At 41.8% G+C, this 57,671-nt stretch carries 56 protein-coding genes (1 of these 56 running past the window's edge); 26 read left to right on the forward strand and 30 right to left on the reverse strand.

The features are described 5' to 3' along the window. On the reverse strand, positions 1-252 hold a 252-nt coding region (locus JZ787_RS09895; RefSeq protein WP_346312217.1), incomplete at its 3' end, for a citrate/2-methylcitrate synthase. Positions 253-254: 2 nt separating this feature from the next. Further along, positions 255-1,139, reverse strand: a complete 885-nt coding sequence (prpB, locus tag JZ787_RS09900; RefSeq protein ID WP_062033198.1) for a methylisocitrate lyase — start codon at positions 1,137-1,139, stop codon at positions 255-257. A 246-nt stretch (positions 1,140-1,385) separates the two neighbouring features. Between prpB and JZ787_RS09905 the strand changes: the two genes are divergently transcribed. The 3 genes from JZ787_RS09905 to JZ787_RS09915 all read left to right on the forward strand — a co-directional run bounded on the left by JZ787_RS09905 (position 1,386) and on the right by JZ787_RS09915 (position 3,642). Then, the gene (locus tag JZ787_RS09905) at positions 1,386-2,036 is read left to right on the forward strand and encodes a TetR/AcrR family transcriptional regulator (protein ID WP_346312218.1); all 651 of its coding nucleotides are present in this window, start codon (positions 1,386-1,388) and stop codon (positions 2,034-2,036) included. Positions 2,037-2,157: 121 nt separating this feature from the next. Next, positions 2,158-3,078, forward strand: a complete 921-nt coding sequence (gene argF / locus JZ787_RS09910) for an ornithine carbamoyltransferase (protein WP_346312219.1) — start codon at positions 2,158-2,160, stop codon at positions 3,076-3,078. A gap of 90 nt (positions 3,079-3,168) precedes the next feature. Then, positions 3,169-3,642, forward strand: coding sequence for a hypothetical protein (locus JZ787_RS09915; RefSeq protein ID WP_346312220.1), 474 nt, complete (start codon positions 3,169-3,171; stop codon positions 3,640-3,642). Between the two features lie 27 nt (positions 3,643-3,669). On the opposite strand, the gene JZ787_RS09920 is transcribed toward JZ787_RS09915, so the two are convergent. From JZ787_RS09920 to rpiA, 8 genes are all read right to left on the reverse strand, one after another. Beyond that, on the reverse strand, positions 3,670-4,023 hold the full coding sequence (locus tag JZ787_RS09920) for a YnfA family protein (RefSeq protein ID WP_346312221.1): 354 nt from the start codon (positions 4,021-4,023) through the stop codon (positions 3,670-3,672). Positions 4,024-4,111: 88 nt separating this feature from the next. Continuing rightward, positions 4,112-6,388, reverse strand: coding sequence for an ATP-dependent Clp protease ATP-binding subunit ClpA (gene clpA / locus JZ787_RS09925; protein ID WP_004981809.1), 2,277 nt, complete (start codon positions 6,386-6,388; stop codon positions 4,112-4,114). 9 nt (positions 6,389-6,397) lie between these two features. Continuing rightward, a complete protein-coding gene (clpS, locus tag JZ787_RS09930) occupies positions 6,398-6,814 on the reverse strand; it encodes an ATP-dependent Clp protease adapter ClpS (RefSeq protein ID WP_004981811.1) in 417 nt (138 codons plus the stop codon). A 17-nt stretch (positions 6,815-6,831) separates the two neighbouring features. Further along, positions 6,832-7,578 (reverse strand): DUF6776 family protein, encoded by a 747-nt coding sequence (locus tag JZ787_RS09935; RefSeq protein ID WP_195728051.1) that lies wholly within the window; start codon positions 7,576-7,578, stop codon positions 6,832-6,834. Positions 7,579-7,657: 79 nt separating this feature from the next. Beyond that, complete coding sequence (gene argC / locus JZ787_RS09940) at positions 7,658-8,713, reverse strand: N-acetyl-gamma-glutamyl-phosphate reductase (protein WP_346312347.1); 1,056 nt, start codon at positions 8,711-8,713, stop codon at positions 7,658-7,660. Between the two features lie 110 nt (positions 8,714-8,823). Continuing rightward, a complete protein-coding gene (locus JZ787_RS09945; protein ID WP_346312222.1) occupies positions 8,824-9,855 on the reverse strand; it encodes a GGDEF domain-containing protein in 1,032 nt (343 codons plus the stop codon). Between the two features lie 259 nt (positions 9,856-10,114). Next, a complete protein-coding gene (locus tag JZ787_RS09950; RefSeq protein ID WP_346312223.1) occupies positions 10,115-10,798 on the reverse strand; it encodes a SprT family zinc-dependent metalloprotease in 684 nt (227 codons plus the stop codon). Positions 10,799-10,925: 127 nt separating this feature from the next. Next, the gene (rpiA, locus tag JZ787_RS09955; RefSeq protein WP_004696685.1) at positions 10,926-11,597 is read right to left on the reverse strand and encodes a ribose-5-phosphate isomerase RpiA; all 672 of its coding nucleotides are present in this window, start codon (positions 11,595-11,597) and stop codon (positions 10,926-10,928) included. A 107-nt stretch (positions 11,598-11,704) separates the two neighbouring features. Between rpiA and ilvA the strand changes: the two genes are divergently transcribed. Then, positions 11,705-13,243 carry a threonine ammonia-lyase, biosynthetic gene (gene ilvA, locus JZ787_RS09960; protein ID WP_005401072.1) on the forward strand — a complete coding sequence of 513 codons (1,539 nt, stop codon included), beginning with the start codon at positions 11,705-11,707 and terminating at the stop codon, positions 13,241-13,243. A gap of 40 nt (positions 13,244-13,283) precedes the next feature. On the opposite strand, the gene JZ787_RS09965 is transcribed toward ilvA, so the two are convergent. Then, complete coding sequence (locus tag JZ787_RS09965) at positions 13,284-13,778, reverse strand: hypothetical protein (RefSeq protein ID WP_218288379.1); 495 nt, start codon at positions 13,776-13,778, stop codon at positions 13,284-13,286. Positions 13,779-13,928: 150 nt separating this feature from the next. Between JZ787_RS09965 and JZ787_RS09970 the strand changes: the two genes are divergently transcribed. Then, positions 13,929-14,582 carry a TrkA family potassium uptake protein gene (locus tag JZ787_RS09970; RefSeq protein WP_168158807.1) on the forward strand — a complete coding sequence of 218 codons (654 nt, stop codon included), beginning with the start codon at positions 13,929-13,931 and terminating at the stop codon, positions 14,580-14,582. Further along, the gene (locus JZ787_RS09975) at positions 14,579-15,928 is read left to right on the forward strand and encodes a TrkH family potassium uptake protein (RefSeq protein ID WP_168158808.1); all 1,350 of its coding nucleotides are present in this window, start codon (positions 14,579-14,581) and stop codon (positions 15,926-15,928) included. Before JZ787_RS09970 ends, JZ787_RS09975 begins: the two co-directional genes overlap by 4 nt. 60 nt (positions 15,929-15,988) lie before the next feature. Here the strand turns inward: JZ787_RS09975 and JZ787_RS09980 are convergent, their stop codons facing one another. From JZ787_RS09980 to JZ787_RS09990, 3 genes are all read right to left on the reverse strand, one after another. Next, positions 15,989-17,128: a phospholipase A gene (locus JZ787_RS09980; protein WP_168158809.1), complete on the reverse strand. Its 1,140-nt coding sequence runs from the start codon at positions 17,126-17,128 to the stop codon at positions 15,989-15,991. A 17-nt stretch (positions 17,129-17,145) separates the two neighbouring features. Beyond that, complete coding sequence (locus JZ787_RS09985) at positions 17,146-20,085, reverse strand: insulinase family protein (protein WP_126036941.1); 2,940 nt, start codon at positions 20,083-20,085, stop codon at positions 17,146-17,148. A 159-nt stretch (positions 20,086-20,244) separates the two neighbouring features. Beyond that, positions 20,245-20,694 carry a GNAT family N-acetyltransferase gene (locus JZ787_RS09990; protein ID WP_058869792.1) on the reverse strand — a complete coding sequence of 150 codons (450 nt, stop codon included), beginning with the start codon at positions 20,692-20,694 and terminating at the stop codon, positions 20,245-20,247. A gap of 139 nt (positions 20,695-20,833) precedes the next feature. Between JZ787_RS09990 and JZ787_RS09995 the strand changes: the two genes are divergently transcribed. The 8 genes from JZ787_RS09995 to JZ787_RS10030 all read left to right on the forward strand — a co-directional run bounded on the left by JZ787_RS09995 (position 20,834) and on the right by JZ787_RS10030 (position 26,849). After that, complete coding sequence (locus JZ787_RS09995; protein WP_125273373.1) at positions 20,834-21,838, forward strand: adenosine kinase; 1,005 nt, start codon at positions 20,834-20,836, stop codon at positions 21,836-21,838. A 14-nt stretch (positions 21,839-21,852) separates the two neighbouring features. Beyond that, a complete protein-coding gene (locus JZ787_RS10000) occupies positions 21,853-22,164 on the forward strand; it encodes a Rieske (2Fe-2S) protein (protein ID WP_346312348.1) in 312 nt (103 codons plus the stop codon). 18 nt (positions 22,165-22,182) lie between these two features. Further along, the gene (locus JZ787_RS10005; RefSeq protein WP_010326962.1) at positions 22,183-22,800 is read left to right on the forward strand and encodes an OB-fold-containig protein; all 618 of its coding nucleotides are present in this window, start codon (positions 22,183-22,185) and stop codon (positions 22,798-22,800) included. A gap of 703 nt (positions 22,801-23,503) precedes the next feature. After that, positions 23,504-23,695 carry a cytochrome oxidase putative small subunit CydP gene (gene cydP / locus JZ787_RS10010; protein WP_004696660.1) on the forward strand — a complete coding sequence of 64 codons (192 nt, stop codon included), beginning with the start codon at positions 23,504-23,506 and terminating at the stop codon, positions 23,693-23,695. Then, the gene (locus JZ787_RS10015) at positions 23,695-25,275 is read left to right on the forward strand and encodes a cytochrome ubiquinol oxidase subunit I (RefSeq protein WP_004696658.1); all 1,581 of its coding nucleotides are present in this window, start codon (positions 23,695-23,697) and stop codon (positions 25,273-25,275) included. The genes cydP and JZ787_RS10015 overlap by 1 nt, the downstream gene beginning before the upstream one ends. Further along, positions 25,272-26,417: a cytochrome d ubiquinol oxidase subunit II gene (cydB, locus tag JZ787_RS10020; RefSeq protein WP_062033169.1), complete on the forward strand. Its 1,146-nt coding sequence runs from the start codon at positions 25,272-25,274 to the stop codon at positions 26,415-26,417. The genes JZ787_RS10015 and cydB overlap by 4 nt, the downstream gene beginning before the upstream one ends. Positions 26,418-26,441: 24 nt before the next feature. Next, a complete protein-coding gene (cydX, locus tag JZ787_RS10025; protein ID WP_002120988.1) occupies positions 26,442-26,543 on the forward strand; it encodes a cytochrome bd-I oxidase subunit CydX in 102 nt (33 codons plus the stop codon). Positions 26,544-26,546: 3 nt separating this feature from the next. After that, positions 26,547-26,849, forward strand: a complete 303-nt coding sequence (locus tag JZ787_RS10030) for a cyd operon YbgE family protein (RefSeq protein ID WP_004696655.1) — start codon at positions 26,547-26,549, stop codon at positions 26,847-26,849. A gap of 54 nt (positions 26,850-26,903) precedes the next feature. Here the strand turns inward: JZ787_RS10030 and JZ787_RS10035 are convergent, their stop codons facing one another. Continuing rightward, positions 26,904-27,518, reverse strand: a complete 615-nt coding sequence (locus JZ787_RS10035) for a MarC family protein (RefSeq protein ID WP_004981851.1) — start codon at positions 27,516-27,518, stop codon at positions 26,904-26,906. 12 nt (positions 27,519-27,530) lie between these two features. Beyond that, a complete protein-coding gene (locus JZ787_RS10040) occupies positions 27,531-29,591 on the reverse strand; it encodes a choline transporter (protein ID WP_218288376.1) in 2,061 nt (686 codons plus the stop codon). A gap of 545 nt (positions 29,592-30,136) precedes the next feature. Here JZ787_RS10040 and betI point away from each other — a divergent pair. The 6 genes from betI (at position 30,137) to JZ787_RS10070 (ending at position 38,035) form a co-directional block, all read left to right on the forward strand. After that, positions 30,137-30,763, forward strand: a complete 627-nt coding sequence (gene betI, locus JZ787_RS10045) for a transcriptional regulator BetI (RefSeq protein WP_218288375.1) — start codon at positions 30,137-30,139, stop codon at positions 30,761-30,763. Continuing rightward, entirely contained in the window at positions 30,756-32,228 is a 1,473-nt protein-coding gene (gene betB, locus JZ787_RS10050; protein ID WP_346312224.1) for a betaine-aldehyde dehydrogenase, read from the forward strand. Before betI ends, betB begins: the two co-directional genes overlap by 8 nt. A gap of 120 nt (positions 32,229-32,348) precedes the next feature. Then, entirely contained in the window at positions 32,349-34,013 is a 1,665-nt protein-coding gene (gene betA, locus JZ787_RS10055; RefSeq protein WP_346312225.1) for a choline dehydrogenase, read from the forward strand. Between the two features lie 497 nt (positions 34,014-34,510). Further along, entirely contained in the window at positions 34,511-36,145 is a 1,635-nt protein-coding gene (mqo, locus tag JZ787_RS10060; protein ID WP_184119112.1) for a malate dehydrogenase (quinone), read from the forward strand. 73 nt (positions 36,146-36,218) lie between these two features. Continuing rightward, complete coding sequence (locus JZ787_RS10065; protein WP_346312226.1) at positions 36,219-37,493, forward strand: MFS transporter; 1,275 nt, start codon at positions 36,219-36,221, stop codon at positions 37,491-37,493. 56 nt (positions 37,494-37,549) lie between these two features. Continuing rightward, the gene (locus JZ787_RS10070; RefSeq protein ID WP_168158817.1) at positions 37,550-38,035 is read left to right on the forward strand and encodes a hypothetical protein; all 486 of its coding nucleotides are present in this window, start codon (positions 37,550-37,552) and stop codon (positions 38,033-38,035) included. A gap of 82 nt (positions 38,036-38,117) precedes the next feature. Here JZ787_RS10070 and rodA read toward each other — a convergent pair whose 3' ends face one another. The 6 genes from rodA to JZ787_RS10100 form a co-directional block, all read right to left on the reverse strand. After that, positions 38,118-39,254 (reverse strand): rod shape-determining protein RodA, encoded by a 1,137-nt coding sequence (rodA, locus tag JZ787_RS10075; RefSeq protein ID WP_004696637.1) that lies wholly within the window; start codon positions 39,252-39,254, stop codon positions 38,118-38,120. Positions 39,255-39,367: 113 nt separating this feature from the next. After that, on the reverse strand, positions 39,368-40,087 hold the full coding sequence (gene ispD, locus JZ787_RS10080) for a 2-C-methyl-D-erythritol 4-phosphate cytidylyltransferase (RefSeq protein ID WP_168158818.1): 720 nt from the start codon (positions 40,085-40,087) through the stop codon (positions 39,368-39,370). Continuing rightward, positions 40,047-40,442, reverse strand: coding sequence for a septum formation initiator family protein (locus JZ787_RS10085; protein ID WP_005401054.1), 396 nt, complete (start codon positions 40,440-40,442; stop codon positions 40,047-40,049). The genes ispD and JZ787_RS10085 overlap by 41 nt, the downstream gene beginning before the upstream one ends. Before the next feature lie 13 nt (positions 40,443-40,455). Further along, complete coding sequence (gene eno / locus JZ787_RS10090) at positions 40,456-41,745, reverse strand: phosphopyruvate hydratase (protein WP_346312227.1); 1,290 nt, start codon at positions 41,743-41,745, stop codon at positions 40,456-40,458. Positions 41,746-41,805: 60 nt separating this feature from the next. Then, positions 41,806-42,663 carry a 3-deoxy-8-phosphooctulonate synthase gene (gene kdsA, locus JZ787_RS10095; protein WP_005401052.1) on the reverse strand — a complete coding sequence of 286 codons (858 nt, stop codon included), beginning with the start codon at positions 42,661-42,663 and terminating at the stop codon, positions 41,806-41,808. Between the two features lie 31 nt (positions 42,664-42,694). Further along, positions 42,695-44,335 (reverse strand): CTP synthase, encoded by a 1,641-nt coding sequence (locus JZ787_RS10100; RefSeq protein WP_346312228.1) that lies wholly within the window; start codon positions 44,333-44,335, stop codon positions 42,695-42,697. A gap of 226 nt (positions 44,336-44,561) precedes the next feature. Here JZ787_RS10100 and JZ787_RS10105 point away from each other — a divergent pair, with 226 nt between their 5' ends. Next, the gene (locus tag JZ787_RS10105) at positions 44,562-44,963 is read left to right on the forward strand and encodes an internalin (RefSeq protein ID WP_087526770.1); all 402 of its coding nucleotides are present in this window, start codon (positions 44,562-44,564) and stop codon (positions 44,961-44,963) included. 58 nt (positions 44,964-45,021) lie between these two features. Here JZ787_RS10105 and JZ787_RS10110 read toward each other — a convergent pair whose 3' ends face one another. Then, the gene (locus JZ787_RS10110; RefSeq protein ID WP_346312229.1) at positions 45,022-45,912 is read right to left on the reverse strand and encodes a LysR family transcriptional regulator; all 891 of its coding nucleotides are present in this window, start codon (positions 45,910-45,912) and stop codon (positions 45,022-45,024) included. Between the two features lie 110 nt (positions 45,913-46,022). On the opposite strand from JZ787_RS10110, the gene dkgB reads away from it, so the two are divergent. Continuing rightward, complete coding sequence (dkgB, locus tag JZ787_RS10115; RefSeq protein WP_346312230.1) at positions 46,023-46,829, forward strand: 2,5-didehydrogluconate reductase DkgB; 807 nt, start codon at positions 46,023-46,025, stop codon at positions 46,827-46,829. Between the two features lie 8 nt (positions 46,830-46,837). Next, on the forward strand, positions 46,838-48,007 hold the full coding sequence (locus tag JZ787_RS10120; protein WP_346312231.1) for an MFS transporter: 1,170 nt from the start codon (positions 46,838-46,840) through the stop codon (positions 48,005-48,007). Between the two features lie 59 nt (positions 48,008-48,066). Here the strand turns inward: JZ787_RS10120 and JZ787_RS10125 are convergent, their stop codons facing one another. The 3 genes from JZ787_RS10125 to JZ787_RS10135 form a co-directional block, all read right to left on the reverse strand. Further along, positions 48,067-49,164 (reverse strand): alpha/beta fold hydrolase, encoded by a 1,098-nt coding sequence (locus JZ787_RS10125; RefSeq protein ID WP_058951785.1) that lies wholly within the window; start codon positions 49,162-49,164, stop codon positions 48,067-48,069. Positions 49,165-49,245: 81 nt separating this feature from the next. Next, a complete protein-coding gene (locus JZ787_RS10130) occupies positions 49,246-49,659 on the reverse strand; it encodes a nuclear transport factor 2 family protein (protein ID WP_004981883.1) in 414 nt (137 codons plus the stop codon). A 191-nt stretch (positions 49,660-49,850) separates the two neighbouring features. Next, positions 49,851-51,875, reverse strand: a complete 2,025-nt coding sequence (locus JZ787_RS10135; RefSeq protein WP_346312232.1) for an NADPH-dependent 2,4-dienoyl-CoA reductase — start codon at positions 51,873-51,875, stop codon at positions 49,851-49,853. Positions 51,876-52,044: 169 nt separating this feature from the next. On the opposite strand from JZ787_RS10135, the gene JZ787_RS10140 reads away from it, so the two are divergent. Both JZ787_RS10140 and JZ787_RS10145 read left to right on the forward strand, forming a co-directional pair. Further along, positions 52,045-52,584: a PadR family transcriptional regulator gene (locus JZ787_RS10140; protein ID WP_039890479.1), complete on the forward strand. Its 540-nt coding sequence runs from the start codon at positions 52,045-52,047 to the stop codon at positions 52,582-52,584. 22 nt (positions 52,585-52,606) lie between these two features. Next, on the forward strand, positions 52,607-53,518 hold the full coding sequence (locus JZ787_RS10145; RefSeq protein WP_346312233.1) for an alpha/beta hydrolase: 912 nt from the start codon (positions 52,607-52,609) through the stop codon (positions 53,516-53,518). A gap of 157 nt (positions 53,519-53,675) precedes the next feature. Here JZ787_RS10145 and JZ787_RS10150 read toward each other — a convergent pair whose 3' ends face one another. Genes JZ787_RS10150 through JZ787_RS10160 form a run of 3 tightly spaced genes read right to left on the reverse strand, consistent with a single transcriptional unit; the run spans position 53,676 to position 55,691 of the window. Further along, entirely contained in the window at positions 53,676-54,455 is a 780-nt protein-coding gene (locus JZ787_RS10150; protein WP_004696607.1) for a glutathione S-transferase N-terminal domain-containing protein, read from the reverse strand. A 49-nt stretch (positions 54,456-54,504) separates the two neighbouring features. Continuing rightward, the gene (rraA, locus tag JZ787_RS10155; protein WP_346312234.1) at positions 54,505-55,017 is read right to left on the reverse strand and encodes a ribonuclease E activity regulator RraA; all 513 of its coding nucleotides are present in this window, start codon (positions 55,015-55,017) and stop codon (positions 54,505-54,507) included. A gap of 8 nt (positions 55,018-55,025) precedes the next feature. Continuing rightward, a complete protein-coding gene (locus tag JZ787_RS10160; RefSeq protein WP_346312235.1) occupies positions 55,026-55,691 on the reverse strand; it encodes a nucleoside-diphosphate sugar epimerase in 666 nt (221 codons plus the stop codon). Between the two features lie 213 nt (positions 55,692-55,904). Between JZ787_RS10160 and rpsT the strand changes: the two genes are divergently transcribed. After that, positions 55,905-56,171, forward strand: coding sequence for a 30S ribosomal protein S20 (gene rpsT / locus JZ787_RS10165; RefSeq protein WP_004696602.1), 267 nt, complete (start codon positions 55,905-55,907; stop codon positions 56,169-56,171). 234 nt (positions 56,172-56,405) lie between these two features. Here rpsT and JZ787_RS10170 read toward each other — a convergent pair whose 3' ends face one another. After that, positions 56,406-57,671, reverse strand: partial view of a M66 family metalloprotease gene (locus tag JZ787_RS10170; RefSeq protein WP_346312349.1) — the end only. 1,356 nt of this gene lie beyond the right edge of the window; only the last 1,266 of its 2,622 coding nucleotides appear in the window; the start codon falls outside the window, past its right edge — the gene reads right to left on this strand; it ends in the stop codon at positions 56,406-56,408.

The following is a 57,671-nucleotide window of genomic DNA, read 5'->3' on the forward strand; positions in this document are numbered from 1 at the left end:
TTTGAGTGCTTGTGGTAGTTGACGCAGTGATTTAAGTTTAGCCTTGTAAGCTGTGAGCTGTGCTGCTGTGGGTAGTTCACCAAAGAAGATCAGGTAAGCGACTTCTTCAAACTGGCAGTTTTCAGCGAGGTCTTGGACGTCATAACCACGGTAGGTTAGACCTGCTCCACTTTTACCTACGGTTGAGAGTGCTGTTTTACCTGCGACTTGTCCGCGCAATCCTGCGCCTGTGAGGACTTTTCCTTCAGCCATTTTTAATTCTCCTGTTTAAACAGCTTGTCTAATGTGTTTTCAAAGGTGTGGTAATCGAGAAATTCGTAGAGTTCTTTGCGCTGTTGCATTTTGTCGAGAACGTTGACTTGGGTACCGTCATTGCGAATGGCATGCATGACTTCCAGTGCTGCCTTTTGCATGGCACGGGTCGGTGACAGTGGGTACAGCACCATCGAGATGCCTTGTTCTGCCAGTTGTTCTTTGGTGTAGTATGGGGTATCGCCAAATTCGGTGATGTTGGCTAGTACAGGGACACCGACTGCATCGCAGACGGTTTTGTACATGGTAATGTCAGTCATTGCTTCGGCAAAGATCGCATCAGCACCGGCTTCTACACAAGCACAGGCACGGTCAATCACCGCTTGTAGGCCTTCTTTTTGTAGGGCATCGGTACGTGCCATCACCACAAAGTTTGCATCGGTTTTGGCATCAACTGCGGCTTTTACGCGGTCGACCATTTCTTGTTGGGTGACGATTTCTTTGTTTGGACGGTGGCCACAACGTTTTTGTGCTACTTGGTCTTCGATGTGAACTGCGGCTGCCCCTGCGGCAATCATTTGTTTCACAGTACGGGCAATGTTAAATGCCCCACCCCAACCGGTGTCGATATCGACCAGTAACGGGGTGTCTACACGTTCGGTAATGCGGCGTACATCTTCCAAAACATTATCCAGACTGGTCATGCCTAAGTCAGGCAACCCATAAGAGTAGTTGGCTACACCAGCACCCGAAAGGTAGATGGCCTTGTAGCCCACCTGTTTCGCCATCATTGCTGCATAAGCATTGACTGTACCGATAATTTGTAATGGTTTTTCCACTTCTAGTGCTTGTCTAAATCTTAAGCCTGCAGATTTTTGTTCTGTCATCGTCCTTTCCACGGCATTTACTTTAATTTTCGAGTTTTGAGTATAGCCATAATGACTGAATTGGCTATGACATTTTAGAATGAAAACTCTAAAACTTTAGTCCCATGGTTCACGTTTTTATTGTGTAATTTTCTTCCACGCACTGAGGTTTAGTGGTAAACAGATAAGCCCCAAAACAACAATGTGTACATATTTTTGCTATGATAGCAACTAGAGATCCACATTTATTAGGCTGTTGTTAGTTATATGCACGACTCAGTTCAACTAGAACCCCTTACACGTGACATACCTCACACAAAACGAGGTCATGAACGCTGTCTTGCATTTTTATTAAGTGCAAACGAGTTGTTTTTGCAACATGGCTACGATGCAGTTTCACTTGATGATATTGTCAATCATGCGGGTGGTTCAAAAGCATCGATTTACAAATATTTTGGAAATAAAGACGGTCTTTTTACAGCAATTTGCGACTACCGTCGTGAGCTGTTTTTTAAAGATATTTGTATGCCTTTTGATTTTACGAAGGACAATTTGCGCGTTTATTTAATACAAACCATTTTAAATATTCAAACACATCTTGTGCTTCCAGAAAATGCTTCTTTTTTAAGACTCATTATGGAACAAGTACAGCGTAATCCGCAGTTGGCCTTTCATATTCACAAACAAGGACCTAAACATATTGAAGATGCCGTGGCTTGCATTTTAAACAAAGCAGATGAAATAGGCATTATTCGATGTGAACACCCGAATTATTCTGCGCAGCTTTTTTTTGGCATTGTGCGTGAATTAGAGTGGCGAGTGCTTATGAACATCTATGTTGAAGAAAATGAACAAGAAAATCTAGAATATGTTCATTATTGCGTAGATCGTTTCTTAGCAGGTCATCAAAAAATCTAGTTTTTTTGCAATTTCCTTTGCATATAGTATATTAATCGACTCTCTTTTTTCTTTTCACCAACCAACAACTAATTGTTGTTCTATACCTATTTCGGTTTTCAGCAATTATTGTGGAGTAACAATGGCTCTACGTCACTTTCTTACCTTACGCGATTTATCTACTTTAGAACTGAACCAAGTTGTGCAACGCGGTATCGAACTAAAGCGTAAACAGCGCAACAGCGAAGTCTTCCAACCGTTTGTTGGTAAAGTCATGGGTATGATTTTTGAAAAATCGAGCACCCGCACCCGTGTATCGTTCGAAGCAGGCATGAGCCAGTTTGGTGGTAGTTCAATTTTCCTCTCTCCACGAGACACCCAATTGGGTCGTGGTGAACCCATTGAAGATTCAGCACGCGTGATTTCAAGCATGTTGGATATTGTGATGATCCGTACTTTTGGACATGACATTGTTGAACGTTTTGCTTCTTATTCAAAAGTTCCTGTGATTAATGCTTTGACCGATGATCACCACCCTTGCCAATTGCTTGCAGATGTTCAAACTTTTGTTGAACACCGTGGACCTATCGCAGGCAAAACAGTAGCATGGATTGGTGATGGCAATAATATGTGTAATTCATATATTGAAGCTGCGCATATGTGGGGCTTCAAGTTAAAAATTGCTGCACCTAAAGGTTATGAACCCAAAGCAGAATTTTTAAGTGAATTTGCGCATTGTGCAGAACTGGTTAACTCAGCTGAAGATGCTGCCGTAAATGCAGACCTCATCGTGACCGATGTATGGGCAAGCATGGGCCAAGAAGAAGAGCAAAAAATTCGTGAAGCTGCTTTTGCAGACTATCAAGTGAATGAACGTCTTATGGATCTTGCTCATCCTGATTGTTTATTTATGCATTGTTTACCTGCGCATCGCGGCGAAGAAATTTCTGAAAAGATGCTCGACCATAAAAATGCAGTGGTTTGGGATGAAGCTGAAAACCGCTTACATGCACAAAAAGCATTGGTTGAGTTTTTAATCAATGAAAACACCAAGAAAGATTAATTAATTTTTCCAACGAAAAGCACCTAAGGGTGCTTTTTTTATACGGGCAAAGCTATAATCGGAACATAATTTTTATAAGCGACACTTTCCATGCATTTCAAAAAAACTGGCCTGTGCCTTGCTACAATCCTAAGCTCTACTTTTTTTCAGGTTCAAGCCTCAGAATTTGATGACTACTTACAGTCCAAACAAATTATTGATCAAAATTTTAAAATTAAACAGCCTGAAACCCTGAACGAGATTTTAACTGTATTAACCGCAGAAGACTCACGAACTCTCCCAATTGAAATTGATAACAACACTATCATTGAACAATTTAATCTATATGCAGACCGTACCGAGCTTAAAGGCTTGATCATTACCCCTGACTTCGCGCAGTTTGAAGAGGATTTGGGTGCGAAAGAAGTTCAAAAAGTGATTAAAAAGAATGTTGTGCAAAACTGCAATATTTTCTTCGAGCATCAATATCAACGCCATAACCCCTACATTATAAAATTACAGCTCAGTTCTGAGAAAAATAGCTACGATTTAGAATTAAAGCAAAAAGATTGTGGTATCAAATAGTACCTTTTTAGCGATTGGTTCTCTACTTTAGCGAACCAATCCTTGCGGTTGTAAGATAATCATGGCCGCACCAATCAGGACCACTGCCCCACCCATTATGTCCCAACGGGATAAATAAACTTGATCAACATAACGCAACCATAGCAATGCGGTAAAAATATAAATTCCGCCATAAGCGGCATAAATACGTCCTGACGCAGCCGGATGTAAAGTCAACAACCACACAAAAGCACCTAGCGCTAAAGCTGTAGGAATCCACAACCAATGACTTCTTCCCTGATTTAAAATCAAATAAGGGAAATAACAGCCTAATATTTCCATCACAGCGGTTAGCAAAAACAGTACAAATGTACTTAAAACTTTCGTCAATTGAATATCCATGCAACCTACTTTTATTACTTCTAACTGTTAAATACTTTCTTCAATAAAAAACCCGTGCGAACACGGGTTTTAAATTATATAGCGATCTTTAAGCAGGCTCAGCCGTTTGATCTTCGAAAACTTCGAGTTTTAGACCCACCGCTTTACCATTTTCATTCTTCACAGAGACCGCAACATTACCACCATGTTCTGCAAGCTCACCAAATAGAATCATTTCAGCCAGTGGTTTTTTCAAATGCTCTTGGATGAGTCGTTGCATTGGGCGAGCACCCATTAAACGGTCATAGCCATTTTCAGCCATCCACTCACGCGCACTTTGATCCACTTCTAGAATGACTTTTTTCTCATCCAGTTGCGCTTGGAGTTCAGTTAAGAACTTATCTACTACGTTTTCAATTACTGTCGTTGGTAAAGCTTTAAACTGAATCACACTGTCTAAACGGTTACGGAACTCAGGAGAAAATGCTTTCTTCATCGCATCTTGGTTATCATTACTGTTGTCTTGATCCATGAAGCCAATACTCACGCGAGAAATACTTTCCGCGCCAATATTTGTGGTCAAGACCAACACCACATTACGGAAGTCTGATTTACGACCATTGTTATCGGTCAATGAACCATGATCCATGATTTGTAGCAATAAGTTGAACACGTCTGGATGCGCTTTTTCAATCTCATCTAGTAATAATACACAGTGCGGATTTTTATGAATCGCATCAGTCAACAGACCGCCTTGATCAAAGCCCACATAACCTGGAGGCGCACCGATCAAACGTGAAACCGCATGGCGCTCCATGTACTCCGACATATCGAAACGAACTAGCTCAACACCCAGTAATTTCGCAAGCTGCTTGGTGACTTCTGTTTTACCTACCCCAGTTGGGCCTGCAAAAACGAAACTACCCACAGGTTTATCTGGCGATTTTAAGCCTGCACGCGACAGTTTAATTGCTGAGCCTAAAGCTTCAATGGCTTCATCTTGACCAAAGACCACACGTTTTAAATCACGCTCAAGATTTTCAAGAACGGTCTTGTCATCTTTAGACACAGTTTTTGGTGGAATACGTGCAATTTTCGACACGATATCTTCAATATTTTCCACGGTAATCAAGGTGTCATCTTGCTCAGCTTTCAGACGACGTTGCGCCCCTGCTTCATCAATGACATCAATGGCTTTATCCGGCAAGAAACGGTCATTAATGAACTTCGCAGACAGCTCAACCGCAGAAATTAAAGCTTTGTCATCATATTTAACATGATGGAAATCTTCAAACTTGCTCTTCAAACCGCGTAAAATATCAATCGTTTCTGAAATAGATGGCTCATTGACATCAATTTTTTGGAAACGGCGTGACAATGCATGATCTTTTTCAAAGACTTGGCGGTATTCTTGGAATGTGGTTGAACCAATGCAGCGCAATGAGCCATTGGCCAAAGCGGGTTTAATCAAGTTTGACGCATCCATCGTGCTACCCATACTTGAGCCTGCACCAATAATCATGTGGATTTCGTCAATAAACAAAACTGCTTCTGGTTTCTTTTTCAACGCGTTCAAAAGCTGTTTTAAACGTTTTTCAAAGTCACCACGGTATTTGGTTCCTGCCACCAAAGCACCAATATCCAAGCTATACACTTCAGCATTTGCCAATGGTTTCGGTGCTTTACCATTAACAATGAGCCAAGCTAAACCTTCAGCAATCGATGTTTTACCGACACCAGGATCACCCACCAATAACGGGTTGTTTTTGCGGCGACGGCATAGAATTTGTGCTGCGCGCTCAATTTCTTTTTCACGACCAATTAAAGGATCCGTTTTACCCTTTTGTGCCTCAACATTTAAATTGGTTGTATACAACTCTAAAGGGCCTGCGTTGCTTGAACTGGTCGATTCCCCGTCAAGATCTTCAATTTCTTCTTCCACTTGCACTTCGTCTTTACGTGTGCCGTGGGCCAAGTATTGTGTCAGTGTTAAACGGTTAATTTGATGACGTTTCAAGAGGTAGACTGCAAAAGAGTCACGTTCAGAGTACATTGCAACTAAAATGTCTGCACCTTCAACTGTACGATCACCACCGCTTGATTGCACATGGAAAATTGCACGTTGTAAAATACGGTCAAAACTTTCAGTTGGATGCGGAGCTTGGTCACTGTTTTCGCCCAGCTTAGGAGTGTGCTGCTCTACATATTCTTCAAGCTCTTTACGAAGCACAATAATATCTGCACCGCAGGCTTTCAATGCATTTACGGCCGAATCATTATCGAGTAAAGCCAATAATAAATGTTCAACGGTTAGGAATTCATGTCTCTTTTGTCGAGCCATACTAACAGCCAAACGTAAGGATACTTCTAATTGACGACTGAGCATGGAACCCCCTTAATCTTTCGGCTCAATCTGACAAAGTAAAGGATGACCTTGAGACCGAGCGTAATTATTGACTTGGTTTGCTTTTGTTTCCGCGATGTCTCTCGGGTAAACGCCTGCAACACCTTTTCCTTCATAATGTACAGTTAGCATTACTTGAGTGGCTTGGTCAAGATTCAAAGCAAAGTATTGTTGTAAAATTTCAATAACAAAGTCCATTGGGGTGTAGTCATCGTTCATTAAAACGACAGCATAGAGTGGCGGACGCTTAAGTTCTGGTGGCGCGGTTTGGACAGCGACATCCCCATTTTCTTCTTCATGCGGTTCATCATTGCTCAAGCGCGGGCTGATATGCCAGTCGACATAGCCAGATTCATGAAAAGACTGCTTGATTTCATTTAAACACGTTGAACGCTTAGAGATACCCATAAACTTACAATTCACAATTATTGTGCATTTGCCTCAGCCTGAGGGATTTCAGAGACAAATGCAGATTGACTTTCTACGGCCTCACCACGTGACCAACTAAAGCGTCGTGTCACTGGGGTGCTACCTGTTAAACGGACTTCGATAAACTGTGGCGTAAAGCCTTTAGGCATCGTCCAACGCCCTGTTAAACGCTCATAGTTTTCAAAGTTAAAGTTTTTGTCTTCTAGAGGTACAACTAAAACCTCTGTACCACGAATGAGTCGAAGCTCAACGGTACCTGAAGCTGCACGTTTAGATGGACTAACTTGAACCAAATCAAGTTGATATTCAAATGCATTTTCAGGCAAAGGTTTAATCGCAATATGCTGCACAGCCAGTGGAATACCGCCGCGTTGACGTAAAACCTCACGGTAAATCACAGCAGTGGTTTCAGATTGCGCTTGTTGATCCAGAGCTTTTTGCAATGACAAATACAGCTCATTTGAATTGGTCACAGCAACGTCACGCTCCTGAACAGCAGCATTATAGTTTTTATTTAATGCATCCAGACTGGTCTTTTGCTTTTGTACCACTTCAACCAGTTGCTCAGCATCTGCATCAAAACCTACCACCGTTAAACCCTGACGATGTCCGACGGTATAGCCCAATAGTCCACTTGCAACCATCAATATTGCAGCACCAATTGCCAAAGGCTTATTGGTCTGTAAAAACGGCTTTGCAGGTTCAGGCTGTTGTGACGTCATATTTGTGTCAGTGTTCGGCATCGTCATCTCTTATTTTGATTCAATTCAAAACACACATTTAAATCGAAATCTAAATGTGTGTGAAGTTTTAAAACGTTTTTTATGGTAATAAACCAATTCCGTCTAGGCCCGCTGTTTCAGCAAATCCAAACATTAAGTTCATGTTTTGAACGGCCTGACCTGCTGCACCTTTAACCAAATTGTCTTGTATAGAAATGACCACCAACTTTTTCGGTTGTGGTTTATACAGCGCAATACGTAGTTGATTTGCACCCCGCACAGAACGTGTCTCTGGTGAACTTCCCGCAGGCATCACATCGACAAAAGCTTCATTGGCATAAAACTGTTCATATAAACTTTGCACATCAGCAGCTTCACCCGCATCGGTTAAGTCCACATAAATCGTGCTCAGCATGCCACGAATCATTGGTACCAAATGCGGAACAAACAAAATGTGGTTAAATACATCTTTTAAGCCTGAAATATTTTCCAACGCTTCCACAATTTCAGGATGATGACGGTGACCTGCAACGCCATAAGCTTTGAAATTATCAGCATTTTCAGAATAGATCATACCAAGGCTGGCTTTACGACCTGCACCAGACACACCCGATTTTGCATCAATAATAATACTTTCAGGTTTAACTAATGTGTCATTTTGCTTAAATAACGGCGCTAAACCCAGTTGTACTGTCGTTGGATAACAACCAGGGTTACCAATGACATTGGCTTGTTTAATCTGCTCACGGTTTAATTCAGACAAACCATAAACCGAGTCTTTCAACAGTTCAGGGCACGCATGCTGCATACCATACCATTTTTCAAACTGTTCTAAATCTTGTAAACGGAAGTCTGCGGCAAGGTCAATCACTTTAGTATTTGCAGCCACCAACTCTTCGGCATGCTTCATGGCAACGCCATGCGGTGTCGCAAAGAACACCACATCACATTTTTTCAGTTCATCAATATTCAAATCTGAATATTTTAGTTCGGTATGTCCACGTAAGCTTGGGAACATATCATCTACACGGCGACCGTCTTCTGTACGCGATGTTAATACGCTTACTTGCACATTTGGGTGTCGTAGTAAAAGACGCAACAATTCAACGCCTGTATAACCTGTACCGCCGACAATACCAACTGAAATCACGTGTATTACCTCAAACTTAAACTGTCCATTTCGTAACTGCCTAGTATGACAGGAAGTTTCTGCTTTCTAAACTGTTTTACTTGGAATTTATGCGTTTTTAGTGCTATCGACACCTATTAAGGCACATCCAATATACTCTGTGCAGGCTCAAAACCAATCTGATTTCGTCCCGAATGTTTCGCCTGATATAACAATTGATCGGCAGCTTGTATGGCATATTTTAAGTTGGAATGATGTACTGCAGCCAGTCCAAAACTTGCTGTCACGGCAATATTTTTTGAGGATAATCGTGCATCGGCAATACCTAAACGAATACGATTGGCAATGTTATAAGCCAGCGTGGGGTCATCAATTTGCAATAAGACAATGAACTCCTCTCCGCCGAAACGCCCCACCAAATCGTGCGCACGGACATTTTGCCCAATAATTTGACCGACTTGTTGTAAAATTTGATCACCCACCAAATGCCCATAGGTGTCATTAATTTTCTTAAAATGATCAATATCACACATGAGCAAAAAATAAGACTGTCTAGAGAGCTGATGCAACTTCCGTTTAGCGGCTTCGTTAAAACCACGTCGATTGAATAAATGCGTTAGCGGATCTCTTAGCCGCTCATCATTGAGTTGATGGATAATATCGCGTACCAATGTTCCGAGCAGCACTATTGCAAACCACATACTTAAGATAATGCTCGCAGCAAGCATCATCAGCCACCAAACTGAATTTGCCAGCATATCTGCTTCGATGTTTCTTAAAAAGAGAAAAATAATGATTCCGCGAACAAAGGTATACAACACAATAAACAAGTAGGAAAAGTCGACTATTTTATTGAGCAAATCAATCCCTTGATAATGTTTAAACATTGAAAACAAAACCAAAGACTCAACCAATGCAATTGAAATGTTCAGAATCAGCATTCTGCTCCACAGTTGATCATCTACGTAGGAATAATAACTGAGTGAAAGTAAAGCCATCACGACCAAGGCAAGACACCAATATGGACGTGCATTAGCGTTCTTTCTTAAGCCCATGGCATAAGCGCTGGCCCATGCGCCAAACAAATACATACTGCCTAAAATGGGTGCCGACAAAGCCAACTGCTTATTCGACATAAAACTTTGTGCCGCCACAGAAAACGAAGGCACAATATATCCAAGCCCGAGCCACAATAAATATGAGGGAGCCCTAAAAGCAAAATGACATATTAAAAGCAAGCTTCCCATTAAAATCAGGCAAGCTGGAACAATTAATATAAAATAGTGGATATCTGTAAAATTCACATTTGAGGTCTTTGGACTGAAATTGAGGAATGTTTACCTTAGATCATGAAGTTTAGAGCATTTTTTGACTCACGCTCAATCAATCAGAAGAAAATATTTTTAAATTTTGCACGTAAAATTAACTTTAAGCGCTTGCCCACCAATACGGCAATGCGGTTGTTTTTAAGGTTTTTTGATGCTGTTGAAAAGCGGCATCATATTTGGCAACTTCCGCCCAAAAACGTGCACTATGATCAAAATGTTGCGTATGTGCGAGTTCATGCACACAGACGTAACGCGTAATGACTTCAGGAAACAGTACTAAAGCACTGTTAAGCATGATGTCATGTTTGGCACTACAACTCCCCCAGCGGGTCTTGGGCTGACGAATTGAACATTGTGCAAATTTTAAACCAGTTTCATGACTAATCTGTTGCAAATAAACAGGCAAGTGCTGTTTGGCATATGCAATTACAAAAGATTTTAAATAACTTTCAGGCTGACGGTCACTGATCCAAAGCTGGTGATTATCCTCATCCAAAATATACGCATTTTTTTGTGTTTGATAGCTCACCGTTAAAGCGTTTTGGCGATTAAATAACCGCAACTCTGTGGGAAGGGTTCGATCTATCTGTACCAGACTGGCTTGCTGCTTCTGCCAAGTTTCAACCATCCACTGTTCAGATTGATTTAAAAAATCCTGAATTTGCCGTTTACTACAAAACTTAGGCACGGTTAAACGAATTTGAGTCGGTTCAACACGAAGTCGTAACCGGGTCGCACGTGCATGATGGGTGATTTGAATTTCAGGTAGGTCTGCTAAGGTCATTAATATTATTCTTTTATTGAATCATCCTCCCGACCCTCCTTTTGAAAGGAGGGAGAAAAACATAAGATAAAAATGTTTTTGCTTTTAGCCCCTCTTTTTCAAAGAAGAGCTTAGGGAAGATTTAAAATTAAACAGCGGTACGTTCTTCAATACCGCTGTCTGTTGCAACAACTGCCACATCTGCTTTATTGATTGCAAAAATACCATTACACACCACACCTGGAATGTCGTTAATGGTTTTTTCAAGCTCAAGCGCATTTAAGATATTTAAGTTATAAACGTCTAAAATCACGTTACCATTATCCGTCACCACGCCTTCACGGTAAGCAGGATCACCACCGAGCGCTACAATTTTACGTGCCACAGCTGAACGAGCCATTGGAATCACTTCAATCGGCAGTGGGAAGTCACGCCCCAATTGATCAACCCACTTAGAGTCATCAACGATACAAACAAATTTTCTCGCAATTGAAGCTACAATTTTCTCGCGAGTCAGTGCAGCCCCACCACCTTTGATCATATGCATATGACGGTCAATTTCGTCTGCCCCATCTACATAGGCATCTAAACCGCCGACAGAGTTCATATCAACCACTTCTATGCCTAATTTCTTTAAGCGCTCAGCCGTTGCTTCTGAACTTGCCACAGCCGCCTCAAGCTGAAGCTCGGGCAAAAGTTCAATTAAGAAATTGACGGTGCTGCCTGTACCCACCCCTAAAATGCCACCTTTAGGTAAGTGCTTTAAGGCAGCTTTTGCAGCAGCTTGCTTTTTTTCATCTTGGGTAGCATACAGACTCATAATTTGGCTCAACTATTTTTTGACATTTGTTGCTGATTTTACAGCCCAAATGTACAGGGGTTTGTTACAATGATCCTCTATTTTAAACTGTTAAATGGGAAATTAACATGCTGTCTCGTTTGGTTCGACAAATATTACAAGCAACAGTCTACGATGTTGCAATCGAAACTCCACTCGAAGCGGCACCTCGAATTAGTGAGAAACTCAATAACAACATTCGTTTTAAGCGCGAAGACTTACAACCAGTCTTTTCATTTAAGCTGCGCGGTGCCTATAACCGCATTAGCCAACTCCCTAGAGCTCAACTTGAACGTGGCGTGATTACTGCATCTGCTGGCAACCATGCTCAAGGCGTAGCACTGTCAGGTAAAAAACTCGGGATTCGCGCCATTATTGTGATGCCGAAAACCACCCCAGATATTAAAGTTCAGGCGGTCAAACGTTTAGGCGGTGAAGTGGTTCTCCACGGCGACTCTTTTGATGTTGCCAACAAATACGCGATTCAACGTGCCGCAGAAGACGGTATGAGTTTTATTCCACCCTATGACGATGAACTGGTCATGGCAGGTCAAGGTACGATTGGCAATGAAATTTTGCGTCAATGGCGCGATGTCGACTATGTCTTCGTCGCTGTTGGTGGCGGCGGTTTAATTGCTGGTGTAGCAGCCTACTTAGGCGATGTTGCACCACATGTCAAAGTCATTCCTGTTGAATATGACGAATCTGCTTGTTTAAAAGCCGCATTTGAAGCAGGTGAACGTGTTGTACTGCCTCAAGTCGGTCTATTTGCTGATGGTACTGCGGTAGCACAGATTGGTGAAAAACCATTTGAAGTGATTCAACTCCAAAAGTCGGATAACTCAGGTCCGATCGTTGAGCGTGAAGTGGTTTTAGTCAATACCGATGAAATTTGTGCCGCCATTAAAGACACCTATGATGAGTGTCGTAGCATCGTTGAACCATCAGGTGCAATGGCCTTGGCAGGGATTAAAAAATATATTGAAAAACACGAGCTGATTGGGCAAAACATCGTCTCAATTGTATGTGGTGCCAACATGAACTTTGACCGTTTACGTTATATTGCAGAACGTACTGAATTAGGTGAACGTAAAGAAGCTATTTTTGCTGTGACCATTCCAGAGAAAAAAGGTTCATTCCTGAATTTCTGCCGAGCACTACAAGGTCGTAATATCACCGAGTTTAACTACCGTGCGAGCGATGCCAGTGCAGCGCAAGTCTTTGTCGGCATTAGCTTAAAAGGCGGTGAAAAAGAGCGTCACGATATTTTTGAAGCACTCAAAACTCAGTTCGATGTCGATGACTTATCTGATGATGAAGTGGCAAAACTGCATATTCGCTACCTAATTGGTGGGCATGCAGACCTTGAAAACGAGCGTTTGTTCCGTGTTGAGTTCCCTGAACGTCCAGGTGCGCTATTAATGTTCCTCGAACGCCTTGGCCCTACGCATAACATTACCCTATTCCACTACCGTAACCATGGTGCGGCGGAAGGTCGTGTCCTTGTTGGTTTAGAAGCAAGTGATGCGAAACAAAACCCAGATGGTTTGATTGAAACCTTAGAAAGTATTTCGTATCCATATGAAGAAATTACCAATAACCTAGGTTATCAACGTTTCTTAAAATAAAAGATTCAATACATACATAAAACCGCCCTTCGAGGCGGTTTTATTCTATGAGCTGTATCGGCTCTTCATCACCAAACGTGTGGTTATACGTAACAATAATTCTATCTATCAGCTCATCATTATGCGGTACCAACAGCCAATAGGGGTTCTCCCGCTCGATAACCAGTAAACTGAGTTCATAAGGCTCAATAAAAATTTTAATGTGGTTAAAAATAACATCAAAACTAAATTCAAAATCATAACCATGCATGTCTGAGGTTTCTTCTTCCTCACTCTCATACATTTGATAAAAAGACGCCATATCATCATTGATTTGGTTTTTCAGCTCGTCTAAGTCAATACCTAACTGTTGGAGTCGATGGCATTCATCAATACCATTTTGTCGAAAATCATCGAGTTCTATTTTTTGAATGTTTGAATAATAGCTATTCAACCAACGTACAAAGTGCTCGAACTCATCTTGTTCTTCTGGAATTGCGGTATCATTCAATTCTGGAAACGCGATCCTGAGGGATTCATACAGTGTCTTCCGCATTTATATACTCCTTTGGATGAGTGATATATTGGTATAAGGCAAAGCGCGGTTGATCGAAAAAAGCGTGTCTGTATAAAGATGACATCTTGTGAAATTTGGCACAACATTCGTTAACAATCGACGTATAAAAAAATTTAAAGGAAAGATGACATGGCACAATTTGCAGTGATTGGTTTAGGAAGCTTTGGAGCCACAGTTGCAACTCAACTCATTGAACTGGGACATGATGTCATTGGTATCGATAGTGAAAAAAAATATGTTGAAAATATTTCTGAGCAGGTGACCCATGCTGTCATCGCCGACGCAACAGATGAACATGTCCTCGATGAATTAAATATTAAAAACTGCGATGCCGTGGTGGTCGCAATTGGTGAAAATATTGAAGCCAGTATTTTGTGTGTGCTGCACCTCAAAAATATTGGGGTTGAAAAAATTTGGGTCAAAGCCAAATCAAAGTCGCACCATATGATTTTAAGCCATTTAGGGATTAGTAAAATTATTCACCCTGAAGAGGACATGGGCGTACGGATTGCGCAGTCTTTATGCTACCCCATGGTCAGTCGCTATATGGCGCTTGAAGATAACCACTATATTGTCAAAATTGAAATTGATGAAAAACTACAAGGGACTCGCTTCCGCCAATTGATGGATCAAGCACCTGATGTGAAAACATTACTCCATAAACGTGGCAAAGACGTTTTGTACAGCATTGACCCCAATTTAATTTTACAAGTGGGTGATATTCTAGTTGTTGAAGGTTTACTCGAAACATTACGTCGTCTTTCAGCACGGTTCAAATCATGAAAAAAGTCAAAGAATGGCAAACCCAACCAAACAGCACCATTAATTTAAGCCCGCCCAGCCTGCTGGCCTTGGGTTTTTTGAGCTTTATTATTATTGGGACTCTATTATTAAAGCTACCCATTTCACACCACGGTGAACTCAGTTGGATTAACTCTTTGTTCACCGCCAGCTCAGCCGTCACCATTACTGGACTGTCTGTGGTGAATGTCGGTGAAACTTTTACCGTAACAGGTAAAATCATCATTATGCTGCTGATTCAAATTGGTGGCTTAGGCTTTATGACTTTTGCAATTTTAGCCGCACTAAGTCTGTCGACTAAACTGGGTTTAAAGCAACAAATCATGGCGCAAGAGACCATTGGCCAAACCAGCTTATCCAAAGTGTCTTTCACCATTAAAGGGGTACTGCTGTATTCCTTATTTTTTGAAGCGATCGGCACGGTTATTTTGACCATAGCATGGTTAGAAGATTACAACTTCAATCAAGCTCTGTTTTATGCGGCTTTTTATAGTGTATCCGCATTTAACAATGGTGGCTTTTCACTGTTTCCCAACAGTCTAATGAGCTTCTCGGGTCAGTATCTCATTACCTTTACCATCAGTATGTTATACATCATTGGTGGGACAGGTTTTGTGGTATTAATGGACATTAAACGCAGCAAACGTTGGAAAGGCTTAAGTACCAATAGCAAACTGATTTTATCAACCATTGCAGGTTTGAACCTGATTGCTTTTGTTCTTTTATGGGCAATTGAATCGAACAACCCCCTCACCTTAGCGCCAATGAGCTTAGGTGACCAAGCTTTAAATGCATGGTTCCATGCCACAGTGCCTCGTTCATCGGGTTTTAACAGCCTCGATTTGGCACAAATGAAAGATGCCTCGACCCTCGTCACCATGTTACTGATGTTCATTGGGGGCGGCTCGATGAGTACCGCGGGCGGGATTAAAGTAGGTACTTTTATTATTGTTTTACTCAGCGTGATTAGCTTCCTTAGACGTGAAGATGAAATTCGTGTGTTCAATCACTCTGTTTCTCAAAAAACCTCTTTTAAGGCAATGGCTGTCGTCTCTATTACCGCAGCACTTATTTTCTTAGGCATCTTTACTTTATCCTTAATCGAGCCTAATCATCAGTTTATGGATTTGTTATTTGAAGCCATTTCAGCCGCGTGTACAGTCGGTTTATCACGGGGCATCACCGGTGAACTTCAACCTGCAAGTTTATTTATTCTGATGCTCTTGATGTTTGCAGGTCGTTTAGGTCCTTTAACGCTAGCCTACCTGATTGCGACGCCAAAAAAGAGCCGTTTAAAACATCCAGCTGCCGATATTCAAATTGGTTAAAACACCTAACACTTAAACATAAAAAACCACGTATCAAACGTGGTTTTTTATGTTTCTAAATTAGTACCAATTCATTAAGGACACGCCCAAGCCCACATAAGTCGCTCGGTGGTTATAATCTATTAAGCTTTCGCCATAACCATCAAACAACTGGAAATGGCCACGCAACTTCCCTGAAATAGGAAAAGCCCAGTCAAACTGTGCAGCACCGCGCGCGTCATCGCCACCTTTTAAACTATGACGCAGCATGAGTGAAAAGTCATGTTCATTCCAACGGTAGAATGCTGTTAAGTCACCCCGTCCGATATAATCCTTAATATCCGGGTTATTATCATCACCTGCATCTTCATCTAGACGGTACCAAGGGCGCAGCATGAGCGCAAAGTTGTCTCTTTCAAACCCCACATTCAACATGACACGGTTCCAACTACGTGACAACGGATCGGAACGACCATTAGACTGGTGGTTGAAAGTTAATCCCAGTAAGCGACCATTTAAACCCAACAGTTCATAATTGGTACGGAAAACCAAACTGGCTTCAGGCTCATAGTTCGTTTCACGGAACGGACGTGATTCATCACTATTATAAAGCTGCCAACGAGAAGACTGGGTATAACCTAACCAAACATCGCCATTGTCCCCAAATAGGTTTTCCACAGCTTTGGTTTTTAAAGACAGTTGGAATTTCGCTTCCATTGACTTTAGGTTCTGATCTTCATCCACCGTATTGGTCGGATTTGGACTTTGTGGAAATTCATTTTTATCTGTTGTCCAAAAACCAGGCATTAAATAGACAGGTTGATAGGCACGAATATTCCAAGTCCCCAGTTTACTTTCGGGTGAAAGCTCCCAACGACTATCCATTAAAGATAAATTTGGCGATATTTTAGGACCTTCAGAAGCGAAAACAGAGCTCACACTTTGTGTAATCTTCCCCGTGATATTTTCGGGTTCTGGCGCAATTTCCATAGCTGCACGTTGCTCAGAAACAATGCGCGGCTTTACTGCTTCAGGAATTTTAAATAATGCATCATAACAAGCCAAACGGTCTGCATTCGATGCCAATGCAACACATGCCTCGGCTGTTGCAGGAGCTGCAGGTACTTCGGAAATTTGTGCATGTGTTTTAGCGACACCCAAAGTACTGAGCACAGTCATGCTCAGTACTAAAGTTGAACGCTCAAATGATTTGAACGCCATACGACCCTCTTATTGTTTTACTGAACTTGTTGAATACTAAAACCTAACTCAATTAAAGTATCACGCTTCGCCATAGGTGCAACCACGGCTTTCGTTGGTTTTTGTTCAAGCAAGTATTGTACCGCCACACGTTGCAAGTCCTCTAAACTCACAGCCAAAAGACGGCTACGTAACTGCTTACGGAAGGCTGGTGTACGTGCATGCAAAAGTGCATAACATGCCGTAATCGCTTCACCCGCTGGTGAACCTGGTTTGTCCATACCAGCAATCAAACCTAAAATTGCTTCTTCAAGCTGATGTGGCTTTTGCTCAGTATTGAGCAACCATTGCACACTGGCTTCAAAGTCATTGAAGGTTTCAGCCAAACGCGGGTCACGGTAGCTATAGAAGCGGAATGAACATGCATTGCCGTCATAGCTTGCGCCACCACCATAGGCCCCACCTTTTTCACGAATTGCACTGTGTAAGAAACCATTACGCAAGTACGCTGCCAGCACCATCAGCGGGGCAGCATCTGGATGTGACACCTCAACGGCTTGATAAGCCGATGAACAGAATTGAACATTCGCTTGAATTAACCATGCCTCATCTGCATCGGTATCAACCTGCTCAGTAGCTTTTAAAGTCACAGTTTGCTCAGGAATAGCTAACTTGTCCCACACGTTTTGAACTTCTTCAACCAAACGGTCTGACTGATGTTCTTCACACACCAGTAAGAACTGTTTTGGTGCTTGTAAAAGTTTTAAGTGAATCGCTTTTAATTCATTGATCAAATCATCATAAGCTGCTGCATCTTTTTCAATACGGCTGACTAGATCGCCTAACCAGTTTAATGCACCCAAGCCCGTGTTGTGATAATCACGTTTTGCCAAAGCACTGTGGTTACGTCCTGCAATTTGCATGGCATAACTGTGGCCTGAACCTGAAAGACGGGATGCCCAACGTGTTTTACGTTGTTGCAATAACTCAACAATGCGATCTTTTTCGTCAAAACGCAGTTGTTCAAAAGCCAGTTTCAACAATGCAATACTGTCAAAATTACTCACCAACGATTTTGTGGTCAGCGTTAACCATGCACTGATTTGATTTTTATCATTTACTTGAGATCGTAAAGAGGCGCCCATACCTAAACCACCACTCACCGCAGTTTGTAGTTGTTGTAGTTCTAGATAGTCATATTGACCTGCACCAACTTCACCCATCAAAATGGACAGCAAGTTAAAGTATGGCGATTGCACTACATCTTGCGGAATCTGGATCAGCACTTGGTTGTAGTAAATACCGTTGGTACCCGCATGATAAAGATTCAACGGATAATCGATACGATTTGAGATAATCTCGCGCAACTGCCCTTGTACAATTTGCAGTTCAGCAGGCACATCTTCCAAGCCCACTTTTGGCAAAAGATTAAGGTCATCTGGGGTATCTTGACGGACTTTGAGTGCTTCAGTTTGTGCTTCAATTTCTGCTTTTTCAGCTTCTGTTAGCTGCGCACCAATTTCGGTTAAACGTGCTTTTTCTGCCGCCGCTTCCACCGCAGATTTATTGGCATCAGGCACCAACGTCATTTGTACTCGGTGTGGGTTATCAATCAAATAGGTTTTGATTAAGTTTGACAACCACATTGGATCTTTCAGTTCTTCTTTCACCGCAGCAATGGCTGAGTCTACATCCCATACAGTGACTGGGTCACTGTGGTGAATGGCACTCCCCAAACCATTTAAAATCAGGCTTAGACCATAAGGCATGCCATCGCCATTGATTTCACGTTGGTGCAATTCAATTTGATGTAAAATCGCATCGACCATATTTCGATCGACAGGTTTTGAAGCGACATCTTCTAAAACCTTAAACACACCTGCTTTAAACTCAGCTGTATGTTCAGGGTTTGAACCCTGTACGCCACAGTAGAAGGTCATTTCGTAGTTTGAATCATCTACCCCCATAATCGGGCCAGTAGACTGTGCATAACCACACGTTTCTAAATAATGACGTAATGGAGAAGCCGAGTCTTCTAACAGTACACCTTCTACAAGGCGCATACCTAAGCGTAGTTTGATCTCGCTGGCTTTAGGCAATAACCACGAAATAATGTGATAAGTTTTGTCTTTTAAATCTTCCGCATCTACCGCATAGGTTTCAGTCACTTCTAGTGGCGCAGTCAAACGGCGCTCTTCTTTAGAGAATAGCGTTTCACCTTTTGAAAACTTGGCCAAGGCTAAAGTTTCAAACTGCTCTTGTAGATTGTAAGCAGGTTCATTACCAAAGGTCATGAAAACTGCGTTACTTGGGTGATAATGCGACTTATAGAAATCCACCAACTCAGGGTAAGTCAAGTCTGGAATATCTTTAGGGTCGCCACCTGAGTTGTAGTGGTAAGTGGTTTCAGGAAATAAGTGATGCGCTAACTGATGATACAACTGGTCTGAAGGCGAACTCATTGCCCCTTTCATTTCGTTGAAAACCACACCTTTATAAACAGGCTCACCGTTTTCAAGCTCAATGCGGATTCCTTCTTGGGCAAAATCCAGCGGATTCAAATTGGCTGCAAAAGCCGCGTCTAAATATACTTCAAGTAAATTTTGGAAATCTTTTTTATTCTGAGTCGCAAATGGATACGCTGTCCAGTCCGCCGCAGTAAAGGCGTTCATAAAAGTATTCAATGAACGACGAATCATTAAAAAGAACGGATCGCGAACAGGAAATTTTTCCGAACCACATAGTGCTGTGTGTTCTAAAATATGCGCTTCGCCTTTTGAATCCATAGGTTGGGTGCGAAATGCAACCAAGAAGACATTTTCATCATGATTGGTGGCCAAGTGATAATGCACTGCCCCAGTGACTTTATGTTTATATTCAGACACTAAAATGTCTAAAGCTTCAACATGGTGTTGACGTACCAACTGAAACGCAGGATGTACAGTTTGAGAAATGGTTTCAGTGACATCTACAGTCATGTGATCTCCTAACAATAATTAATACACTGCCTGCATTATAGCTGTAGTTGTCAAAAGATTTCACGCTGAAAACCCGAGTAATTTGCTGGAAATTTGAAAAGCATCTCACTGCTTTCCAAATTTCAGTCTTTTTGAGGGAAGCGTTCTCAGAAAGTAAAACTAGATGAGATATTTAAAATAATTATAGTTCGGGTGATTTTCCACAAAAACATAGTTTTGCTTTTGATAAAAACTGGCTGCGGATAAATCTGCGGTATTTAAACACAGTGCAGAAAAGTTTGGACGCGCACATTTTTCTAGATGCGCCAACAACTGACGACCCACACCGCTCTTACGGTATTTAGGGTGAACATAAAAACGACGTACACGCCCAATCCGCGCCTCGATTTCATTTTCACCCCATTGTTGATTTAAACCGCCACAGGCAATCAATTGGTCTTGATCATAGGCCAATAACAATACTTCACCCTTTTGATCAAAACGATTTTTTCCACTTTGATATTCTTCGATCAAGCGGGTCAACGGTTCATATCCTTCTTTTGCTGCATGTTGTGCCAAAGCTTGTATTTGAGGAGGTAATTGTTCTGCTGCTTGAATTAAAATTTCCATCTAAACTTCCTTGAATATGAGCAAAGCCATTTCACTACATTTGCCACGTAAATAAAATGAATTTTCCTCAACAAACTACAGCAATCTTGAGCATTGGTGTAAAATGTCGCTTTATTTTCAATACGTGACGAAAAAAGACATGGCAACTGTTGATCTTTTTGCAATTGGTAATGCACTAATCGACCAAGAATTTAAAGTCTCTGACGACTTCCTTATTCAACAACATTTGCAAAAAGGCACTATGCAGTTAACTGATGGTGAAACACAAGCAGATCTTTACAAAAAATTAAAAGAAACACAAAGCTATAAAGGTCAGGCTTCAGGTGGTTCAGCAGCCAACACCACCGTTGCTTTTAGTGCCTTGGGTGGTTCAGCATTTTATGCATGCCGCGTGGGCAATGATGAACTAGGGCAAACTTACCTCAATGGTTTACACGAAGCAGGCATTAAAAACACTGAAAAATCAATCAGTGAAGGCGTAACAGGCACGTGTATGGTTTTAGTCAGTGAAGACTCTGAACGCACTATGCATACCTATTTGGGGATCACGGCCGAGTTAACTGAGCAACAGATTGACTTTGAACCCTTAAAAACAGCGAAATGGCTCTATATCGAAGGTTATCTTTCAACCAGCGATAGCGCACGTTTAGCTGTTAAGCAGGCGCGTGAAATTGCCAAAGCTCATGGTGTTAAAATTGCATTAACCCTATCTGACCCTGCGATGGTGCAATACGCGCGTCATGGTCTAGATGAAATGATTGCGGATGGTGTGGACTTATTGTTCTGTAACCAGCAAGAAGCCATGATGTACACTGAAACTGAAACTGTTGAGGCGGCTTTAGCAAAACTTAAAACACTGAGCCAGCATGTGGTGATTACTCTTTCCGCTGAAGGTGCACTTATTTCAAATGCACAGGAAACATTTAATGTCGCGGGTCGTAAAGTACACGCTATCGATGCCAATGGCGCAGGCGATGCCTTTGCAGGTGCATTCCTTTATGCAGTAAATGCGGGCTTAGGCTTACATACAGCTGCGCAACTTGCGATTTTGATTTCAAGTGAAGTGGTGTCACAGTTCGGCCCTCGTTTGGCTGTGGCAGATTACGCTGAATTGTTCCAACAACTGCAAAAGGAATGTGCATGATGCAAAAAATTTGCATGACGGAAGACATCCCAGAACGCGAAGCGCGTTCTTTTGAAACACCTAAGGGGGATACGATTTTTATCACCCAACGTGACGGTACCTTCTTCGCTTACCAAAACATTTGCCCGCATTTGCAAGTTGAACTTGAATTTTTGGAAAACCAGTTTTTAGACCGTGACCAAGAATTTATTGAATGTTCGACCCATGGTGCATTGTTCATGGTTGAAACAGGTGAATGCATTTCTGGCCCCTGCCAAGGCGAAGCACTTGAAAAAGTAGCGATTACCGTGCATTCTGACGGTGGGATTTATCTCACAGAAGAATAATGAAACTGGACGTTCACCATGTATGAGTTGCTACATCACCCTGACTTGATGCTCTTTCATTTCAGCTTATTGACTTTAGTCATACTCAGCATGGTGGAAACCTTAGGCTACTTTTTTAAATCACGTCCAAGTCATTTCCTCAAAAGGCTCTCCCCGCAAAAACTGACTGAATCTCCACTGTTGGACGTTAAGTTTTCTAAAGTGCTGATTGTGGTTTTTCTCTTACTTAATTTTAGTGTTGCAGGTTATTTCCTTCAGTTCTGCATCTATGCCAAAGAACAAGCGTTTACTTCGGCTTACTATCTAATCTTGCCTGCGCTAATTATTGCAATTTTCTTTACCGTTTTTATGATCCACTGTTTGGATCAAGTTATTAAACCTAGACCAGATAAAAAGCAAACCAACTTACTGGGTCGTCTGGCGACCATCTCCAGCGGGAATGCACGTCCTGGTTTTTCGGCTCAAGCTCGCGTTCGCGATGAATATGGTCAGCTACACTATGTGCAAGTTGAACCTGAGTTTGGTGAACTTGAATTTCAGTCACAAATTATTCTTATTCGTCTAAAAAAGTCACATTACATAGCAAAGAAAATCTCAAAATCCAATCAACTTTTTAGCGGCGAAAGTACGCGCTAAACAAGCACCCCATCTGATCCCATTTCAACGCTGTACGTCTTTATGAGCAAGTTTATCCTTTGCCATGCCTAACCCTGCCAAGATCTTGATACAGCATCAGCCTCTAACAAACGCCTTACAACGCGCTGTTTAAATCGAACCCTTGCCTCATCTTCTTGCTCAATCTTTTTAAAGCAATCTTTCATTCACAATCCAGCTTTCTACAATTTAAAAATATTTGCGAAAAATAAGATCAGGATGAGAATTTTACTCTCCGTCTCTGCCTTCAAGCTTATATGACACAATAAAAGACTTCTTAAATATTAATTCGATTTTCAATTCCTAATTTCCTTATGATGTATACAACAGATCAAATTATCCCTGATTCATATCCGTTAAAATCCATCATTTAAAAGCCCTATCAATTTCATTATCTTAAGACGAATTATCAATAAAATAACGATGAACGTTAAATATAAGCGTTTTAGTCGGATTTAAAATAAATATATACAAGTATTTTAATCAGGTATTTAAATATAAACATAAGTAATTTGGTCAACTTTAAAATACAAAAATATTAGTTTATTTTTCATCACACCATTATTTTAAGTACATGTATTTAAAGGACTTAATAATATATTTTTTATTTAAGTTTAAAGACTATTTATCTTTTGTATGTTTTTGTTTAATAATATAAAGCAAGTTAAAAAATAGGCTTTGTGAAATGAGCTTAGTCCCCAAAAATCTCAATCAAAAAGTCACCAGAGAGATTGTGGCCATTTTAATCATTAAGGTGATTATTTTAATGGTCATTAAGAACATCTGGTTTGACGCCCCGACTATTCCTAAAAATTTTGACAATCAAGTTGCTGAGCGTATTGCAGGCAATCCATCCCCAATCAAGGAGACACGTTGATGATATCTGAAAGCGTGGTCGATCTTTCGCGGTTCCAGTTCGCTATGACCGCGATGTATCACTTTATTTTTGTTCCACTTACACTGGGGCTTGCCTTTATTCTTGCCATTATGGAAACCACCTATGTGATTTCAGGTAAAGAAATTTATAAAGACATGACCAAGTTTTGGGGGAAACTCTTCGGTATTAACTTCGCTTTAGGGGTCACTACTGGCTTAACCATGGAGTTCCAGTTCGGGACTAACTGGGCATATTACTCACACTATGTGGGGGATATTTTCGGTGCTCCATTAGCCATTGAAGGATTAATGGCATTCTTCTTAGAATCGACATTCATCGGTCTGTTCTTTTTTGGATGGGATCGCTTATCCAAAGTGCAGCACTTATGTGTGACATGGCTGGTTGCACTCGGTTCTAATATGTCTGCCTTATGGATTTTGGTTGCAAATGGTTGGATGCAAAACCCTGTCGGTTCTGTATTTAACTATGAAACCATGCGCATGGAATTGGTAGATTTTGGTGCTCTCATTTTTAACCCAGTTGCACAGGTAAAATTTGTACATACCGTGTCTGCGGGTTATGTGACAGGCGCTATTTTCGTTCTGGCTATTTCAAGCTACTACTTACTGAAAAAACGCGATATTCCGTTTGCACGTCGTTCATTTGCCATTGCCGCAATTTTTGGTTTAGCTTCAACACTTTCAGTGATTTTACTGGGCGATGAGTCAGGTTATGAACTGGGTGATGTTCAGAAAACTAAACTCGCGGCCATTGAAGCAGAATGGGATACTCACCCTGCACCTGCACCCTTTACTTTGTTTGGTATTCCAAATAAAGAAACCATGACTACAGATTATGCAGTGAAAATTCCATATGTGATGGGTCTTATTGCAACACGTTCTTTAGACAAAGAAGTGACCGGTATTAAAGATTTGATCGTACAACACGAAGATCGTATTCGTAACGGTATGGTGGCCTACTCACAACTGGAAAAACTACGCGCGGGCGATACTTCTCCAGAGCTAAAAGCTGCATTTGCTGAAACTCAAAAAGACTTGGGTTATGGCTTGCTGCTGAAAAAATACACACCAAATGTAGTTGATGCATCTGAAGATCAAATTAAATCTGCTGCAAAAGACACGATTCCGCACGTACCAAGCTTATTCTGGGCATTCCGCGCCATGGTTGTATCTGGTTTCCTTATGCTGCTGTTATTTGCTCTAGCAACCTTTGCTGTGGCAAAACGCAATGCAGAAAACAAACCATGGTTACTGAAGTTCGCGCTTTTCGCTCTCCCTCTGCCATGGATTGCTGCACAAACAGGTTGGTATGTTGCAGAAGTAGGTCGTCAGCCGTGGACGATTGGTGAAGTTTTACCTACACACTTGTCAGCATCGAGCTTAAGCACAGGTGATGTGTGGGGTTCTATCGCTGCTTTAGCTGCGTTCTATACCGTTCTTTTGATTATTGAAATGTATTTAATGATCAAATTCTCACGTCTTGGTCCAAGTTCGCTTCACACTGGTAAATACCATTTTGAAAAACTTGAAGCAGCTCGTAATGAGGAGACTCAAGCATGATCGAATATGAATTACTCAAAATCATTTGGTGGGTTTTAGTCGGTGTCTTGCTGATTGGCTTTGCTCTCACCGATGGCTTCGATATGGGCTCTATGGCGATCATGCCATTTGTGGGCAAAACAGATGAAGAACGCCGTGCGGCCATCAACACTATCGCTCCGCACTGGGACGGTAACCAAGTTTGGTTCATTACTGCTGGCGGTGCATTGTTTGCCGCATGGCCAATGGTTTATGCAACAGCATTCTCAGGCATGTATTGGGCGCTACTGTTGGTGCTGTTTGCCCTATTCTTACGACCTGTAGGTTTTGACTACCGCTCTAAACTGCAAAATACCAAATGGCGTACATCATGGGACTGGGGTTTAGCCGTGGGTGGTGCTGTTCCTGCACTGGTCTTCGGTGTGGCATTTGGCAACATGTTCTTAGGCGTACCATTTAGTTTAGATGATACCGTCCGTTCAACTTATACAGGGAGCTTCTTTGCTCTACTCAACCCATTTGCTTTAGTCTGCGGCCTAGTTAGCTTATCAATGCTGTGTGCACACGGCGGTGCATGGCTAATGCTTCGTACCGATGGTGACTTACGCAGACGCTCAGCACAAGCAACGAAACTTATGGGCATTGCTTATCTCATCTGTTTCTTAGGCGCTGGTGCTTGGTTGTACTTTGGTGGAATCGAAGGTTATACCTTAGTCACTCCATTTGATACCAACGGTGTTGCTAACCCATTGGCAAAAGAAGTGTTGACCAATGCCAACCATGGCTGGATGAACAACTACTCGACTTACCCAATTACCATGATTGCGCCTATCGCAGGTATCTTAGGTGGTTTGATTGTGGTGCTTGCAGCAAGCAAAAACAAAGCGGGCTTTAGCTTCTTAGGTTCGAGTTTAGCGGTCGTGGGTGCAATTTTAACTGCTGGTTTTGCGCTGTTCCCATTCTTAATGCCATCAAGCATTCAACCTGTTGCAAGCTTGACCATGTGGGATGCAGTTTCAAGTAAAACGACGTTAACTGTAATGACAGTTGCAGCATGTATCTTTGTCCCACTCATTTTGTGCTATACCACTTGGTGTTACTACAAAATGTGGGGTGTTATTACCAACACACACATTAAAGAGAATTCACACAGCCTTTACTAAGGCTGTGTCTAAGGAGATCAAATTATGTGGTATTTTGCATGGATTCTCGGCATTTTGATGGCTTGCTTTGCAGGTGTACTCAGTGCTTTGTATATCGAACATCATCAAGACCTTGATGAGGAATAAACCATGACAGACGTTGCTATGGAAAACCAAACTGTAGATAAAAAGCCGAACAAATTTGCGATGCTAATTTCCTGCCTATTGGCCTTTCCACTTGCAGCGGTGTTGTTAGTGCATCCTGCTGCTATGTTGGATGACAATGGTCACTATAGCCACAGTGCGCTGATGTATATCATGATTGGTATATCAGGTGGCTTTATCCACGGAGTCGGGTTCGTGCCACGCCACTGGATTTGGAAATGGCTGTTTAGCCCGTTTCTATCGTGGCCACTGATGATCTGGGGTTATTACACTTGGTTCTTCAGTTAAATAAAAAAGCCCTCATTTACTGAGGGCTTTTTTATGGTCCGCTATTCGTGGATTCTACATTTCAGCCATGACGCCAATAATGCCATTAATAATCATATCTACCGCAATCGTTCCAATCAGTAAGGCCGACAGTCGTCCGACAATATCAACATAACGGTCAATATATTTGGCATGCTTATAACGCAAATGGTCATGCGCAAATTTCATTAAAATCATCAAACCACAGGTCAACGCCAAAGTCAGGAAAATAATCATGGCTGCGCCGCTGATTGGCAGTGCCATACCTGTCACCACAGCAGCACTGATGGTTCCTGGGCCAATCATAAAAGGCATGGCAATGGTTCCTGCCAAATGCTCAGGCGCACCACGCATTTCACCAATGGTATCTGCCCCCTGAAACACGTAACGATAACCAATCACCAAGAAGATCAGACCACCAAATATTTGAAAGGCTTCAAAGCGTACATTTAAATATTTACTAAAAATCGCTTCTCCACCCCATGCAAACAGCATAAATACTATAAAGGCAATGAGACAGCCCTGAATCAAGGCCTTATTAAACACTTTAGCTTCGGAGTTCCGAATCATGCCAATCATGTAAATACTCATTAAAAACGGATTCAGCAATGAGAAAAACAAAGCAAAAGCATGTAAATATGAGGTCAACATGGTTCCTCCTAATTATCCTTGAGGGTCTGGAAATAAGGGACGATTCCCTGGACTGATTCGATTGATATGTAAGAAGGTCATGTGACGCTCATAACGATCCAGCACATCATTAATCACTTGCTCTTTGGTATAACCAACAAGGTCGTTGCCTTGAGAACCTTCATACAAATAAGTTTCAAGACGGTAGTAGAAGCGTTTACCTAGTTTGCCACGCTCACTAAAGGTCGGCGCGATATAACGTACTGGCCAAATTTGATAGACAAAGTTTTGTTCTTCTTCCAAATGTATCATCAAATCTAAATGATACAGATTAGGATCTTCTTCTAGCGCACTCTCTTGAACACTGATGTCGATACCTCGTTTTTGCATTTCCTCTGCAACCGCCATCACAGCCGGTCGGCAGATGTCATCGAGCATACGCCGAGTATCAGTTGTTCCTGGATGGTGCATGACTCGGGACAAACGTTTTTTCCAGTTGAGGATGTCGACATTGCCCACCACGGGTGCGGCATTTAAACTGCTACTGGCTTGTCGGTAGTCTTCTAACCGCAGTGATTTATACAATCCTGCCATCACCAAGAACATCACAAAACTAAACGGCAACCCCATAATGATTGTGGCGTTTTGTAGTGCCGTTACTCCGTTAGCCATCAACATTGCAAGGGTTAATAAACCAATGGCTATAGCCCAAAACACGCTCAACCATCGCGGTGCATCATGGTCGACATTGGTAAATTGAGTGGTGAAATTTCCCAATACCAGTGCACCAGAGTCCGCCGAGGTCACATAAAATAGTAAACCAGTAATTGTGGCTACACCTGCAATAAATGGAAACCATGGATACTGAGCCAGCAAGTCATAAAAACCATGTGCAGGGTTGGCAATGACACTTTGTGCAAGGGCTAAGTTACCATCAAAAATCACACTATGTAGTGCACTATTTCCAAAAATTGATAACCACGTAAGTGTGAAAAACAGAGGAATAATGAGAGTTCCACTAACAAACTCACGGATGGTTCGACCACGTGAAATACGTGCTAAAAACAAACCTACAAAAGGTGACCAAGCCACCCACCATGCCCAAAAGAACAATGTCCAACTGTTCATCCATTCTTTGGGTTGTTGAAAGGCAAAACTTTCCAAAGTCATACTTGGAAAACGGTTAATGTAGTCCCCAATATTTTGCACAAAAGCATTCAGTAAAAATTCGGTATTGCCTAAAAACAAAATAAACAGCATCAACCCGACAGAAACATAAATATTGATCTCGGAGAGAACTCGCAGTCCCTTATTCACCCCTGAAGTCACTGAAATAATGGTCATTCCCACCGCAACCACAATTAATGCGGTTTGCATCCAGAGGTTTTCGGGTAAATCGAACAACACATGTAAGCCATAGTTCAGCTGTACTACCCCGATCCCGCAGGTCGTGGCAATACCAAAAATAGTCCCGATGACCGCAGCGGTATCAACACTATGACCGATCGGCCCATGAATCTTATTGCCAAAGATCGGATATAAAGCAGAGCGAATGGTCAGTGGTAAGTTATAGCGATAACTAAAATACCCTAATGCCATGCCAATCAAGGCATACATACACCATCCAGTTAGACCATAGTGAAATAGCGTCCACACCATGCCTTGACGTGCAGCTTCTAAGGTCTGCCCCTCACCCACAGGTGGATGCATATAGTGGGATAAAGGTTCCGCCACCGAGAAGAACATTAAATCGATGCCGATCCCAGCTGAGAACAACATTGCAGACCAACTTAAAAGACTAAATTCAGGTTTGGAATGTTTGGGGCCTAATTTGATGTTGCCGTAGCGAGAACAGGCAATAAAAATGACAAAGACCATATACAAAGTCGCTGCGAGTAAGTAATACCAACTAAAAGTTGAACTCACCCACGCCAAGACTGTATTTAAGGTTCGGTTGGCAAAGTCATTAAACAAAATGGTGGTAATAGAAAAAATTAAAATAATGAGAGCTGAAATATAAAAGACCACACCATTTAAACGGTCTTTAGGCGCTAATGTTTGATCATCAACTGCTCTTGGATTATCTGTCGCCATACAATCCTCAAGAAAGTAAATAAAAAAAGACAAAAGCCAATTTTTAAACTTCTCGTGGTCGAGAGCTTAAAAATCGACTAACGAAAACGACAGTATTTTTATCAGAAATAAAAACGCTATCTTCTTTAAACCTGAAGGTTTAAATCATTTATGCGGTGCATTTGCTACACAGTTTTAAAATGTGAGCCACCCTTGTTCATCGATATTTTGATAGAAATCTTACACATATCTCCCTTCAACATGACTATAAGAGCTTTCTCCACTCGAAAAAAGTATAAAACCGTAAGCCTATAGCTCATCAGCTCACTTTTCTGAATGATGTTCTGCAATTAAACCCTTATGGCACATCCTTTTGATAAATAAAAAGTTATGTCGAATACTCAAAGCAATTTAGCAGTATTTTGCTTTGAATTTAACCATAAGTGTACTTTTTATTGATTGAACGTTCAATCAATAAAAAGTATCATAAAAAAATGCTATGATGCTTTCCATGTAAGTTATTGAATCTAACGCCTTTAAATTTAAGAAAATTGTTCTGGATTGTCATGAATAAACGTAGAGTAAAACCTGAGCATGAGCGCCGTGAAGAAATCATTAATGCTGCCTATGCAGTCATTTATGAGGTGGGCTTATCCAACACCACCATTGCTCAAATTGCGAAAAAAGCACAGCTTTCTACGGGCATTGTGAGCCATTATTTTGGTGATAAACAAGGTCTCATTCACAGTTGCATGCGCCAAATGCTGAATGTCTTAGCCGAGACCACGGCGAGCTATAAAGCAAAGGTGGCGCAACCCAGTCCAGAACATTTACTCAAAGCCATTATTGATGCCAACTTTGACATCAGTCAGGTCAACAACACTGCTATGCGGGTTTGGCTCGATTTTTGGTCTGCCAGTATGCACCTATCCGACTTAGGTCGACTGCAACGAATCAATGACCAACGTCTTTATTCAAATTTGAAGTTTTATTTCTTGCAGCTCATGCCGAAGTCACAGGCAAGCCAAGCCGCTAAAGGGCTAGCAGCACTGATTGATGGATTATGGTTACGTGGAAGTTTAAGTGGTCATCAAGCATTTGATCGTGATTTGGCACGTTCTATTGCATACGACTATGTCGATATGCAACTTCGCTTAATTCAACAGATACGGCAGGAACAACAAAATGAATAATGTACAGCTTCACCCGCTTTATATTCACGGACAATATTTCAGTGCTACCAGTGGTCAAACCTTTGACAGTATCAATCCTGCTACAGGTCAGGTCATTGCCACTATTCAGCAAGCCTCTAAAGCTGATGTCGATGCAGCCGTGCAAAGTGCTTTACAAGGGCAACGCGAATGGGCTGCCAAAACTGCGGTCGAACGTGCCCGTATTTTACGTCGTGCAGTCGATATTTTACGCACTCGTAATGACGAGTTAGCTCGCCTAGAAACACTGGATACAGGTAAAGCGTTCAGTGAAACCTCTACTGTCGATATTGTCACTGGTGCAGACGTTTTAGAGTACTACTCAGGACTTGCAACTGCCATTCAAGGTGAACAAGTGCCACTACGTGAAAGTAGTTTTTTCTACACGCGCCGTGAACCTTTAGGTGTAGTGGCAGGGATTGGCGCTTGGAATTATCCAATCCAAATTGCACTTTGGAAATCAGCTCCTGCCCTCGCTGCTGGGAATGCCATGATTTTTAAACCCAGCGAAGTGACCCCTCTTACCGCCTTAAAGTTAGCAGAGATCTATAATGAAGCAGGCGTACCTGCTGGTGTTTTCAACGTGGTACAAGGTTTTGGTGCTGACGTGGGTCAATGGTTGACTGAACACCCAGATATCCAAAAAATTTCGTTCACAGGTGGTGTGGCAACGGGTAAAAAGGTCATGGCCAGTGCTGCGGCTTCTAGTCTCAAAGAAGTCACCATGGAGCTCGGTGGCAAATCACCTCTGATTATTTGTGCCGATGCCAACCTTGATCGCGCAGCCGATATTGCGGTGATGGCGAACTTCTTTAGCTCAGGTCAAGTATGTACCAATGGCACCCGTGTGTTTGTACCACAAACCCTCAAGGCTGCATTTGAACAGGCTGTGATTGAACGTGTCAAACGTATCCGTATAGGTGACCCTATGCAGGCTGAAACCAACTTTGGACCTTTAGTCAGCTTTCCGCATATGGAAAAAGTCTTGTCTTATATTGAGTCGGGCAAACAACAAGGTGCGACCTTATTGACTGGTGGACAACGTGCCACTGAAGCAGCGCTTGCTCAGGGCGCATATGTATTACCGACCGTGTTCACCGACTGTCATGACGACATGCACATTGTGCAAGATGAAATCTTTGGTCCGGTCATGAGCATTTTAAGCTATGACAGTATTGAAGAAGCTATTCAACGTGCCAACAACACCAGTTATGGTTTAGCTGCGGGTGTGGTAACACAAGATATTTCCCAAGCGCATCGCATTATTCATCAGCTTGAGGCAGGGATTTGCTGGATCAATACATGGGGCGAATCCCCTGCTGAGATGCCTGTAGGGGGTTATAAACAGTCAGGAGTCGGACGTGAAAATGGCATCACCACACTTGAACACTATACCCGTATCAAATCGGTTCAAGTTGAACTGGGTGAATACCAAAGTATTTTTTAAAGTCTGAATTTTAACTATCTAAATCCTTACTTCCTTTTTATTTATTCTTTTTTTCATCCTCAACTCAACATGTGGCCACGTTCTCATGCAACGTGGTCCTGCCATAGAAAAAGGATCATTATGCATTCTCAACACTACGATTATATTATTATTGGTGCAGGTTCTGCGGGTAACGTACTGGCTGCTCGTTTAACAGAAGACCCCGATGTTTCGGTACTGTTACTCGAAGCAGGTGGTCCTGATTATCGTCTCGACTTCCGTACCCAGATGCCTGCTGCCTTAGCCTATCCCTTGCAAGGTCGTCGTTATAACTGGGCGTATTTAACCGACCCAGAACCTCATATGAATAACCGCCGCATGGAATGTGGTCGTGGCAAAGGCTTAGGCGGCTCATCCCTAATTAATGGCATGTGCTATATCCGTGGTAATGCCATGGACTTAGAACAATGGGCCAGCTTGAAAGGCCTTGAAGACTGGAGCTATGCGGACTGTCTGCCTTATTACAAAAAAGCTGAAACCCGTGATATTGGTGGCAATGACTATCATGGCGATGCTGGCCCTGTTTGTGTCGCCACACCTAAAGCAGACAATAACGTGTTATTCCACGCCATGGTTGAAGCGGGTGTGCAAGCAGGCTATCCACGCACTGATGACTTAAATGGTTATCAACAAGAAGGTTTCGGCCCAATGGATCGAACCGTAACCCCCAAAGGTCGACGCTCAAGCACAGCACGTGGCTATTTAGATATGGCCAAAGGCCGAGCGAATCTAACCATTATCACCCACGCCATGACCAATCAAATTTTGTTAAATGGCAAACAAGCGATTGGTGTTGAATATATTCAAGGTGCTAATCAAAACAACTTGCTTCAGGTCTATGCCAATAAAGAAGTTCTACTTTGTGCAGGGGCGATAGCATCACCGCAAATTTTGCAACGTTCAGGTGTGGGTTCAAGCACCTTACTTCAATCTCTCGACATTCCAGTCGTGCATGACTTACCGGGTGTCGGTGAAAACCTGCAAGACCATTTAGAAATGTACTTACAATATAAGTGTAAGCAACCTGTTTCTCTCTACCCTGCTTTAAAATGGCAAAATCAACCTGCAATTGGTGCAGAGTGGTTGTTTAACGGAACAGGGATTGGAGCAAGCAACCAGTTTGAAGCAGGTGGCTTTATTCGATCCTCCAAAGAGTTTGCTTGGCCAAATATTCAATACCACTTCTTGCCTGTTGCAATTAACTATAATGGCAGTAATGCCGTCAAAGAGCATGGATTCCAAGCCCATGTCGGTTCGATGCGCTCACCTTCACGCGGTCGAGTACAGGTGACATCTAAAAACCCTTTCGACCATCCAAGTATTTTATTTAACTACATGTCGACAGAACAAGACTGGCAGGAATTTCGTGACGCGATTCGAATCACCCGCGAAATCATGCAGCAACCTGCGCTTGATCCTTACCGTGGCGAAGAAATCAGTCCCGGAAAAGATGTGAGTAGCGATGCTGAATTAGACGAATTTGTACGTAATCACGCCGAAACGGCTTATCATCCATCCTGTAGTTGTAAAATGGGTGAAGATGATATGGCGGTAGTTGATGGACAAGGTCGCGTGCATGGCCTGCAAAGTTTACGTGTGGTGGATGCATCAATTATGCCGCTGATTATCACGGGTAACTTAAATGCAACCACCATTATGATGGCTGAAAAAATCGCGGATCAAATCCGTGGCCGCACAGCCCTACCTCGTTCTCATGCACCTTTTTATCAAGCTGAAACTGAATAAGTTTTAATAGCTCAGCACCTGACTTTAATTATCTTTAAAATAAAAAGGTCAGGTGATTATTCATTTTTTCTTAAACAACCATGCTGCGTTTTGTATACATAATGCTATTTCTATTAGTATCCAATTTATTCATTTTAGCTTTTAAAATATTGAATGCCTGTATATATATTCAACATCAATATCTTAATTATCAAATCTTAACAAGAATAAAAACCAATAAAAACAATGATTAATCTTACACATCACTCATATTTATAGTTCAACCCAACCCATTTACAATAAAAATTACTAAGTCAATACATATTTAGTCTAAAATATTCATAAATCAGGACTGTGTGATAGGCTCAAAACTTATATTTTTGTGCGCTTTTCAGCTTTTAAGTATTACTTCAACTATACCAAGCTGGTCATTTATAAGCAGCTCTATCATTCTTCTTATTTTTTTATTCTTTTCGCTATAAAGCGATCCAAAACCTGCTCCCCAAGGTCATAATCGCATGAACAAATTCTTAAAATACCTTTTGGTATTAATCGTACTGCTTATTATTGCAGTCGTAATTTTCTTATTTAGACCCGTCACGTCTAAAAAAATCCAAACCACCAGCAATGAGCCTGTTGTTGACGCAGTCTTAGTCGGCGGTGGGATCATGAGTGCAACTTTAGGCACATATCTAAGCGAGCTTGAGCCAAACTGGCAAATTCGCATGTATGAACGCCTAGACAATGTTGCACAAGAAAGCTCAAACGGCTTCAACAATGCTGGCACAGGCCACTCTGGCTTTATGGAAATGAACTATACCTCTGAAAAAGATGGAAAAATGGACATTTCTAAAGCTGTGAACGTTGCGGAACAATTTGAAGTTGCAAAACAGTTCTGGTCTTATCAGGTGAAAGAAGGCGTTTTGGGTCAACCAAATAGCTTTATCAACCCTGTACCGCACATTGCCTTCGTTTGGGGCGATAACGTGAATTTCCTCGAAAAACGTTATGCTGCAATGGTTAAAAACCCAATGTTCTATGGCATGAAATTCTCTGAGAATCCTGCTGAAATTAAACAATGGGCACCATTGGTAATGAATGGCCGCGATGCTGCACAGAAAGTAGCTGCAACACGCATGGATGTAGGTTCGGATGTGAACTATGGTTCGATCACCACTCAATTGGTCGATCACCTTAAAAAACAATCTAACTTCAAACTACAAACATCGACTGAAGTGACTGGCATTAGCCAAAACGATGATAAAACTTGGACGGTTGCATTTAAAAACCTCACCACAGGTAAAACAGATCACGTGAAAACGCGCTTTGTCTTTATTGGTGCAGGCGGTGCAGCGGTTAAGCTTTTACAAATGACAGGCTTACCAGAAGCGAAGCAATATGCTGGCTTCCCTGTAGGTGGCGTGTTCTTAATGACCGACAACCCGAAAGTCACTGAAGGTCATACTGCAAAAGTTTATGGTCGTGCTGAATTAGGCGCGCCTCCAATGTCTGTTCCACATATTGATACACGTTATATCGACGGTAAAAAATATGTATTATTTGGCCCATTTGCGACTTATTCAAACAAGTTCTTAAAACAAGGTTCTCAGCTTGATTTATTGAAATCAACCACGAAGAACAACGTTTTACCAATGACTGCTGTTGGTATGGAAAATCTTGATTTGGTGAAATACTTAGTTAGCCAAGTAATGATGACCGATGCCGACCGTTTTAATGAATTGAAAAAATACTACCCTGATGCAAAACCAGAAGACTGGCGCATGAATCAAGGTGGTCAACGTGTTCAAATCATTAAGAAAGAACCAGGTAAACCTGCAAGCTTGCAATTTGGTACCGAGATTTTTGCGTCACAAGATGGTGCTGTGACTGCTCTATTAGGTGCTTCACCAGGTGCTTCGACCTCTCCTTACATTATGTTGAGCTTGCTTGAGAAAGCATTCCCACAACAAGTAGAAGGTAAATGGAATCCGAAATTACATGAAATTGTAAAATCGTACCAACAAGAACTCAGCACCAATCCTGTTCTTCTTGACCAAGTTCGCCAATACACCAGCACAACCTTGGGTTTGAAATATACACCTATGGCTAAGGCTGCAAATGACGAAACTGTTGCGGTAGCAAAAGCACAGTAATTTGCTTTAAACCCTAAAAAGGATGGACTTTGCGCCATCCTTTTTTTAATTCATATTTGAAACCATTCTGTTTATGTCGCTTTTCCATTCCGACGCTTTTTTGGCTTTTCGTTCACGTGATTTTTCACTTCTGAGTATCAATCAGTTGTGCTTAATTCTTGCCATCATGATTCAAGAAGTCGTCATTGCCTACAGCGTCTACCAACTCACTCAGAATCCACTGAGTCTTGGCATGATTGCCTTAATTGAGTTACTTCCATTTATTTTCCTCTCCCTTATTAGTGGCGACTGGGCTGACCGCTATAACCGACAAAAAATTGTGCAGTGGAGTTTTAGCTGTAGCACCCTAATTCCCTTATTATTTATTGTTCTTTTTTCTCAATACCAACAACAGCACATTCAACAAAATACACTTTTATACGGCATTTATAGCCTCATCTTTTGCTTAGGTATACTTAGAGGTATTTACAGTCCATCTTTTAATTCATTACGCCCTTTTCTAACCCCAGAGTCAGCCTATAGCAATGCAGCCACATGGACTGCCCTCATTTGGCAAATGGGCGGCATTTTAGCGCCCTTATGCGCAGGACTTTTACTCGGCCAACTTGGGCTTAAAAAAACCCTCTTGATTGTTTTTTTCTTGTGTTGCGTGGGTAGCATCTGCTTATTCGGATTAAGCGCTCGCGACTTCCCTAGCACGCATAAACAACATTTAAGCAAAAGCTTAAAAGAGGCCTATTTATTTATCTTTAAACATCCACTGATGTTTTGGAGTATGTTGCTGGATCTCAGCGCCATGCTTTTTTGTAGTGTCATTATCTTACTGCCTATTTTTGCACAGGATATCCTTCATCTAGGCGTTGAAGGCCTAGGTATACTCAGAGCAGCACCAGCCATTGGCGCCTGTATCATGATGTTGATGTTGACCTGTTATTCTCCGATGCAAAATGCATGGAGAAACATGCTCTATAGTAGTTTTGCAATTGCTTTGTGTACTTTAGCCTTCGCACTATCCCCCCATATTTGGCTCTCAGTCTTCTTCCTTGTTTTGATTGGCGCCTTTGATAGCATCAGCATGATCATTCGACAAACTTTATTACAGCAACTCCCCCCAAAAGCACTATTAGGACGTGTAGCAGCTTTAAATGGCATCTTAGTGACTTCAGGTAATCAACTCGGTGCCCTACACATGAGCCTGATGACGCGCTATTTTTCTGTGGTGCCAGCAGTACTTATTGGCGGGACGCTGTGTTTAATAATCTGTGGTCTAAGCTCTACTCGTACGCGACATTTACTCAACCCATCTCCAACACAACAAAAACATGTCACCGTCACAAGAATCAAATAGCATGTTAAGCTTCAAATCTCCTTTTAATATGATGTGAGTTTTCAATAGAGCAAATTATGAAACAGATTCTCCCCTTTTCACACACTCTCTATGTCAAACTCTATTCTTTCGTACTATCCATGTTGTTGGCTTATTGCCTATTCAATGCAATCTATAGTGTGATTATTGGTGGAAAAAGTGCATACCTTTTCAGTAGTCTGATTTTAATATTTCAAACAATTACTGTTTTTAAAGCATCTGTAAATAAAAAGATCTATAACTACATGGGATTGATTGGACTCATTCTAATTCTGATTTATCTCAATCATTGGATGTTTCTTTCTCAGTATGAAAGTATTGCCATTCTTCCCTCAGTCATACTCACCGCACTTAGCTTAGGCTATTTTTCACAGCAGCACTTGCATTTAAATCTATTGAAGGCGGCTTTAATTTTTGGGCTTTTAGTATTAGCCTATACGCAATACCATGACTTGAATACTCTACAAAACTATTATAATAGCCTGCATACAGGTGAAACATGGCAGCAATATGGTGCTTTATAAAGATCAAAAAAACCGTTAGAGTTTTCTTCTTATTTTAAGCACAAAAAAGCCAGCAATATCGCTGGCTTAATTCTTTTAGACTTTAGCGATGAGTATGAATTGACATCACGATGCCCATGCTGGCCAGCATGGTAATCACCGCGGTTCCACCATAACTCATCAGTGGCAATGGATCACCTGTTACAGGTAAAATCCCACTGACCATCCCCGAGTTTAACAACACAAAGAAGAAGAACGTTAAGCCCACAGCACCCGCATATAATCGCCCAAAATTATGAAAGCTGTTCATACCAATAATTAAACAACGAATGATAATGGCTGCAAACAAACTAAACAGCAAGAACACCCCAATAAAGCCAAACTCTTCCGCATACGTCGACATAATGAAGTCGGTATGGTGCTCAGGCAAATACCCCAAATGTGACTGTGTGCCTTCTGTGAAACCCTTCCCCATTAAGCCACCTGAACCAATGGCAATTTTGGATTGGATAATATTCCAACCCGCACCCAATGCATCCGACTCTGGATCAAATAAAGTGAGCACTCGCTTTTTTTGGTACTCTTGCAAAAAGAACATCCAAAGTAAGGGAGCGACAACAGCCAACGCACCGCAGGCCAAAGCAATAAGCCGCCAAGAAATACCGCTGAGGAAAATGACGCACACACCAGGAATCAAGAGACCTAGGTTTAAGTCGGGCTGTAAAGCTGCCAATAAAAACGGCAACATCATAATACCCAACGAAATCACAATATGCATAAACTTCGGCGGGAATGCACGACCTGCAAAGTACCATGCCATCATCAAAGGCATGGCAAACTTCATAAACTCAGAAGGCTGCATACTACCAATACCCGGTAGACTAATCCAACGTCTGGCTCCCATGCGGGTTTCGCCCACCACCAAGACCAATACCATTAAAATCACAGCAAAGATGAAAAAATAAGGACTAATGGCCTGATAGACTTTGGGAGGGATTTGCGCACAGATAATCATCACAATGAAGCCCACAGCAAAGCTTGTGGCTTGGCGAAACACCATACCCATATCTTGCGCTGAAGCACTATAAATGACCAACAATCCCAACACGGCATTTAAAATCAGAAAGCATAAAAGCCATGGATCTAAATGCAATTTAGCCCAGCGAGATGAGTCATGTTTAATGCTTCTACCGTCACGTAAAGACTGACGTAAAAAACGATACTGCTGTGATGGTATCATTTGCGTAAATTGAATGAGCTAAAGACAGGGCAAATTATAAGTTCAAAGTGTTTTAGATAACATCATTCAAACCCATATTTCTGTAGTTTTAGCTCAATAAATCTAAATAATTTTTATTGTGCCGCCAAAATCAGGCGCGCAAGCTCAAGGTCATCTGGATAGGTAATTTTAATATTATCGGAGCGTCCTTGTACGACTTGAACCTTTTCACCCACAAACTCTAAAGCACTAGCTTCATCTGTAATTAAGGCTTGTGCCTCTAGTGCATGTTCAATTGCTTTTTTCAGTACCCCCAGTTTAGCAATCTGCGGGGTTTGTGCCTGCCAAAGCTGTGAACGGTCAATGGTTTCTTGAATATCTTGCGCTAAAACCACACGCTTTAAAGTATCTCTAACAGGTATAGCTAAAATCGCCCCTGTATTGGACTGAATAGCAGTATCAACCAGTCTCACTAAACAATCCTGCGTGACACATGGACGTGCTGCATCATGCACAAAGACCCAGTCGTCAGCATCAGCGATTGTGGCAAGATAGTTGAGCGCATTAAGCACTGAGTCTACACGCTCAGCACCACCTTCACAAAAATGTGCTTTTTCTATGTTGGTAAAAGGCAAGCTTTGAGCAACATCATCATCTAAACCAATCGCCAAAACATAGCCCTGCAATGGCAATTGATTAAGACGTGAAACCGTATGTTCAAGTACGGTCTTTTGTCCAATCATTTGATATTGTTTTAGTTCAGTTTTAGAAAAGCGACTACCCGAGCCAGCAGCAGGAATAATAGCCCACAATTTATGGGGTAGCTGGAGGGGTTTCAGGCTCATCGTCTTCATTGGTTCGCAAATCAATTTGGGCGTTAGGATCAATATAAACAGGCTTATATTGAGTACTGATGGTACTCATTTGAATAAACGTTTCTCGAGGTTTGATTAAACCTAAGTCCAAGCGCGCATGCTCTTCAATGGCTTCAATACCATTTTTCAAATCATACACTTCAGCCGCCAAGACGCGATTACGTTCTTTTAAGTCGTTATTAATTTCAGTTTGTTGTTGGATTTTTTGTGTGAGTTGTAAATGGTCTTGATAACCACCCTCACCAAACCAGTATAAATACTGAAACCCTGCGATCAAAATGATCGCAAGGCCTAGTAGTACTTTACTCATCAACGAGTCGAATACATTGAACATTGACATCAGTCGCTTAGTTTAAACCTTTAAACTCAGCTTTACCGCGGTAAGCAGCATTTGTCAATTCTTCAATACGAAGCAATTGGTTGTATTTCGCTACGCGGTCAGAACGGCACAGTGAACCGGTTTTAATTTGACCAGCAGCAGTACCGACAGCAAGATCCGCAATCGTAGAATCTTCAGTTTCGCCAGAACGGTGTGAAATCACTGTAGAGTAACCATTTTCTTTCGCAAGATAGATTGCATCTAGAGTTTCAGTCAACGTACCAATTTGGTTATACTTAATTAAGATAGAGTTACCGACTTTCTCATTAATACCACGTTGAAGAATTTTCGGGTTTGTAACGAACAAGTCATCACCCACCAACTGGATTTTGTCACCAAGGATAGACGTCAAGTAAGACCAACCTTCCCAGTCAGATTCATCTAAACCATCTTCAATTGAAATAATTGGATATTGGTTTACAAGACCTGCTAAATAATCAGAGAACTGGTTGCTTGTGAATGCTTTATTGCCTTCACCTGCAAGAATGTACTGACCATTTTTGTAAAATTCTGAAGACGCACAGTCAAGCGCAAGCATAATATCAGAACCCGCTTTGTAGCCAGTTTGACCAATCGCTTCAAGAATAACCGTGATCGCTTCTTCATTTGAACGTAAGTTCGGTGCAAAACCACCTTCATCACCTACAGCAGTGTTTAAACCTTTTTTGTTTAAAACTGATTTTAGAGAATGGAAGATTTCAGCACCCGCACGTAATGCTTCAGAGAATGAAGTGAAGCCTACAGGTTCAATCATGAACTCTTGGATGTCTACGTTGTTGTCTGCATGAGAACCACCATTGATGATGTTCATCATTGGTACAGGCATAGTCAAAATGGTTTGACCACGTAAGTCTGCGATGTATTGGAAAAGAGAAATTTTCTTTTCATCAGCAGCAGCACGTGCAGCAGCGAGCGAAACAGCTAAAGTTGCATTTGCACCCAATTTTTCTTTGTTTTCAGTACCATCAAGTTCGATCATCGTGTTATCGATGTCTTTTTGTTCAAATACTGATTTACCCACTAAAGCATCACGGATAATCGTGTTTACGTTGTTAACCGCAGTTTTAACACCTTTACCCAAATAGCGTGCTTTGTCGCCATCACGAAGTTCTAAAGCTTCACGAGAACCAGTTGAAGCACCAGATGGTGCACATGCACGGCCAACTACGCCAGATGCTAAGATTACGTCTGCTTCGATGGTTGGGTTACCACGAGAGTCCAAAATTTCACGTGCACGGATGTCAACGATTTGGCTCATGAACAATTCCTCAGTTGATTAATAACGAGATGCTTTAGATGGCATCAATGAGTTTATAATTTAGTGTGTATCTAGCTTTTTGAAACCTTTAACCAAGGTGTCCAATTCTTTTAGCTGTGCCAAGAAAGGCTCAAGTTGAGACATACGCAATGCGCATGGTCCATCACACTTGGCTTTTTCTGGGTCTGGATGTGCTTCCAAGAATAAACCTGCTAGACCTGTTGCCATTCCCGCACGAGCAAGTGTCGTGATTTGCGCACGACGACCGCCCGCAGAATCCGCACGACCACCCGGAGTTTGAAGCGCATGGGTCACATCAAAAAACACAGGAACATTCATTTCTTTCATGATGTCAAAGCCCAACATGTCTACAACCAAATTGTTGTAACCAAATGCCGAACCACGTTCACAAATAATGAGCTTGTCATTCCCGGCCTCTAAACACTTATGCAAAATATGGCGCATTTCATGTGGTGCAAGGAATTGTGCTTTTTTGATGTTAATGATGGCATCAGTTTTTGCCATCGCTTCAACCAAATCAGTCTGACGACTTAGGAAAGCAGGAAGTTGAATAATATCTGCAACTTCCGCTACAGGTGCAGCTTGGTAAGGTTCATGTACATCAGTAATGATGGGTACATTAAAATGTTTTTTAATGTCAGCTAACCACTCAATCCCTTTTTCTAGGCCTGGCCCTCGAAACGAGTTCAAGCTTGAACGGTTGGCCTTATCAAAACTGGCTTTAAATACGTAAGGAATCTCCAAACGCTTGCAGATATCGACATAAGTCTCTGCAATTTCAAAAGCCAAATCTTTAGACTCAAGTACATTCATGCCGCCGAATAGTACAAATGGCAAGTGGTTTGCCATTTGTATATCGCCTAAACGTACAATTTCTTGTGGTTTTAATTGTGACATTTAAACTTCCTAGTTTATTGCTTAACCCAAATTACTTCGCTTTTTTGTACTGTGCTTTCGCAGCATCAATAAAACTAGCAAATAATGGGTGTCCATCACGTGGTGAACTTGTAAATTCCGGATGGAATTGTACAGCAATAAACCAAGGATGTTGAGGAATTTCAACTGTTTCTACTAAGTGCTGTACAGGTGAATAGCCCGAAATTTTCATGCCAGCTTCTTCAAGCGCTGGAATAAAACGGTTATTCATCTCATAGCGGTGACGGTGACGTTCAATAATATCTGCTGAACCATACACTTCACGTGTTTTAGTCCCTTCAACCAATTCTGATTTTTGAGCACCAAGACGCATCGTACCACCAAGATCAGAGTCAACATTACGCTGTTGAACTTCACCACGTTCATCTAACCATTCAGTGATTAGACCAATCAATGGAGACTTAGTCGAACGGTTGAATTCAGTCGAACTCGCGTCACTAATACCCACGACATTACGTGCATATTCGATCACAGCCAACTGCATACCTAAACAGATACCCAAGAATGGAACACCGTTTTCACGTGCGAATTTAATCGCTTGCATTTTTCCTTCAGTACCACGTTCACCAAAACCGCCCGGTACCAAGATTGCATCCATATCTTTCAATACTTCATTGACATCTTGGCTTTCAAGTTCTTCAGCATTGACATAGTCAATTTGAACTTTAACGCGATTTCGAATGCCCGCATGTAAAAGCGCTTCATTCACAGACTTATACGCATCTGGAAGTTCAACATACTTACCAACCATTGCAACACGTACAGTGTATTCAGGGTTAAGTAATGCTTCTACAACATTGTCCCAATCTGTTAAATCAGCTTCTGGCAAGTCATTGAAACCAAAACGCTCACAGATCAAGTCGTCAACATTTTGTTCATAGAACGTACGCGGAATTTGGTAAATGCTGCGCGCATCTTTACACACCACAACTGCACGTGCTTCAACGTTTGTGAACAAGGCAATTTTACGGGTCGTGTCTGCATCAACATCATATTCAGTACGACAAATTAAAATATCAGGCTGAATACCAATCGATAACAATTCTTTTACCGAGTGCTGAGTTGGTTTAGTTTTCAACTCTGCCGCAGATTTGATATATGGAAGCAAAGTTAAGTGCATAAGCATAGTGCGCTTATGACCTAGTTCAACCATAAGTTGACGTACAGATTCCATGAATGGGAGAGATTCGATGTCACCTACTGTGCCGCCAATTTCAACAATCGCAACGTCATAACCTTCGCCTGCACGAAGTACACGTTCTTTGATGTTGTCTGTAATGTGTGGAATAACTTGAACAGTTCCACCAAGGTAGTCACCACGGCGTTCTTTATTTAAAACGTCTTGGTATACGCGACCAGAAGTAAAGTTATTTAACTTGGTCATTTTCGCACGACGCAAGAAACGTTCGTAATAACCCAAGTCTAAATCGGTTTCTGCACCATCCTCTGTGACAAAAACTTCACCATGTTGGAACGGGCTCATAGTCCCTGGATCGACATTAATGTATGGATCCATTTTTACCATGGTTACTTTTAATCCACGGGCTTCTAAAAGCGCAGCAACTGAAGCAGCTGAAATACCTTTACCTAGTGATGAAACTACACCACCAGTCACGAAAATAAAATGGGTCATTGGGTTTCTCGTACAATCGAGCCTAATTCGGCCTGCAATGTTGCGCAATTTTACTTTACCTTGTACCAATAAAGCAAAGTCAATCCGCATCAATTCATAGAACAATAAACAATTGGATATTCTAGCAGCATTTGGCAGATAAAATTAAGCTAAGTTCATAGGATTTTCATCTTGCATTTTGCTGTTATAATGGCGCGATCCTTCAAACACTCGATTTTATGTAATTATGAATAAAAAACTTTTAATTTGTGGTGCCATTGCAGCAGGCTTACTATTAACAGCATGTGTAAAGAAAGAAGCGCCTAAAGAAGATGAACAAGAACAAGTTGAAGTCGTCACTACAGAGCAACAACAAACTGTTGAACTTCAACCTTTAGCAGCGTCTGAGCCTGAGATTCCCGCGCAAGTTGAAGTGATTCGCGAAGAAACGCCGAATACAACTACTGAGATCCGTCGTGAAACGCCAGCACCTGCTCCAGCAGCAGAGCCTGCACCTAAAGCAGAAGCACCAAAAGCTGAAGAAAAACCAACGCAAGCACGCCCAAGCAATACGAACCCAAATACGCAAACTGAAGACGATGCGGTTGCAGCAGCCATTGCAGCAGCAACACCAGCTTTAGAAAACTAATCATCACTATTTAGATGATTAAAAAAACCCGATTGATATCGGGTTTTTTAATGCTGGCTTATAAATAGGCTTTTAATTTTTCTGCAAGAAAGTCGATAAACAAGCGAATACGCTTTGGCACATAATTCTGTTGATAGTAGACCGCATGTATTTTCTGCTCTTTGATTTGGATTTGATCTTCCAACAAAGCAATAAACCGCCCATCTTGAATATCTTGCTCGACCATAAAACGTGACAAACACGCAATCCCTGCCCCTTGCAATGCCAACTGACGAACCGTTTCTCCATTTGAACATTTAATTTTGGCCTGAATGGTTAAAGGTTCATCCTCCAACTGTATAGGCCACGTATTTAAATGTGCAGGCTGACTAAAACCAAGCAAAGTATGTGAGTTTAATTCTGCTGCATTTTTAGGTAGGCCATGTTTTTGCGCATAAACAGGACTTGCCACAATATATAACCGACTTTTACAAAGCAGCTTGGCATGTAAGCTGGAATCCGCTAACTCACCAAACCGAATCGCGACATCGGTTTTATGTTCAAGTAAGTCTATAACCTGATCGTGATTGGTAATTTCTATATCAATTTTTGGGTAGCGCTGCATAAACTCTTCAATCAGCGGCACTATCACATGCAGTACAAAAGGCGTTGCCGAATCAATCCGAATTAAACCAGATGACTCTGCATCATTATTTTGCAGACTTTCTTCAGCTTCGGTCAGGTCGAGTAAAATTTTACGTGCCTTTGTCAAAAACTGCTGCCCTTCATAGGTCAACTTGAGCTTCCGTGTCGTTCGCTCTAGCAAAGTCACATTCAACTTTGACTCTAAACGTTGCAAGGCACGGCTGACACCCGATGTGGTTTGATCCAACTGCTGCGCAGCTTTAACGATAGAGCCACTATCAACAATGCTCACAAAAGCCGTTAATTCTTCTATGGTTGATTTCATGTGTAATTATTGATTAATAGTCAATAATATTTTGCAAATTACCCAGTTTTTAAGCAAGTCTTTTTTCTACAAAATAGCCTCATTCCATGAAACAAGTTATCGAGTAAAAAATGAATATCGTTCCTCAATTCGGCCTAGGTACTTTCCGTTTAACAGGTGACACTGTCATTGAGTCTGTGAAAACCGCACTAGAAGTCGGTTATCGTGCGGTCGATACTGCTCAAATCTATGGTAATGAAGCCGAAGTTGGTCAAGCCATTGAACTCAGTGGTATCAATCGTCAAGATCTTTTTCTCACCACAAAAATCTGGACGGAAAATTACTCAGCAGAAAAATTGATTCCAAGCTTAAAAGAAAGTTTGCATAAACTAAAAACCGATACCGTGAATCTAACCTTGATCCACTGGCCTGCCCCAAGTACAGGTGTAAACATTACAGAACTCATGCAGAACTTATTGCAAGCGAAACAACAAGGTTTGACCGAACACATTGGTATTTCTAACTTCAATATTGAGCTGACTCAACAGGCGATTGAGAGTATTGGGCTAGAAAACATCGCAACCAACCAAATTGAACTCAGTCCTTACCTACAAAACCATCAACTGGTTGATTTCCTCCAAGCACAAAACATTGATGTCACTTCATATATGACACTGGCTTACGGTAAGGTTTTGAATGATCCTGTTTTAATGCACATCGCGCAGCAACATCAAGTATCGACTGCACAAATTAGCTTGGCTTGGGCATTACAACGTGGTTTTGCAGTCATACCTTCTTCAACCAAACGTGAACACTTGATGTCCAACTTAAAGGCGCAAGAGATTCAACTGTCGACTGAAGAAATGATGGCAATTACGCAATTAGACCGAAATCAACGTGAAGTTAATCCTGAAGGATTAGCACCGATTTGGGATTGAGCATCGCTATGAAAATTAATTTTCCACTTTTGGCGCTTGCGGTAGGTGCTTTTGCCATTGGAACCACCGAGTTTTCACCCATGGGCTTTTTACCTGAAATTGCCAATGATTTGTCCGTTTCAATTCCACAAGCCGGACTGCTGATTAGTGCCTATGCAGTAGGCGTCATGATTGGAGCTCCGCTCATGACCTTATGGCTGGCACGCTTTCCTAAGAAAACAGCTTTAATCCTATTGATGGCTATTTTTACGATCGGGAATGTGTTGGCAACCATTGCACCTGATTATATGAGCTTAATGGGTGCACGTTTAATTACCAGTTTAAACCATGGTGCATTCTTTGGCTTAGGTTCGGTGGTGGCAGCCAGTGTTGTGCCTAAAGACAAACAAGCCAGTGCCGTCGCCATGATGTTTATGGGCCTCACCATTGCCAATATTGGCGGTGTGCCACTTGCAACGTGGCTCAGTCAAAATACCAGTTGGCGCATGGCTTTTGCTGCTATTTCAATCTTAGGCATTATGACCATGTTGGCCCTATGGAAAGCACTCCCGCAAGATCACGATGTGGTTAAACCGAATGTAGCAAAAGAATTGCGCGTTTTAACACGTGCGCCTGTCGTCCTTGCTTTATTAACCACAGTCATGAGCGCGGGCGCCATGTTTGCGTTATATACCTACATTGCTCCGAGCCTACACGTATTTATGCAGGCATCACCGCAAACCATCACCTTGATGTTGGTTTTAATCGGGATTGGTTTCTCCATTGGTAATCATTTGGGTGGAAAGTTTGCCGATCTATCCCTAGAGAAAACCCTGATAGGCTTCCTTGTACTTTTAATGGTGATGATGCTTGTTTTCCCAGTATTAGCGCAAACAACTGTTGGTGCAGCGATTGGCTTAGTGATTTGGGGTGCGGCAGCATTTGCGGTAGTACCGCCACTGCAAATGCGCGTCATGTCAGTTGCAGCAGATGCGCCTGGTCTCGCCTCTTCCGTTAACATTGGCGCGTTTAACTTAGGCAATGCCTTAGGTGCCTTTGCAGGTGCAACGGTACTGAGTATGCAACTCAGCTATGCAGCAGTTTCATATGCAGGTGCCGCACTCAGCTTTATGGCCTTGATCTTGGTTTTACTGCAGATGAAGTTCGGTCTTAGCAAGAAAGCTTGTGAAGCCATTTAAGCCTTACACGACTAAACCAATCAAAAAAAGACCTACACTGCTGTAGGTCTTTTTTATACTTAGTGTTTTTGTTGTTCCAATTTCAAAAAGTCCGCAATCAGCTTGGTTGCCCAAGACTCGGTATTGAGTGCCCCTTCATAGAAGCCACAATGGCTGCCTTTTTTGGTGGTCACAACGGCAATATTCGGCATTTGACGGATCATGTCTTTATACGGTTCAAAATTTTTAATGTGACAAACGGGATCATCCTCTGCATTTAAAATCAGCAATGGAATGGTGACATTTTCAAATACATAGATTGGGTTTGTGGCTTGGTTATAACTGTCATAGTCCACATAACCCGCCATTTCATAATAACTCGACTCAAACTCAGCCAAGGTTTTGGTCATTAAAACTTGCGACACAGACGCTGTTTGTTGCCACGTTTGCTGGTAGGGAAAAATAAATTTCTTAAACAGTTTCTTGGTCATGACCTTACTGTAAAAGGGATGCACATTTACAAAACCCAACTCCGTGTTATAACCCGGACACAGGGCAAAGGCCGCCTTAAAAGGGGTTTGACTTCCTTCTTCGCCTAAGTAACGCACCAAAAGCCCCGTTCCCGCAGAAGAGCCTACCGCATACAACGTTGAACTTGGAAATGTGCTTTGAATAAAGGCAATTTGCTCACGTAAATCATCGGTTGAACCGAAAAGATTCATTTTGGGTACAGGCATTGGAAGGTCTGCATGTCCACGGCGTAAGCACAGTGCAACACGCCAACCCGTATAGCGATTTAAGTCACGCACCACCTCACGCATACTTTCAGGAGAGCCTGTAATCGTATGCATAACCACAACCGTTGGCGTCGCTTCAGGCAAGTCATAACCGAACCACATAATGCCAGTGACCCCACCGTCTTGCATCTCTAACTGATCAAAATGATCGTATTCCAATTGAATCCGACGCTTACGAATCACATCAAAATACAAAAGATGGGCATGCGTGTTGGATAACCACGGTGTTGGTCGGTACTTTTCTTGAAGCTGTGTAAGCGCCCCAACAGTCTCTTGAATTTGCCCTTTCGGATTAATATAGAGCTTCGGTTGTTCCGCACCAGTCACTCGATCCCACGCCGTTTGGCTTAATTGGTTTAGCAAACTGAACACAGCATTCATATCAGTACCTTCTTTTTTCCTATCTTTCTTGGTGATGCATCAATTTTCGTGCCTAACTATAAATAACAAGTCACACGTTTATCATCCAGCTTGAGGTGCAAAAGCTGCCATTCGCTGTCCCATTTGTACAGCCAAGGCCTCTAACCCCGATTTAGGACGGATCATCACTTCAAAATCTACAATTTGACCTTGCTCATTAAAACGAATCATGTCAATCCCTTTGAGCTTTTTTTCGCCGACATTGGCAGAAAACTCAAGGACGACACTTAAACCATCTTCTGTAAAAAATTCACGGTGGTAAGTAAAGTTTTCAAAAACCTGAATCACATTACTTAAAATAAAAAAAACCACTTGCTTACCCGGATAAGGATTAAATGCCACCGGTGAACGGAACACGACATCTTCTGCTAAAAGCTCATTTAAGATGCTCATATCACGAGTCGTGACCATATCATGCCAGCGTACCAAGGCTTGTTTTGTTGTTGCTAAACTCATTCTTATGTCCTTATGAAAGTGAATCCACTCAAATCTGCAATAAAAGCACCTTCTCTTACACCACATACGTTTCATGGAAAAGGCTACACGAGGGAAAAGATAATATTTTAGAAAATATCTCTCCCAAACCCTCTCCGTATAGGAGAGGGAGCTTTATTACAAAATTTAAGCGGATAAATTATTGTTATCGATTAAATGGTCGCAGCCAGTTCCGCACCTTGACGAATCGCACGCTTCGCATCCAACTCACCTGCTTCTTGCGCACCACCAATCAAATGCACATTTTTACCATCGGCTTTTAATTGGTCGTACATTGCAGTATAAGACTCTTGTCCTGCACAGATAATCACGTGATCAACCTCTAAAACCGCTGGCTGATCATTCACTGTAATGTGGAGACCTTGATCATCAATTTTGTCGTAGCTTGCACCTGCAATCATTTTTACATCGCGATGTTTTAGCCCTGTGCGGTGAATCCAACCCGTGGTTTTACCTAAGCTTGCACCGACTGCCTTCGCTTTACGCTGTAGAAGGTAAATTTCCCGATCCGATTGCTCCAAGACTGGCTGTTTTAAGCCACCGACATGTGCATAGCTGGTGTCGATTCCCCACTCATCATAGAATTTTTGTGGGTTTAAACTACCGCTTTCACCTTCATGGCTTAAGTATTCTGCTGTATCGAAACCAATACCACCCGCACCAATAATCGCGACTTTTTTACCAACAGGCTTACGCTCACGTAGAACTTCGATATAGCTCAACACTTTCGGGTGATCAATCCCTTCAATAGTCAGCTCACGTGGAGTAACACCTGTTGCAACCACGATGTCATCATAACTTTCAGCGCTCAGTTCCTCATAAGTTGCGGTATGATTCAGCACCAATTTGATATTCGGTTGTAATTCAATTTTACGTTTAAAATAACGCAGTGTTTCGTAAAACTCTTCTTTACCAGGAATAGTCTTCGCAATATTAAACTGACCACCAATCTGACTAGCTGTATCAAAAACAGTTACTTGATGCCCGCGGTCAGCGGCATAAGTCGCAAAACTCAAACCTGCAGGCCCAGCACCAATCACCGCAATATTTTTCTTAGCCGCACTTTCTTTAAAAATCAGTTCAGTTTCATAGCATGCACGCGGGTTGACTAAACACGTCGCAATTTGCATGGAGAAAATTTGATCTAAACAAGCTTGGTTACAACCAATACACGTATTGATTTCATCACTACGGCCTTGTTCTGCTTTGAGTACAAACTCAGCATCTGCAAGCATTGGGCGTGCCATCGACACCATATCCGCATCACCCTGAGCCAAAACATGTTCAGCCATTTCAGGGGTATTAATACGGTTAGACGTCACTAAAGGAATCTGAACCGAACCTTTTAGCTTCTTGGTCACCCATGTAAATGCCGCACGTGGCACTTTGGTTGCAATCGTTGGAATACGCGCTTCATGCCAACCAATACCTGTGTTGATAATGGTTGCACCCGCCTTTTCAATTTCTTTGGCAAGCTGAATCACTTCTTCTAAAGTCGAACCACCTTCAACCAAATCCAACATTGAAAGACGATAAATAATAATAAAGTTTTCACCCACTTCTGCACGAGTGCGTTTTACGATTTCAATCGGGAAACGAATACGGTTTTCATAGCTTCCACCCCATTCATCATCACGATGGTTGGTACGTGCCGCAATGAATTCATTGATTAAGTAGCCTTCTGAGCCCATGATTTCAACACCATCATAGCCAGCGATTTGCGACAATTTTGCACAATTTACAAAGTCTGCAATAGTCTGATTCACTTCAGCAGAAGTCAAAGCATGAGGTTTTACTGGGTTAATCGGTGCTTGAATTGCAGAAGGTGCAACGTTTTCAGCCTGATAAGAATAACGACCTGTATGTAAAATCTGTAATGCAATTTTACCACCCGCATCATGTACGGCTTGTGTGATGACTTTATGCTTTTCCGCTTCTTCTAAAGTATCTAACTTAGAACCACCGTGAAAAGTCACACCATGATCATTCGGTGAAATACCACCTGTTACGATTAGCCCTACACCGCCAGCGGCACGCTCTGCATAAAATGCCGCCATGCGATCATAACCACCTTCAACTTCTTCAAGTCCAACGTGCATAGATCCCATTAATACGCGGTTTTTTAATGTGGTAAAGCCTAAATCTAAAGGCGCAAGTAAATGCGGATAATTAGACATGTGTACTCCTTGGCGTGCTTTCGCTGGCTGGTATTTTAAATACAAGGTTAGATCAAATTATTTAATGCAACAAGTTGCATAATGTTTATCTTTATAATCGAGATTTGTTTTTTATGCAACATGTTGCATAATGACTCTACGTCCATTTTATTTGCGAAATATTACCGAAATGTCATTAGCTCATGTTTTATTGACCAGTTTGATTGAAAAACCAAGCACAGGTATTGAGTTAGCGCGTCGTTTTGACCGTTCAATGGGCTTCTTTTGGAATGCAACACATCAACAGATATATAGAGAACTCAGCGCTATGCAGAGCAAAGGCTGGATTTCAACAGTAGAAGATGATGGTGCTACCTCGCGTAAAAAAACCTATCAAGCAGAACAGCTTGGACGTACAGAACTTGCGGACTGGTTAGTAAAGCAAAGCCCACCTGCCCAGCTCCGTGAAGAACTGATGGTGAGACTGCGTGTTGAGGCTCAGCTTGGTGGCAATACAGTTTTGCCTGAACTTGAACGCCATCTGATCCTACACAAAGAAAAATTGCAGATCTACCAAAGTATTTTTGCCAAAGACTTTGGTCATGCTGAAGAAAATGATCGTACCTTATATATTCATAAAATGATTTTACAACTTGGAATTAATTTAGAATGTGGTTGGATTGAGTGGCTAGAGACCATGATTCCAGCGCTTAAAAACTTCGAAAAATAATAAGCCACGCAAAGGATGGACCATGCCACATTATTTAATGCCAGATGGCGAAAAACTCTATGTTCGAGAATTTGGACAAGGCACACCTGTACTGGTTTTATCTGGCTTAGGGATGCAAAGTTGGCAATGGCTGCCTTTTTTATATCAACACCGTAAAAAGTACCGCTTTTACATTCCTGACTGGCGGGGTTTTGGTGGTTCAGCACAGTGCAAAATTCCCACACTGGATGCAATTTCCAGCCACTGGCAAGATTTAAACTGCTTTCTAAATCAATATGCTGATACAGCATTCCATGTGATTGCCTACTCTATGGGCGCCACGACAGCCATGCATGGTATGCAATATGGTCGCTTTCAAGACCATATCAGTAGCTATTTACACATTGACCAAACTCCCAAGATTAGCGTAGATGCAGACTGGCCACATGGTTTATTTGCTGAAAAGCATGCTGACTTCAAAGTCATCCTACAAAACATTGCAGACCTATTGGCCCAAAATGCACAGTATCGTTTGGTCTCAGACTTAACAGCGTCTATGCGTACAGAACTGGTTAAGCAATGGTTGGCTTTTATTCAACTACAAGCCACGCCATCTCGAACTGCGGCCTTATTTCAAAAAGCATTTCAACAGCCATACTTGCAAAAATTCATGCTCCCGATCCAGCGTTTAGACTATATGGCTTGGTATATTCAAAATTATCTTGATCATCAAGAAGACTATCGCAGTGCGCTCAGTCAGCTTGACCGACCAGCTACATTTTTTATTGGTGAAGACTCAAAACTTTATCCTGCTCAAGGGCAAAAGCTGATTGCCTCAAGCGTACCGCATGCCAAAACGGTGATCTTTAAAAAATCGGGGCATACGCCTTTATTGAGTGAACCGCGCAAATTCTCCCAAGAAATTACACGTTTCCTCAACGCCACGAATATTTAAATGCATGTCGTATTATCAGCCAAATAATGAATATTTTTATAAAAGCTAAAGATAAGCACAATTCATCATTCCATTGTAATGACAAAAAATCAGATCAACCCGATAAAACACCAATGTTTAGGAATTAAAAAAGGCATCTCTAAGAGATGCCTTTTTCTTATGCTGCATAGGTCTGCTTGAGATAAGCAACAATATCTGCCGACTCAAACAAAGCCGTTTCTGTATTCGGATCAACCAAATATGGCACTTGAATATCACGCCCCATCACCTGCATAACTTGCTCACGCTTTCCACCTGCCAAAGGTACATACTTGCCCGGCTTCAAACGCAGTACTGCTGGGCCTTGATCTTGCCAACGTTCTTTAGGCACATTATGAAACTTAAAAGGGAGCTCCAACTCGGTCAGTAAACCACGGACAATCCGAGTATAAGGACTGGCTTCAAATCCCCAAAGTTGTAACAGCTGTTCTGGCGCTACGCGATCTTTAATACTCTTGTTGATCCACACCCCACTCGCACCATTTACCAATGTCCCGACATAAGCAACATAAGGTGTTTTGGGATAATGTGCATACTTTTTCGGTGTTTTACCACTGCGTCCATACTGTTCAAACAAGTAGTGAATAATATCTTCAGATTCGTACAGCTTGGTGTCAGTGTTCTCATCGAGTAAAAAAGGAAATTGGGTTTTTCCACCCAACTGTTTCACCAAAGGACGATATTTAGTTCCACCCTTAGGACATGGATACACTTCATAATCCAAGTTCAACAAAGTCAGTACTTCACGCACACGACGACAATATGGCGAGCCTTCAAACTCATAGAGCTTTAAAGGTTGCTCAGGTTGTTTAGGATGCGGCGTTCCTGTTACACCACGCCCACCTTGCGCAAGCCCCGAAAAAAGAGCCTGAATCACTTTAATTTGATGCTTCACCATATTACACGTCCATATCTTTTGTTGATGTTGTTATGAGTCTGGTTGGTGCCTATTCATCGACCAGTTTTTCTTTTGCAATGACAATGCCGTTATTATCCGCATAGAGATAATGACCTGATTGAATGTTGACACCACCAAAATGCAGGCTGATATCAACTTCCCCTACACCCTTACGGTTACTTTTTTGTGGAATAGCAGCTAAAGCATGCACCCCTAAATCTAGTTCAGCAATCGCATCTACATCACGGACACAGCCATAAATCACCACACCATTCCAGTGATTTTTGACTGCTGACTCTGCAATTAAGTCTCCCATCAAGGCACAGCGCATCGAAGCGCCACCATCCACAACCAATACTTTACCCGTACCATCTGTTGCTAACAGCTCTTTCACCCGAGAGTTATCTTCAAAACATTTAACCGTAACCACCTGACCACCAAAGGTTTTACGCGCACCATAGCTCTTAAAGAACTTACCATCCATTGATGGGCTAACCACTTGTAAATCAAGTTCAGGATGATCATCCAATAAATCGCATGTCACAAATGCTGTCGTCACCACACTTCCCCTCATTTTGTCTTTTGTATGCGTAAATTATCATATATTTCAAATTTCTCGGTCTGCGTTTGGGCAGCCTCGACCATAGTATGAGCCACTTGTTCTGCTGTCACTGGCTTATATTTAAAATGCTTTGGTATAAAATGCGATAGTTTGGTATAAGCCTTTTGGAATATATCTTCCAACATGCGACCTTCATTACGTTGTCCGATCAGTAAGGATGGCTGTATAATACTGACCTTATATAAATCGAGTCCACGAATGGTCTCTTCAAGCTCACCTTTGACGCGATTATAGAAAATTTTCGAATTGGCTTGCGCGCCCAAGGCACTGATCAACACATAATGGGTTTTGGTCAAAACAAACAATTCAGCAAAATGTGCATTCACCACATAGTCGATGGCATAAAACTGCTCTTTTGAGCCAGCTTTCTTTAAAGTCGTCCCCAAACAACTAAAAGCATGACTGTAGCCCTGAACATCTTCATGGTTGAGTAATAAAAAATCATCCAGCTCCAGTTGCTGAACTTTGTCATAGTGATCGAGCTGCACATTATGCTTTCTGACCACAGCCAGTATTTTGCTACAACTTGGCAGTTGTTGTAATTGTTGAATCAGGTTTATGCCCACCAAACCCGTTGCTCCAATCACAATGGCTTGTTCTATATTTTGTGTCATTTTTATACAAACTCCCATGCAGATGGCTAATCTTACCTTTTCTTTAGAATTTTTATGTATCTTAAATATAGTCAAAGCATGTCAAGACTTGACTTCACTGCGTATATTAATCAAAATATGCCACTTGTTTACGGGCTGGTGATTGTTCTTCTGATGTGGTTTTCAGTTTGAATTTCAGCCCGCCCAGACCAATCTATTTCAAGGAGTGCACGAGTGGCAAACTCTGCTCAAGCTAAAAAACGTGCTCGTCAAAACGTTAAAGCACGCAAACACAACGCAAGCTTACGTTCTATGGTTCGTACTTACATCAAACGTACAGTAGCTGCTATCGCTGCTGGTGATTACGCAGTTGCTTCTGAAGCATACAAAACTGCTGTACCAGTAATCGACCGTATGGCTGATAAAGGCATCATCCATAAGAACAAAGCTGCTCGTCATAAGAGCCGTTTAAATGCACAAGTTAAAGCTTTAGCTAACTAATTTATGCATTAAAAAAAGCCCTTTTTAAAGGGCTTTTTTTGTATCTATTTTTTGAACTTTCACAAGGCGCACACCCTTTTCAGTACATCTATACTTAACAATACGGTTTAAAACTCAAATAAAATTTAGCAAGTGCTCTCTAGCACCTACGAGAACATCTACTTACAAAAAAAGCCCCCTTTTAGGGAGCTCGTTTTCATTTCATGTTAAATCATTTGCCAGATGAGCAGTGGTTTAATTCAAAGATTGAGTTTTCAAGTTTTTCACTAAAATACCCATGTTTCTTGATGTTGCCCCAGCTAAAATCAAGCTTGTATTTTGGTTCAGCATTGTCCATTTTTGATTATTATTTCCAGAGCAGCCATATCGAATTGCAATCTGACGGTTATTTACCAAATTACCCGAGTTTAGATCTAAGCACTGTCCTGATTGTTTAATAGCAGACGTCGTCGCATCCATTGACCACACTTGTGCTGTATTATTCGCCACACAGTCAGTCAAGGTGACTTTAGCACTTCCTCCATTACCCGTTAAACATTGTCCCATAGCCGCTTTACTATGGATACGTCCTAAACTGTCATAAACCCACTGCTCCGTATCATCAGCAGTACAAGCCGATGGACCACTAATGTAAACATCCATTTTTTGGTTAGATGCCAGCTCTGTTTTTAAGCAATTCTTGTTATTTTTCAACAATCCACTTTGTGCAAGTGGGTCATCTTGTTGTAAACCTAGCTGTTTGATAAAAGCATTGAGTGCATCAATCGCAGCAGGTACATCTTTGGCTAAATCATCATAATAAACATTTACCCAACGATTTAAACGCATCCATCTAGTTTCTTGCTCTTCATAACGCTCAAGTACCTGCTGTGCAGCTAAACTCATCTCATTTTTATACGATTTATAAGCCTGATAAACCATTGAACCGTTTGGTGACAAAACAATAATATTATTCGCGGCTTGATTCAGTAGCTCTTGCTCAAGTAGGGGCAACTCTACATCGCGTAAGGCTTTATAACCCTGTGCTTTCCCAATCTTAACTGCAGGCGTAATAGCCGTAGCATATTGGGGAATCACTGTAGTCGATAATAATTTGGCAGCAGCATTGGCCTGCTTACAATATAAATCAACTTTTTGAGGGTGATCTGCAAGCGCTAAATTGACATGTAATTTATTGGCATTACTACCTAATCGTGTCGGAGCCAGTGCAATATTGGTTACTGTATTTGGATACTGTACATTTAACCAACATGCATCCTGATTTAACGCCGTATTTGCAGCGGGTAAATCATAAACATTGCCCCAGTTTGAACGTGCCGCAGGATATAGTAGCCCAACCTTTGCAACAGGGTCATAGCCACCCAAAATGGTCACTACAGGCTCACCAAAAACACGTGGGCGTAGATAGTTTTGCTTTGGTTGATACCAGACAGGTGCTGAAGAATTGGGCATCTTCTCTTGAAACACTTCCATTTGCCTAGTCTTAGCATTCCACTTTTT

Origin of the sequence: Acinetobacter sp. BWR-L5, from assembly GCF_039655985.1 — a bacterium.
In the GTDB taxonomy this organism is placed as follows: Bacteria; Pseudomonadota; Gammaproteobacteria; order Pseudomonadales; family Moraxellaceae; genus Acinetobacter; species Acinetobacter johnsonii.

Bases quoted from the DNA above. Each gene is read 5' to 3' on its own strand.
- prpB (WP_062033198.1), bottom strand. From the start codon at position 1,139: ATGACAGAACAAAAATCTGCAGGCTTAAGATTTAGACAAGCACTAGAA.
- JZ787_RS09905 (WP_346312218.1), top strand. From the start codon at position 1,386: ATGCACGACTCAGTTCAACTAGAACCCCTTACACGTGACATACCTCAC.
- argF (WP_346312219.1), top strand. From the start codon at position 2,158: ATGGCTCTACGTCACTTTCTTACCTTACGCGATTTATCTACTTTAGAA.
- JZ787_RS09915 (WP_346312220.1), top strand. From the start codon at position 3,169: ATGCATTTCAAAAAAACTGGCCTGTGCCTTGCTACAATCCTAAGCTCT.
- JZ787_RS09920 (WP_346312221.1), bottom strand. From the start codon at position 4,023: ATGGATATTCAATTGACGAAAGTTTTAAGTACATTTGTACTGTTTTTG.
- clpA (WP_004981809.1), bottom strand. From the start codon at position 6,388: ATGCTCAGTCGTCAATTAGAAGTATCCTTACGTTTGGCTGTTAGTATG.
- clpS (WP_004981811.1), bottom strand. From the start codon at position 6,814: ATGGGTATCTCTAAGCGTTCAACGTGTTTAAATGAAATCAAGCAGTCT.
- JZ787_RS09935 (WP_195728051.1), bottom strand. From the start codon at position 7,578: ATGCCGAACACTGACACAAATATGACGTCACAACAGCCTGAACCTGCA.
- JZ787_RS09950 (WP_346312223.1), bottom strand. From the start codon at position 10,798: ATGACCTTAGCAGACCTACCTGAAATTCAAATCACCCATCATGCACGT.
- rpiA (WP_004696685.1), bottom strand. From the start codon at position 11,597: ATGAGTCTGTATGCTACCCAAGATGAAAAAAAGCAAGCTGCTGCAAAA.
- ilvA (WP_005401072.1), top strand. From the start codon at position 11,705: ATGCTGTCTCGTTTGGTTCGACAAATATTACAAGCAACAGTCTACGAT.
- JZ787_RS09965 (WP_218288379.1), bottom strand. From the start codon at position 13,778: ATGCGGAAGACACTGTATGAATCCCTCAGGATCGCGTTTCCAGAATTG.
- JZ787_RS09970 (WP_168158807.1), top strand. From the start codon at position 13,929: ATGGCACAATTTGCAGTGATTGGTTTAGGAAGCTTTGGAGCCACAGTT.
- JZ787_RS09975 (WP_168158808.1), top strand. From the start codon at position 14,579: ATGAAAAAAGTCAAAGAATGGCAAACCCAACCAAACAGCACCATTAAT.
- JZ787_RS09980 (WP_168158809.1), bottom strand. From the start codon at position 17,128: ATGGCGTTCAAATCATTTGAGCGTTCAACTTTAGTACTGAGCATGACT.
- JZ787_RS09985 (WP_126036941.1), bottom strand. From the start codon at position 20,085: ATGACTGTAGATGTCACTGAAACCATTTCTCAAACTGTACATCCTGCG.
- JZ787_RS09990 (WP_058869792.1), bottom strand. From the start codon at position 20,694: ATGGAAATTTTAATTCAAGCAGCAGAACAATTACCTCCTCAAATACAA.
- JZ787_RS09995 (WP_125273373.1), top strand. From the start codon at position 20,834: ATGGCAACTGTTGATCTTTTTGCAATTGGTAATGCACTAATCGACCAA.
- JZ787_RS10000 (WP_346312348.1), top strand. From the start codon at position 21,853: ATGACGGAAGACATCCCAGAACGCGAAGCGCGTTCTTTTGAAACACCT.
- JZ787_RS10005 (WP_010326962.1), top strand. From the start codon at position 22,183: ATGTATGAGTTGCTACATCACCCTGACTTGATGCTCTTTCATTTCAGC.
- cydP (WP_004696660.1), top strand. From the start codon at position 23,504: ATGAGCTTAGTCCCCAAAAATCTCAATCAAAAAGTCACCAGAGAGATT.
- JZ787_RS10015 (WP_004696658.1), top strand. From the start codon at position 23,695: ATGATATCTGAAAGCGTGGTCGATCTTTCGCGGTTCCAGTTCGCTATG.
- cydB (WP_062033169.1), top strand. From the start codon at position 25,272: ATGATCGAATATGAATTACTCAAAATCATTTGGTGGGTTTTAGTCGGT.
- cydX (WP_002120988.1), top strand. From the start codon at position 26,442: ATGTGGTATTTTGCATGGATTCTCGGCATTTTGATGGCTTGCTTTGCA.
- JZ787_RS10030 (WP_004696655.1), top strand. From the start codon at position 26,547: ATGACAGACGTTGCTATGGAAAACCAAACTGTAGATAAAAAGCCGAAC.
- JZ787_RS10035 (WP_004981851.1), bottom strand. From the start codon at position 27,518: ATGTTGACCTCATATTTACATGCTTTTGCTTTGTTTTTCTCATTGCTG.
- JZ787_RS10040 (WP_218288376.1), bottom strand. From the start codon at position 29,591: ATGGCGACAGATAATCCAAGAGCAGTTGATGATCAAACATTAGCGCCT.
- betI (WP_218288375.1), top strand. From the start codon at position 30,137: ATGAATAAACGTAGAGTAAAACCTGAGCATGAGCGCCGTGAAGAAATC.
- betB (WP_346312224.1), top strand. From the start codon at position 30,756: ATGAATAATGTACAGCTTCACCCGCTTTATATTCACGGACAATATTTC.
- betA (WP_346312225.1), top strand. From the start codon at position 32,349: ATGCATTCTCAACACTACGATTATATTATTATTGGTGCAGGTTCTGCG.
- mqo (WP_184119112.1), top strand. From the start codon at position 34,511: ATGAACAAATTCTTAAAATACCTTTTGGTATTAATCGTACTGCTTATT.
- JZ787_RS10065 (WP_346312226.1), top strand. From the start codon at position 36,219: ATGTCGCTTTTCCATTCCGACGCTTTTTTGGCTTTTCGTTCACGTGAT.
- JZ787_RS10070 (WP_168158817.1), top strand. From the start codon at position 37,550: ATGAAACAGATTCTCCCCTTTTCACACACTCTCTATGTCAAACTCTAT.
- rodA (WP_004696637.1), bottom strand. From the start codon at position 39,254: ATGATACCATCACAGCAGTATCGTTTTTTACGTCAGTCTTTACGTGAC.
- ispD (WP_168158818.1), bottom strand. From the start codon at position 40,087: ATGAAGACGATGAGCCTGAAACCCCTCCAGCTACCCCATAAATTGTGG.
- JZ787_RS10085 (WP_005401054.1), bottom strand. From the start codon at position 40,442: ATGTTCAATGTATTCGACTCGTTGATGAGTAAAGTACTACTAGGCCTT.
- eno (WP_346312227.1), bottom strand. From the start codon at position 41,745: ATGAGCCAAATCGTTGACATCCGTGCACGTGAAATTTTGGACTCTCGT.
- kdsA (WP_005401052.1), bottom strand. From the start codon at position 42,663: ATGTCACAATTAAAACCACAAGAAATTGTACGTTTAGGCGATATACAA.
- JZ787_RS10100 (WP_346312228.1), bottom strand. From the start codon at position 44,335: ATGACCCATTTTATTTTCGTGACTGGTGGTGTAGTTTCATCACTAGGT.
- JZ787_RS10105 (WP_087526770.1), top strand. From the start codon at position 44,562: ATGAATAAAAAACTTTTAATTTGTGGTGCCATTGCAGCAGGCTTACTA.
- JZ787_RS10110 (WP_346312229.1), bottom strand. From the start codon at position 45,912: ATGAAATCAACCATAGAAGAATTAACGGCTTTTGTGAGCATTGTTGAT.
- dkgB (WP_346312230.1), top strand. From the start codon at position 46,023: ATGAATATCGTTCCTCAATTCGGCCTAGGTACTTTCCGTTTAACAGGT.
- JZ787_RS10120 (WP_346312231.1), top strand. From the start codon at position 46,838: ATGAAAATTAATTTTCCACTTTTGGCGCTTGCGGTAGGTGCTTTTGCC.
- JZ787_RS10125 (WP_058951785.1), bottom strand. From the start codon at position 49,164: ATGAATGCTGTGTTCAGTTTGCTAAACCAATTAAGCCAAACGGCGTGG.
- JZ787_RS10130 (WP_004981883.1), bottom strand. From the start codon at position 49,659: ATGAGTTTAGCAACAACAAAACAAGCCTTGGTACGCTGGCATGATATG.
- JZ787_RS10135 (WP_346312232.1), bottom strand. From the start codon at position 51,875: ATGTCTAATTATCCGCATTTACTTGCGCCTTTAGATTTAGGCTTTACC.
- JZ787_RS10140 (WP_039890479.1), top strand. From the start codon at position 52,045: ATGTCATTAGCTCATGTTTTATTGACCAGTTTGATTGAAAAACCAAGC.
- JZ787_RS10145 (WP_346312233.1), top strand. From the start codon at position 52,607: ATGCCACATTATTTAATGCCAGATGGCGAAAAACTCTATGTTCGAGAA.
- JZ787_RS10150 (WP_004696607.1), bottom strand. From the start codon at position 54,455: ATGGTGAAGCATCAAATTAAAGTGATTCAGGCTCTTTTTTCGGGGCTT.
- JZ787_RS10160 (WP_346312235.1), bottom strand. From the start codon at position 55,691: ATGACACAAAATATAGAACAAGCCATTGTGATTGGAGCAACGGGTTTG.